General features: G+C 71.4%; 57 protein-coding genes. 28 read left to right on the plus strand and 29 right to left on the minus strand.

Annotated features, from left to right (window positions below; translation table 11 throughout):
* Positions 1-91: 91 nt before the first annotated feature.
* Entirely contained in the window at positions 92-778 is a 687-nt protein-coding gene (locus ABZY44_RS18730; protein ID WP_356655098.1) for a hemolysin III family protein, read from the minus strand.
* Positions 779-997: 219 nt separating this feature from the next.
* Here ABZY44_RS18730 and ABZY44_RS18735 point away from each other — a divergent pair, with 219 nt between their 5' ends.
* Positions 998-2,857: a phosphoenolpyruvate carboxykinase (GTP) gene (locus tag ABZY44_RS18735; RefSeq protein WP_356655100.1), complete on the plus strand. Its 1,860-nt coding sequence runs from the start codon at positions 998-1,000 to the stop codon at positions 2,855-2,857.
* A gap of 63 nt (positions 2,858-2,920) precedes the next feature.
* Here ABZY44_RS18735 and ABZY44_RS18740 read toward each other — a convergent pair whose 3' ends face one another.
* The 4 genes from ABZY44_RS18740 to ABZY44_RS18755 are packed head-to-tail and all read right to left on the minus strand — an operon-like array spanning position 2,921 to position 7,430.
* Positions 2,921-3,538, minus strand: coding sequence for a hypothetical protein (locus ABZY44_RS18740; RefSeq protein ID WP_356655102.1), 618 nt, complete (start codon positions 3,536-3,538; stop codon positions 2,921-2,923).
* On the minus strand, positions 3,525-5,159 hold the full coding sequence (locus ABZY44_RS18745; protein ID WP_356655104.1) for a VWA domain-containing protein: 1,635 nt from the start codon (positions 5,157-5,159) through the stop codon (positions 3,525-3,527). The genes ABZY44_RS18740 and ABZY44_RS18745 overlap by 14 nt, the downstream gene beginning before the upstream one ends.
* Positions 5,156-6,337, minus strand: coding sequence for a toxic anion resistance protein (locus tag ABZY44_RS18750; protein WP_356655106.1), 1,182 nt, complete (start codon positions 6,335-6,337; stop codon positions 5,156-5,158). Before ABZY44_RS18750 ends, ABZY44_RS18745 begins: the two co-directional genes overlap by 4 nt.
* Positions 6,338-6,350: 13 nt before the next feature.
* Positions 6,351-7,430: a substrate-binding domain-containing protein gene (locus tag ABZY44_RS18755; protein WP_356655108.1), complete on the minus strand. Its 1,080-nt coding sequence runs from the start codon at positions 7,428-7,430 to the stop codon at positions 6,351-6,353.
* A gap of 143 nt (positions 7,431-7,573) precedes the next feature.
* Between ABZY44_RS18755 and ABZY44_RS18760 the strand changes: the two genes are divergently transcribed.
* Complete coding sequence (locus tag ABZY44_RS18760; RefSeq protein WP_356655110.1) at positions 7,574-8,005, plus strand: hypothetical protein; 432 nt, start codon at positions 7,574-7,576, stop codon at positions 8,003-8,005.
* A gap of 60 nt (positions 8,006-8,065) precedes the next feature.
* Here ABZY44_RS18760 and ABZY44_RS18765 read toward each other — a convergent pair whose 3' ends face one another.
* The 10 genes from ABZY44_RS18765 to ABZY44_RS18810 form a co-directional block, all read right to left on the minus strand.
* Positions 8,066-8,458, minus strand: coding sequence for a hypothetical protein (locus ABZY44_RS18765; RefSeq protein ID WP_356655112.1), 393 nt, complete (start codon positions 8,456-8,458; stop codon positions 8,066-8,068).
* A 107-nt stretch (positions 8,459-8,565) separates the two neighbouring features.
* On the minus strand, positions 8,566-9,777 hold the full coding sequence (locus tag ABZY44_RS18770; protein WP_356655114.1) for a pyridoxal phosphate-dependent aminotransferase: 1,212 nt from the start codon (positions 9,775-9,777) through the stop codon (positions 8,566-8,568).
* Between the two features lie 204 nt (positions 9,778-9,981).
* Positions 9,982-10,275, minus strand: coding sequence for a hypothetical protein (locus ABZY44_RS18775; RefSeq protein ID WP_356655116.1), 294 nt, complete (start codon positions 10,273-10,275; stop codon positions 9,982-9,984).
* Between the two features lie 170 nt (positions 10,276-10,445).
* Entirely contained in the window at positions 10,446-11,657 is a 1,212-nt protein-coding gene (locus ABZY44_RS18780; protein WP_356655222.1) for a PTS transporter subunit EIIC, read from the minus strand.
* Positions 11,658-12,022: 365 nt separating this feature from the next.
* Complete coding sequence (locus tag ABZY44_RS18785; protein ID WP_356655118.1) at positions 12,023-12,721, minus strand: beta-glucanase; 699 nt, start codon at positions 12,719-12,721, stop codon at positions 12,023-12,025.
* Positions 12,722-12,808: 87 nt separating this feature from the next.
* Positions 12,809-13,339: a nitroreductase/quinone reductase family protein gene (locus ABZY44_RS18790; RefSeq protein WP_356655120.1), complete on the minus strand. Its 531-nt coding sequence runs from the start codon at positions 13,337-13,339 to the stop codon at positions 12,809-12,811.
* A 149-nt stretch (positions 13,340-13,488) separates the two neighbouring features.
* Positions 13,489-13,674: a hypothetical protein gene (locus ABZY44_RS18795; RefSeq protein WP_328300521.1), complete on the minus strand. Its 186-nt coding sequence runs from the start codon at positions 13,672-13,674 to the stop codon at positions 13,489-13,491.
* A gap of 147 nt (positions 13,675-13,821) precedes the next feature.
* Positions 13,822-14,832, minus strand: a complete 1,011-nt coding sequence (locus ABZY44_RS18800) for a YdcF family protein (RefSeq protein WP_356655122.1) — start codon at positions 14,830-14,832, stop codon at positions 13,822-13,824.
* 61 nt (positions 14,833-14,893) lie between these two features.
* The gene (locus ABZY44_RS18805) at positions 14,894-16,465 is read right to left on the minus strand and encodes a D-aminoacylase (RefSeq protein ID WP_356655124.1); all 1,572 of its coding nucleotides are present in this window, start codon (positions 16,463-16,465) and stop codon (positions 14,894-14,896) included.
* Between the two features lie 3 nt (positions 16,466-16,468).
* The gene (locus ABZY44_RS18810; protein WP_356655126.1) at positions 16,469-17,770 is read right to left on the minus strand and encodes an amino acid deaminase; all 1,302 of its coding nucleotides are present in this window, start codon (positions 17,768-17,770) and stop codon (positions 16,469-16,471) included.
* 164 nt (positions 17,771-17,934) lie between these two features.
* On the opposite strand from ABZY44_RS18810, the gene ABZY44_RS18815 reads away from it, so the two are divergent.
* The 3 genes from ABZY44_RS18815 (at position 17,935) to ABZY44_RS18825 (ending at position 21,236) form a co-directional block, all read left to right on the plus strand.
* Entirely contained in the window at positions 17,935-18,699 is a 765-nt protein-coding gene (locus tag ABZY44_RS18815) for an IclR family transcriptional regulator (RefSeq protein ID WP_356655128.1), read from the plus strand.
* On the plus strand, positions 18,696-19,106 hold the full coding sequence (locus ABZY44_RS18820) for a RidA family protein (protein WP_356655130.1): 411 nt from the start codon (positions 18,696-18,698) through the stop codon (positions 19,104-19,106). The genes ABZY44_RS18815 and ABZY44_RS18820 overlap by 4 nt, the downstream gene beginning before the upstream one ends.
* 237 nt (positions 19,107-19,343) lie before the next feature.
* Positions 19,344-21,236, plus strand: a complete 1,893-nt coding sequence (locus ABZY44_RS18825) for a serine/threonine-protein kinase (RefSeq protein ID WP_356655132.1) — start codon at positions 19,344-19,346, stop codon at positions 21,234-21,236.
* 141 nt (positions 21,237-21,377) lie between these two features.
* On the opposite strand, the gene ABZY44_RS18830 is transcribed toward ABZY44_RS18825, so the two are convergent.
* Together ABZY44_RS18830 and ABZY44_RS18835 are read right to left on the minus strand one after the other, a co-directional pair.
* A complete protein-coding gene (locus ABZY44_RS18830; protein WP_356655134.1) occupies positions 21,378-22,715 on the minus strand; it encodes a M14 family metallopeptidase in 1,338 nt (445 codons plus the stop codon).
* A gap of 137 nt (positions 22,716-22,852) precedes the next feature.
* Positions 22,853-24,505 (minus strand): glycosyl hydrolase family 18 protein, encoded by a 1,653-nt coding sequence (locus ABZY44_RS18835; protein ID WP_356655224.1) that lies wholly within the window; start codon positions 24,503-24,505, stop codon positions 22,853-22,855.
* A gap of 465 nt (positions 24,506-24,970) precedes the next feature.
* Here ABZY44_RS18835 and ABZY44_RS18840 point away from each other — a divergent pair, with 465 nt between their 5' ends.
* The 14 genes from ABZY44_RS18840 to ABZY44_RS18905 all read left to right on the plus strand — a co-directional run bounded on the left by ABZY44_RS18840 (position 24,971) and on the right by ABZY44_RS18905 (position 36,066).
* Positions 24,971-25,945: a hypothetical protein gene (locus tag ABZY44_RS18840; RefSeq protein ID WP_356655136.1), complete on the plus strand. Its 975-nt coding sequence runs from the start codon at positions 24,971-24,973 to the stop codon at positions 25,943-25,945.
* A 40-nt stretch (positions 25,946-25,985) separates the two neighbouring features.
* Positions 25,986-26,687, plus strand: a complete 702-nt coding sequence (gene cpaB, locus ABZY44_RS18845) for a Flp pilus assembly protein CpaB (RefSeq protein WP_356655138.1) — start codon at positions 25,986-25,988, stop codon at positions 26,685-26,687.
* Between the two features lie 16 nt (positions 26,688-26,703).
* Complete coding sequence (locus tag ABZY44_RS18850) at positions 26,704-28,011, plus strand: AAA family ATPase (RefSeq protein WP_356655226.1); 1,308 nt, start codon at positions 26,704-26,706, stop codon at positions 28,009-28,011.
* Positions 28,012-28,014: 3 nt separating this feature from the next.
* On the plus strand, positions 28,015-28,407 hold the full coding sequence (locus ABZY44_RS18855) for a TadE/TadG family type IV pilus assembly protein (RefSeq protein WP_356655140.1): 393 nt from the start codon (positions 28,015-28,017) through the stop codon (positions 28,405-28,407).
* A 4-nt stretch (positions 28,408-28,411) separates the two neighbouring features.
* The gene (locus ABZY44_RS18860; RefSeq protein WP_356655142.1) at positions 28,412-28,771 is read left to right on the plus strand and encodes a TadE/TadG family type IV pilus assembly protein; all 360 of its coding nucleotides are present in this window, start codon (positions 28,412-28,414) and stop codon (positions 28,769-28,771) included.
* A 7-nt stretch (positions 28,772-28,778) separates the two neighbouring features.
* Positions 28,779-30,128, plus strand: coding sequence for a CpaF family protein (locus tag ABZY44_RS18865; protein ID WP_356655144.1), 1,350 nt, complete (start codon positions 28,779-28,781; stop codon positions 30,126-30,128).
* Positions 30,125-31,063, plus strand: coding sequence for a type II secretion system F family protein (locus tag ABZY44_RS18870; protein WP_356655146.1), 939 nt, complete (start codon positions 30,125-30,127; stop codon positions 31,061-31,063). The genes ABZY44_RS18865 and ABZY44_RS18870 overlap by 4 nt, the downstream gene beginning before the upstream one ends.
* A gap of 13 nt (positions 31,064-31,076) precedes the next feature.
* Positions 31,077-31,967 carry a DUF5936 domain-containing protein gene (locus ABZY44_RS18875; protein ID WP_356655228.1) on the plus strand — a complete coding sequence of 297 codons (891 nt, stop codon included), beginning with the start codon at positions 31,077-31,079 and terminating at the stop codon, positions 31,965-31,967.
* A 5-nt stretch (positions 31,968-31,972) separates the two neighbouring features.
* Positions 31,973-33,163, plus strand: a complete 1,191-nt coding sequence (locus ABZY44_RS18880) for an ATP-binding protein (protein WP_356655148.1) — start codon at positions 31,973-31,975, stop codon at positions 33,161-33,163.
* Positions 33,160-33,846 (plus strand): response regulator transcription factor, encoded by a 687-nt coding sequence (locus ABZY44_RS18885; RefSeq protein ID WP_356655150.1) that lies wholly within the window; start codon positions 33,160-33,162, stop codon positions 33,844-33,846. Before ABZY44_RS18880 ends, ABZY44_RS18885 begins: the two co-directional genes overlap by 4 nt.
* A gap of 110 nt (positions 33,847-33,956) precedes the next feature.
* On the plus strand, positions 33,957-34,205 hold the full coding sequence (locus tag ABZY44_RS18890; protein ID WP_356655152.1) for a hypothetical protein: 249 nt from the start codon (positions 33,957-33,959) through the stop codon (positions 34,203-34,205).
* Positions 34,202-34,810, plus strand: coding sequence for a pilus assembly protein TadG-related protein (locus ABZY44_RS18895; protein WP_356655154.1), 609 nt, complete (start codon positions 34,202-34,204; stop codon positions 34,808-34,810). Before ABZY44_RS18890 ends, ABZY44_RS18895 begins: the two co-directional genes overlap by 4 nt.
* A 28-nt stretch (positions 34,811-34,838) precedes the next feature.
* Positions 34,839-35,423, plus strand: coding sequence for a hypothetical protein (locus ABZY44_RS18900; protein WP_356655156.1), 585 nt, complete (start codon positions 34,839-34,841; stop codon positions 35,421-35,423).
* Between the two features lie 4 nt (positions 35,424-35,427).
* Complete coding sequence (locus tag ABZY44_RS18905; RefSeq protein WP_356655158.1) at positions 35,428-36,066, plus strand: OmpA family protein; 639 nt, start codon at positions 35,428-35,430, stop codon at positions 36,064-36,066.
* Positions 36,067-36,118: 52 nt separating this feature from the next.
* On the opposite strand, the gene ABZY44_RS18910 is transcribed toward ABZY44_RS18905, so the two are convergent.
* On the minus strand, positions 36,119-36,316 hold the full coding sequence (locus tag ABZY44_RS18910; protein ID WP_356655160.1) for a hypothetical protein: 198 nt from the start codon (positions 36,314-36,316) through the stop codon (positions 36,119-36,121).
* Between the two features lie 11 nt (positions 36,317-36,327).
* On the minus strand, positions 36,328-37,179 hold the full coding sequence (locus ABZY44_RS18915) for a helix-turn-helix transcriptional regulator (protein WP_356655162.1): 852 nt from the start codon (positions 37,177-37,179) through the stop codon (positions 36,328-36,330).
* Positions 37,180-37,427: 248 nt separating this feature from the next.
* On the opposite strand from ABZY44_RS18915, the gene ABZY44_RS18920 reads away from it, so the two are divergent.
* On the plus strand, positions 37,428-37,946 hold the full coding sequence (locus ABZY44_RS18920; RefSeq protein ID WP_356655164.1) for an ATP-binding protein: 519 nt from the start codon (positions 37,428-37,430) through the stop codon (positions 37,944-37,946).
* Between the two features lie 167 nt (positions 37,947-38,113).
* Here ABZY44_RS18920 and ABZY44_RS18925 read toward each other — a convergent pair whose 3' ends face one another.
* Positions 38,114-38,674: a TetR/AcrR family transcriptional regulator gene (locus ABZY44_RS18925; RefSeq protein WP_356655230.1), complete on the minus strand. Its 561-nt coding sequence runs from the start codon at positions 38,672-38,674 to the stop codon at positions 38,114-38,116.
* A 189-nt stretch (positions 38,675-38,863) separates the two neighbouring features.
* Here ABZY44_RS18925 and ABZY44_RS18930 point away from each other — a divergent pair, with 189 nt between their 5' ends.
* The 3 genes from ABZY44_RS18930 (at position 38,864) to ABZY44_RS18940 (ending at position 41,022) form a co-directional block, all read left to right on the plus strand.
* Positions 38,864-39,268, plus strand: coding sequence for a nuclear transport factor 2 family protein (locus ABZY44_RS18930; protein ID WP_356655166.1), 405 nt, complete (start codon positions 38,864-38,866; stop codon positions 39,266-39,268).
* A 190-nt stretch (positions 39,269-39,458) separates the two neighbouring features.
* Positions 39,459-39,887, plus strand: a complete 429-nt coding sequence (locus ABZY44_RS18935) for a DUF1992 domain-containing protein (RefSeq protein ID WP_356655168.1) — start codon at positions 39,459-39,461, stop codon at positions 39,885-39,887.
* A gap of 400 nt (positions 39,888-40,287) precedes the next feature.
* A complete protein-coding gene (locus ABZY44_RS18940; RefSeq protein WP_356655170.1) occupies positions 40,288-41,022 on the plus strand; it encodes a hypothetical protein in 735 nt (244 codons plus the stop codon).
* A gap of 160 nt (positions 41,023-41,182) precedes the next feature.
* Here the strand turns inward: ABZY44_RS18940 and ABZY44_RS18945 are convergent, their stop codons facing one another.
* The 4 genes from ABZY44_RS18945 to ABZY44_RS18960 form a co-directional block, all read right to left on the minus strand.
* Positions 41,183-41,863 (minus strand): hypothetical protein, encoded by a 681-nt coding sequence (locus tag ABZY44_RS18945; RefSeq protein ID WP_356655172.1) that lies wholly within the window; start codon positions 41,861-41,863, stop codon positions 41,183-41,185.
* Complete coding sequence (locus tag ABZY44_RS18950; protein WP_356655174.1) at positions 41,860-42,468, minus strand: alpha/beta hydrolase; 609 nt, start codon at positions 42,466-42,468, stop codon at positions 41,860-41,862. The genes ABZY44_RS18945 and ABZY44_RS18950 overlap by 4 nt, the downstream gene beginning before the upstream one ends.
* Positions 42,469-42,934: 466 nt before the next feature.
* A complete protein-coding gene (locus ABZY44_RS18955; RefSeq protein ID WP_356655176.1) occupies positions 42,935-43,924 on the minus strand; it encodes an SGNH/GDSL hydrolase family protein in 990 nt (329 codons plus the stop codon).
* Between the two features lie 218 nt (positions 43,925-44,142).
* Entirely contained in the window at positions 44,143-44,730 is a 588-nt protein-coding gene (locus ABZY44_RS18960; RefSeq protein WP_356655178.1) for a TetR/AcrR family transcriptional regulator, read from the minus strand.
* A 123-nt stretch (positions 44,731-44,853) separates the two neighbouring features.
* Here ABZY44_RS18960 and ABZY44_RS18965 point away from each other — a divergent pair, with 123 nt between their 5' ends.
* From ABZY44_RS18965 to ABZY44_RS18975, 3 genes are all read left to right on the plus strand, one after another.
* Positions 44,854-46,449, plus strand: a complete 1,596-nt coding sequence (locus ABZY44_RS18965; protein WP_356655180.1) for an MDR family MFS transporter — start codon at positions 44,854-44,856, stop codon at positions 46,447-46,449.
* A gap of 398 nt (positions 46,450-46,847) precedes the next feature.
* Positions 46,848-47,678, plus strand: coding sequence for a polysaccharide deacetylase family protein (locus ABZY44_RS18970; RefSeq protein ID WP_356655182.1), 831 nt, complete (start codon positions 46,848-46,850; stop codon positions 47,676-47,678).
* Between the two features lie 119 nt (positions 47,679-47,797).
* Positions 47,798-48,121, plus strand: a complete 324-nt coding sequence (locus ABZY44_RS18975) for a nuclear transport factor 2 family protein (RefSeq protein ID WP_356655184.1) — start codon at positions 47,798-47,800, stop codon at positions 48,119-48,121.
* A gap of 155 nt (positions 48,122-48,276) precedes the next feature.
* Here the strand turns inward: ABZY44_RS18975 and ABZY44_RS18980 are convergent, their stop codons facing one another.
* Positions 48,277-49,428 (minus strand): serine hydrolase domain-containing protein, encoded by a 1,152-nt coding sequence (locus ABZY44_RS18980; protein ID WP_356655186.1) that lies wholly within the window; start codon positions 49,426-49,428, stop codon positions 48,277-48,279.
* 150 nt (positions 49,429-49,578) lie between these two features.
* Here ABZY44_RS18980 and ABZY44_RS18985 point away from each other — a divergent pair, with 150 nt between their 5' ends.
* On the plus strand, positions 49,579-50,208 hold the full coding sequence (locus tag ABZY44_RS18985) for a hypothetical protein (RefSeq protein ID WP_356655188.1): 630 nt from the start codon (positions 49,579-49,581) through the stop codon (positions 50,206-50,208).
* 111 nt (positions 50,209-50,319) lie between these two features.
* Here ABZY44_RS18985 and ABZY44_RS18990 read toward each other — a convergent pair whose 3' ends face one another.
* From ABZY44_RS18990 to mgrA, 4 genes are all read right to left on the minus strand, one after another.
* Positions 50,320-51,606 (minus strand): extracellular solute-binding protein, encoded by a 1,287-nt coding sequence (locus tag ABZY44_RS18990; RefSeq protein WP_356655190.1) that lies wholly within the window; start codon positions 51,604-51,606, stop codon positions 50,320-50,322.
* Positions 51,607-51,937: 331 nt separating this feature from the next.
* Positions 51,938-52,555, minus strand: coding sequence for an SMI1/KNR4 family protein (locus ABZY44_RS18995; RefSeq protein WP_356655192.1), 618 nt, complete (start codon positions 52,553-52,555; stop codon positions 51,938-51,940).
* A 59-nt stretch (positions 52,556-52,614) separates the two neighbouring features.
* Positions 52,615-53,076, minus strand: coding sequence for a DUF192 domain-containing protein (locus ABZY44_RS19000; protein ID WP_356655194.1), 462 nt, complete (start codon positions 53,074-53,076; stop codon positions 52,615-52,617).
* A 341-nt stretch (positions 53,077-53,417) separates the two neighbouring features.
* Positions 53,418-54,455 carry an L-glyceraldehyde 3-phosphate reductase gene (gene mgrA / locus ABZY44_RS19005; RefSeq protein ID WP_356655196.1) on the minus strand — a complete coding sequence of 346 codons (1,038 nt, stop codon included), beginning with the start codon at positions 54,453-54,455 and terminating at the stop codon, positions 53,418-53,420.
* Between the two features lie 127 nt (positions 54,456-54,582).
* Here mgrA and ABZY44_RS19010 point away from each other — a divergent pair, with 127 nt between their 5' ends.
* Positions 54,583-55,344 carry an isoprenyl transferase gene (locus ABZY44_RS19010; protein WP_356655198.1) on the plus strand — a complete coding sequence of 254 codons (762 nt, stop codon included), beginning with the start codon at positions 54,583-54,585 and terminating at the stop codon, positions 55,342-55,344.
* Positions 55,345-55,564 lie beyond the last annotated feature (220 nt).

A 55,564-nucleotide genomic window follows, 5' to 3' on the forward strand; every position in this document is an offset into this window, starting at 1 on the left:
CCGACCCCAAGCCCTACATCTGGACCAAGACCGCAGACGAGATCCTCGAACGCCTCGCCAGCTATCTGAACAGAATTCCCGACTCAGAACACTAGTGCTGGTACGCGGCGATCGAGATGCCGACGTAGTGCGCCACGAACGCGGCGAGCGTCAGCGAGTGGAAGACCTCGTGGAAGCCGAAGAAGCGCGGCGAGGGGTTCGGGCGCTTCATGCCGTAGATGACGCCGCCCGCGCTGTAGAGGAGGCCGCCGACGACGACGAGCACCAGGACGGTGATCCCCCCGGTCCGCAGGAAGTCGGGGAGGAAGAAGACCGCCGCCCAGCCCATGGCGATGTAGCAGGGCGTGTACAGCCAGCGCGGGGCGCCGACCCAGAAGACGCGGAAGGCGATGCCGGCCGCGGCCGCGATCCAGACCGCCCACAGCAGGGTCCGCCCGCTGGAGGGCGGCAGGAGCAGCACGGTGAGCGGGGTGTAGGTGCCCGCGATGATCAGGAAGATGTTCGCGTGGTCGAGCCGGCGCAGCACGGCTTCGCCGCGCGGGCCCCACGTGCCGCGGTGGTAGACGGCGCTGACGCCGAAGAGGAGGCAGGCCGTGAGGATGTACACCCCGCACGCCACGCGGGCCCGGGTCGAGTCGGTGAAGGCCATGAGGACGATGCCGGCGATCACCACGGCGGGGAACATGCCGGTGTGCAGCCAGCCGCGCATGAGCGGCTTGGCCTCCGGATCTGCCGGTTCGACCACCGGAGCGGCCACGGCAGCAGCGTCAGAAGTCATGACGACCATGCTACCTACGGGTGCGTAGGTTTCCGTTGGTGCGCTTTACGGAAGATTGACCGGAGTGGCGATGCTCACGTGAGAAGCCCTCTGGACATATGCGCACACGCACCGGATGATCAGATGAGTGCAGTCGACACCGGATGAGCGGAGCGCGAAGCGTCCGGGTCGCGGCCCCCACGGGGCAAACACCCATCAAACCCTCAACAAGGAGCGATCGTGGCGCGCGACATCGCGGCTGGCACCACTTCCGACGTCCCCACCAACCATCAGGAGCTCGTCTCCTGGGTCGGTGACATCGCAGCCCTCACTCAGCCGGACCGCATCGTCTGGTGTGACGGTTCCGAGGCCGAGTACGAGGCCCTCTGCGAGGAGCTCGTCTCCAAGGGCACCTTCAAGAAGCTGGACCCGGCCAAGCGCCCGAACTCGTACTACGCGGCCTCCGACCCCTCCGACGTCGCGCGCGTCGAGGACCGGACCTTCATCTGCTCCGAGAAGGAGGAGGACGCGGGCCCGACCAACCACTGGAAGGCCCCTTCCGAGATGAAGGAGCTCTTCGCCGGAAAGGGCGAGGAGGGCGGCATCTTCCGCGGCTCCATGAAGGGCCGCACGATGTACGTCGTCCCCTTCTGCATGGGCCCCCTCGGCTCCGAGCTCTCCGCGATCGGCGTCGAGATCACCGACTCCGCCTACGTCGCGGTCGCCATGCGCACCATGACCCGCATGGGCAAGGCCGTCCTCGACGAGCTCGGCACCGACGGGTTCTTCGTCAAGGCCGTCCACACCCTCGGCGCTCCGCTCGCCGAGGGCGAGGCCGACGTGCCGTGGCCGTGCAACACCACCAAGTACATCTCGCACTTCCCGGAGACCCGCGAGATCTGGTCCTACGGATCGGGCTACGGCGGCAACGCCCTGCTCGGCAAGAAGTGCTACGCCCTGCGCATCGCGTCCGTCATGGCCCGCGACGAGGGCTGGCTCGCCGAGCACATGCTGATCCTCAAGCTCACCCCGCCGCAGGGCGAGGCCAAGTACATCGCCGCCGCGTTCCCGAGCGCCTGCGGCAAGACGAACCTGGCCATGCTGGAGCCCACCGTCCCCGGCTGGACGGTCGAGACGGTCGGCGACGACATCGCCTGGATGCGCTTCGGCGAGGACGGTCGCCTGTACGCGATCAACCCCGAGGCCGGCTTCTTCGGCGTCGCGCCCGGCACCGGCGAGCACACCAACGCCAACGCCATGAAGACGATGTACGCCAACACCGTCTTCACCAACGTCGCGCTCACCCCGGACGGCTCCGACGTCTGGTGGGAGGGCATGACCGAAGAGGCGCCCGCCCGGCTGATCGACTGGAAGGGCAACGCCTGGACCCCGGAGTCCGCCCGGACAGCGGATGGATACAGCCCGGCGGCCCACCCCAACGCCCGCTTCGCCGTCCCGGCCTCCCAGTGCCCGACGATCGCCGCCGAGTGGGAGGACCCCAAGGGCGTCCCGATCTCCGCGATCCTCTTCGGCGGCCGCCGCGCTTCCGCCGTCCCGCTGGTCACCGAGTCCTTCGACTGGAACCACGGCGTCTTCATCGGCTCGAACATCGCGTCCGAGAAGACCGCCGCCGCCGAGGGCAAGGTCGGCGAGCTGCGCCGCGACCCCTTCGCCATGCTGCCGTTCTGCGGCTACAACATGGGCGACTACATGGGCCACTGGATCGACGTGGCCAAGGGCAAGGACCAGTCCAAGCTCCCGAAGATCTACTACGTGAACTGGTTCCGCAAGAACGACGCGGGCAAGTTCGTATGGCCGGGCTTCGGCGAGAACAGCCGTGTCCTGAAGTGGATCGTCGGGCGCCTCGACGGCTCCGCCGAGGGAGTCGAAACCCCCATCGGCATCCTGCCGACCGTCGCGTCCCTGGACACCGACGGCCTGGACCTGCCGACCGCCGACCTGGAGTTCCTGCTCACGGTCGACAAGGAGGTCTGGCGCGACGAGGCCTCGCTGGTCCCCGCCCACCTCAACACCTACGGCGACCACACTCCCAAGGAGCTGTGGGACCAGTACGAGGCACTGGTGCAGCGCCTGGGCTGACCTCGCCCCCATGAACCGGCGGCCGGCTGTCCCCGGCCGTAGGACGACGCGGGATGTTCCGACCTAGGATTCCCTGCGACCTTCCAAATAGGTCGTATGCGTCTGCTGACGGCGGACCTCTGTTTCACGGAGGTCCGCCGTCAGTCGTTCCGCCTCCTCGTGCAGCAGCGACAGCTGCCGCACCAGGTGGCGTTCCGGCGCCTCACCGCCCGGTGCGAGCCGGGTCCACCAGCGGGTCCGGTGGTAGGTGTCCACGCACTCGGGCACGTCCGTGCGGATCGCCCGGGTCAGCGCGTGCACGGCCTCCGGCTCGGTGGCCAGGACGCCGGCCACCCAGCCCGGCTCCAGCATCCCCGCGTACAGCTCCAGCAGCCCGGCCAGGATCCCGGCCGGCTCCCCGGGCAGGTCCACCTCGGCCACGTACTCCCGCAGCCGCGCGAAGTCCTGCCGTACGAAGCGCAGCTCCTCCTCCGGTTCCGGCGGCACCGGCGGCGCCACCCGCTCGGGCGGGGCGACGAGCGCCCCCGCCGCGTACAGCCCGGCGACCACCGCGGGCCAGTACGCGCCGGCCACCCCGGTCAGGGTCAGGCCCACGCCGACCAGCCCGCAGGCGCTGCCCGCCAGATTCTTCCCCGACTCCAGGAAGTCCAGTGCCCGCCCGGCCGCCCTACTGGTAGCCACGGATCTCCTCGAAGGCGCCGTCCAGCGAACCGTTGCCGTCGGTGGCGTCGAAGAGGCGTCCCCCGGTCAGTTCGGTGATGTGGCCGAGCTCCTTTCGGTCCGAGTCCCCGAAGAGCACCGCGAAGACCGGCGTGTGCCTCTGCGCCTCCGGCAGCCCCGCGTAGAAGGTGTCGAATTCCTTCACCCGGTCGCCGCTCTCCCCGTCCGTCATCAGCACGATCGAGGTGAAGGCGTCCGCGCCCCCCTGCCCGAGGTGCTGGTACGCCGCCTTCAGGCTGCCGTACACGGCCGTGCCCCCGTCCGGCTCCAGCGCCTTCACGTCACCCCGGAGGGCATCCAGGGCCGGGCCCGGATTGCCCGGCTCCACCACGTGGGTCAGTACCTCCTTCACCTTGTCGCCGAAGGGCAGGAGCGTCACCTCCTCGCGGTCCCGGAAACGCCGGCCCGTCCCCGAAGTCCCCGTCCCCGTCAGCTCGGTGAGCGCGCTCTTCAGCCGCCCGATGCGGTCGTCCTCGCCCATCGAGCCCGAGGTGTCCAGCACGTACACCGTGCGCGAGGGCCGGCGCAGCTCGTTCTCGTAGGAGGCCAGCAGGCCGTCCGCCACGGACCGGGTGCCGGGGAAGGGCAGCTCGCGCCGCTTGTCCGCGCTCAGGCCGGCCGCCGGCGTCACCCCGGCCGCCACCGGCCGGCGGAAGGTCTTCTCGGTGATCGCCTTCTGGGCCTCGGCTCCGCTCAGATAGTCGGTCAGCGTCCGGCCCGACGCGCGGGCCCCGGCCGGGGCCGAGGTCAGCAGGGTCAGCGGGTAGTGGGCGGTGACCACGCCGTCGACCGGCCGGATCACCGTCAGGTCCGTCTTCGCGTCCCGGTTCATGGACAGCAGCACCGACTCGTAGTTCACCAGCGCGTCCACGTCCCCGCGCCTCGCGTACGCCGTCGCCAGCCAGCCCGAGGAACCCGACGTCAGCTTCTGCCCGGTGAAGAACTCCTTCAGCATCGGCCGCGCCTTCGCCACGTCCGCGTCGGTCAGCGCCGCCTGCGCCCCCGAGAGCCCCGAGGCGACCGAGACCAGCGCGGAGAAACCGGAGTGCGAGCGCACCGGGTCGGTCATCCCGTACGTCAGCTTCCCCGCGGCCACCGCCTGATGGACGGCCGACCAGGTGACCTCCTCGGGCTTCCACCCGAGCCGGGCCAGCGCCTGCGGCTTCACGCCGATGGCGACCGGCGAGGACATCACCGGGGTCTCGCTCGACAGCTTGCCCGCCGCCTCGGGCCGCAGCCGCAGATAGTCGTTGGAGGAGAGCCAGACCGCGTCGTACTTCCCGTCCGCCTTGCCCGAGGCGATCTGCTCGACCGCGTCCAAGGTGCCGGACGCGGTCAGCTCCACGCTCACCCCGGTGGCTGTCTTCGCCGCCTTCAGCACCTCGTCCATGTCGGAGAGCTCGCTGGAGGCCAGCACCCGCAGCGTGCCCTCCTGGTACACCGACTGCTTCGGCGTGCCGGGGCCGCCGCCCGGGCGGCCGTCGGAGGTGCAGGCGGCCGTCCCGAGCAGGGCCGCGACCAGGGCCACCGCGGCGGCGAGCCTTCTGCGCAGCACGGCGCCGCGGACGCCGATGCCGTTCATCGGGCCCCGCCTTCCAGGGCGTTCGCGGTGCGGGTGCGCGCCAGGTGGGCCGAGGCGGTCCGGAGCTCGCCGGTCAGGGACTCCACGGTGGCCGCCATGTTCTCCGTCGCCCGCACCGTGAAGGTGTCGATGGCGTCGAGGGTCTTGTAGATCTGTGCGAAGGCCGTGCGCAGGGTTTCGGCCCCCACCGCAGGATCGGCGGCGATCCGCTGGATCTCCCCGCTCTGCGTGGACAGCATCTGCGCGTTGCCCCGGATGAGGTCCTCGGTGGTGTCGCGCAGGGTGTTGACCTGCTCGATCACCTTCTGCTGGCTGTCGAGCGCCGAAGCCAGCATCACCGCGATCCGCAGCGCGGACACCGTGGTGGTCGCGGCCCGCTCCACGCCCTTGATCAGCTCGTCGTTGTTGCGCCGGACCACGTCCATCGCCAGGTAGCCCTGCGCGCAGACGGCCAGTTGGGTCAGCAGGTCCTGGTGCTTCTGACGGACCGGGAACAGCACGTCCACGCGCAGCGCGTCGGCCTGCCCGGGATCGGGCTGGGCGGCGATCCGTTCCTCCACGGCCGCGTCTAGGGCCTCGGTGAGCACCGCGTACTCCTGGAGCTTGCCCATGGTCTCCCACAGCCGGGCCCGCTCGGTGTGCAGGGCCGCGTTGTCGCGGCGCAGCTCGTCCTGGCCGCCGCGCAGGGCGCCGACGATCCGGTGGAGGGCCGCCTGGGAGGAGGCGTACTTGGCCACGTGGTCGCGGAGCCTGTTCCCGCCGGGCAGCTTCGCGATGAGCCTGCCGATCCCCTTGGCCGGCGAGTCGCTCGGATCCAAGTCGCTCACGGTGCGCCGCAGTTCGACCAGCGAGTTCGCCACCCGGGCCTGGGCGTCGCCGCCACCGTCGGCGCCGAGGGAGCGTACGGCCCGGTCCAGCATCCGGTTGGACTGCTGGGCGGCGCTGCGGATGTCGGCGGAGCCGAGGCCCGCGATCTCCCCGATGCGGTGCGCGAACTCGGGGGAGCGGCTGTCGATGCCGGCCAGCGAGCCGACGTAGTCCCCGGCCCGCCGGGTCATCTCGTCGCGCACCCCGTCCTGGAGCGGTACGAGGCCGGAGGCCTGCTCCCGCTTGACGGGGGCGACGGGCTCGGGAGCGGTGAGGACGAGCGGGCCCTCTTCGGGCGGTGTCGGTGTCATGGTCTGTGTCCCCCTAGCCCTTGGCGCGCGCGGCCAGCGCCATCAGGTTCGTGACGGTCGGGGCGCCGACCTGGCGGATGCCGGTCAGCCCCGGATTGAGGTAGGCGGTGTAGGGCGCGGTCGCGGCGGTGAACTCCGCGAGCCCCTCCTGGGGCCGGAACCCGTGGCGGATCTCCAGCGCGCGCAGGGCCGGGTCGGAGACCAGGAGGGCGCCGAGGCCCTTGGCGTTCTCACTGATCGGCACGTAGGTGTGCGGGGAGTTGACGGTGGTGTCCGGGTAGAGGACCACCATGTCGCCCGGAGCCTGCTTCTGCAGGAGCAGGCTGGCCACCTGGGACTCGTAGGCCAGGATGAGCGGTTCGCCGCTGCCGCTGAGGAAGGCCCGGAAGGGGTCGTCGGTGGACTGCGGCATGGCGCCCTGGACGGAGATCAGCTTGCGCATCAGGGGCGCGGTGCGCTCGATCCCCGCGTCGTCGGAGACGACGGTGGAGTGGTTGGCGACGTTCGAGGTCGTGGCGAGGAAGAGCGCGCCCGAGTTGGAGGTGGCCGGATCGGTGGTCCGGATGAACACCGTGCCGTTCAGCTCGGTGTAGGCGCTGGTGCCGCCCTGGAGCTCCTGCCAGCTCTTCTGTCCGTCCACGGCCTTCAGGTACGGGCCGAGGAGGAGCGTGCCGGAGTTCTTGCCGGTCGTCTCCGCGAGCCCGTGGTCGGTGAGGACCTTGGCCGCGTTGGCGCGGGCGACGACGACGAGCGGGGAGAAGAAGGGCTTGCTGGTCTGGGCGCCCTTCAGTCCGGCGGCCGTCTCGATCTCCGTGGCGGGTTCGCTGCTGCCGGGGAAGGCGAAGTCGAACTCCTCGAGGGCGAGCTGGTCCATCGCCCAGGAGCCCGAGGTCTCCGTCTTCACGATGTAGCCCTTGTCCTTCAGGGCCTTGACGACGTCGGGGTCGCGGAAGAACTCGGATTTCTCCGAACCGATGACGCCGTGCACGGTCTTCGTTGCCGTGCCCTCCGGCTTCTGTCCTCCGAGCGCGATGACGGCTGCCACGCCGCCGATCAGGAGGACCGCCAGGGCGATTCCTAGGATGCGTCTCACGGGTGCAGAGTGCTCGCGGAAACCCACATTCCGCGCCGGGTCGGGTGAACGGGGAGTGACCAGGCGGTCCCACTTCGAAATGCTGTGTGGGCCCGTGGGTGCTGGTGGGCGGGGCGGGCGGCCGGGAGGATCGTGCCATGGGCGTGAGCGCGTTGAAGTGGCAGGGCTGGCTGGTCTCCCTGGTGTGCGTGGCGGGGCTGCTGGTGTTCGCCCCGCTGGGGCTGTACGTGTGGGCGGGGGACGCCCCGGCGCCGCGCCCGGCCTCCGCGGCGGCGCAGGACGTACGGATCACGGACTGCCGAATCGATCCCGCGAGCCGGCGGGTGACGGCCTCGGTCGAGGCGGTGAACCGCTTCCCGTACGGCGGCGCCTACGTGGTGACCGTGGAGTTCCGGGCGCAGGCGCATCCGGAGCCCGGCGACCGCGGCGCGCAGGTGCTGGTCAAGGTGCCGGGGGTGCTGCCCGGGGCCACCGAGCACGGTGAGGCGGTGGGTCCCGTGTGGCCGCCGGCCCAGGTCCCGTGGTGCGGTGTCGCGGCGGCGGAGTTCGACCCGGCGGCGGCCTCGGCGCCGTAGCGGGACCGCGCGGGGCAAGGGCGCCCGGTCCGGAGCCTCAGCGGCCCCGGACCGGGGCCGTCAGTGGGCGCCGACGAGCTCGAGCGCGGCGCTGTGGGCGTTCATGCGCTCGGCGGCGAGGATGGCGACGGTCGTGTCGGCGCGGGAGGCGGCGACGAGCAGCGCACGGGCGGCGAGGTCGTGGGCCTGCTGGTGCAGGGCGGCGACGGCCTCGGCGTCGTGGCCGGGGGAGCGGGGCGCGCGGGTCGGCTGCGCTCCGCGCAGACGTGCCACCTGGGCGGCGATGCCCGCGGCGGCCGCTTCGAGGCCGAGCTCGTCGGTGACGGCGAGCAGGGCGGCGAGGTGACCGCCGAGCTGGATGTCCAGCGCTTCGGAGCGGCTGCTGCGCGGGTAGTCGCTGCGGCGGCCGTCCATGCGGGGATCGACCGGCTTGGTGCGGATCGGCTCGTACATGAGAGGGCCTCCTGCGGGGTCAGGAGACCATCCTACATTGGATTCGTTCTAAAGTTGAGCTGGATCCTGTCGTGCTTCCCCGGCGGACCTTTCCGGTCATGGCGCCACTAGGGCTGGCCGTAGCCCTCGAGGAAGTTCCCGATGCGCGTCACGGCGTCGCCCAGGTCCTTGGCGTTGGGCAGGGTCACGATCCGGAAGTGGTCCGGCTCGGGCCAATTGAAGCCCGTGCCGTGGACGACCATGATCTTTTCCTCGCGCAGCAGGTCGAGGACCATCTGCCGGTCGTCCTTGATCTTGTAGACGGACGGGTCCAGCTTCGGGAAGAGGTACAGGGCGCCCTTGGGCTTCACGCAGGTGATGCCGGGGATCCGCGTGAGCAGGTCGTACGCCGTGTCGCGCTGCTCGAGCAGCCGGCCGCCCGGCAGGACCAGGTCGACGATCGACTGCCGGCCGCCGAGGGCGGTCGCGATCGCGTGCTGCGAGGGCATGTTGGCGCAGAGCCGCATGTTCGCCAGGATCGTCAGGCCCTCGATGTAGGAGGACGCGTTCTTCTTGGGCCCGCAGACCGCCATCCAGCCGGCCCGGAAGCCGGCGACGCGGTAGTTCTTGGAGAGGCCGTTGAAGGTGAGGGTCAGGAGGTCCGGGGCGATCGCGGCGGTGTTCGTGTGCGTGGTGCCGTCGTAGAGGATCCGGTCGTAGATCTCGTCCGAGCACACGATCAGGTTGTGGCGGCGGGCGATGTCCGTCAGCCCGCGCAGCATCTCGTCGTCGTAGACGGCGCCGGTCGGGTTGTTCGGGTTGATGATCACGATCGCGCGGGTGCGGTCGGTGACCTTGCGCTCGATGTCGGCGAGGTCCGGCATCCAGTCGGACTGCTCGTCACAGCGGTAGTGCACGGCGGTGCCGCCGGCCAGGCTGACGGAGGCCGTCCACAGCGGGTAGTCCGGCGCCGGGACGAGCACCTCGTCGCCGTCGTCGAGCAGTGCCTGCATGGACATCTGGATCAGCTCGGAGACCCCGTTGCCGAGGTAGATGTCCTCGACGTCCAGGTCGATGCCCTTGGTCTGGTAGTGCTGCATCACCGCGCGGCGTGCGGACAGCAGCCCCTTCGCGTCCCCGTACCCGTGGGCGTTGCCCAGGTTGCGGAGCATGTCCTCAAGGATCTCCGGCGGGCAGTCGAAGCCGAAGGCCGCGGGGTTGCCGGTGTTGAGCTTGAGGATGCGATGACCTGCCGCTTCGAGCCGCATGGCCTCTTCGAGCACGGGCCCGCGGATCTCGTAGCAGACATTGGCGAGTTTCGTTGACTGGATCACCTGCATGACGGGAGCTTACGGGGCCCGGTGCGGGCGCGCCGAGCTATTTGGGCTCGGGGCACGACGCGCGATATGTACCGTTTCGCGCGATGCGGGGGTGAGGGTGGCGCGGATCCTTGGAAACGGGTGCCGCCATGCTGCTCCGGCCTGCGGAATGAGTGGCCCCCGCCCTTGGCCCCCGGCCGGGGTGTTGCGCGCGTCACTGAGCCGTCAGGCCCCGAGATACGTCGTGGCCCCGGAGACGAGCGTGCCGACGACGAGGGCGCACACCGCGGCGGCGTAGCCGCCCGCCCACGCGCGGGAGGATTCCCGCGGCGTGCGCGTGCGCAGCAGGGCGTCCGCCGCGGTGGTGGGTGTGGAGCCTTGGCGCGCCGCGCCCTGGGGTGGGTTCCCGTCGGCAGCGACAGCGGCCTCCGCCCTGTACAGGGCGGAGGCCGACATGACGAGGGCGAGTCCCGTCGCTATCGACGGGATGGCCCTTTGATTGCGCGCGATGCAGATCACTCGACCATGCGATTCGGATGTGTGCGGCGGGGGCTCAGGCCGCCCCGATCGACCGCGAGACCGCGCCGCAGGCCGTGCGCACCCGGAGCCCACGGCCTGCGGCGTCCGGTCGTCCGAGGTGCCGATGGATCGTCATCCGGCTGACGCCCGGTCCGACGGCGCGGGCGCGGTCACTTCGCCTCGGCCTTCTGGATCTCGGCGAGCTCCTCGTCGGACTCGCGGCCCGGGGTGGGGAGGTTCCACCTGGTGATCGCGAAGCGGAAGACGGTGTAGTACACCGCGGCGAAGCACAGGCCGATGCCGGCCAGGCCCCACGGGTTGGACGCGATGCCGAGGTTGAGGAAGAAGTCGATGGCGCCGGCCGAGAAGCCGAAGCCGTCCTTCATCCCGAGTGCCCACGTGAGGGCCATCGAGACGCCGGTCAGGACCGCGTGGATGGCGTAGAGGACCGGGGCGATGAACATGAAGGTGAACTCGATCGGCTCCGTGATGCCCGTGACGAAGGCGGTGAGCGCGAGGGAGAACATCATGCCGCCGACGACCTTGCGGCGCTCGGGGCGGGCGCAGTGGACGATCGCGAGGCAGGCCGCCGGAAGGGCGAACATCATGATCGGGAAGAAGCCGGTCATGAACTGTCCGGCGCTCGGGTCGCCGGCGAGGAAGCGGGCGATGTCACCGTGCTTGCCGTCGAACTCGCCCGCCTGGAACCACGGGAAGGAGTTCAGGAGGTGGTGCATGCCGACGGGGATCAGCGCGCGGTTGGCGACGCCGAAGATGCCCGCGCCGACGGAACCGGAGTTGACCAGCCACTCGCCGAAGCCGTGGATGCCCCTGCCGAGCACCGGCCAGATCAGGCCCATGACGATACCGATGACCAGACCCGCCAGGGAGGACAGGATCGGGACGAGGCGGCGGCCGCCGAAGAAGCCGGCCCAGTCCGGCAGTTTGGTCCGGTAGAACTTCTGGAACAGCAGGGCGACGACGATGCCCATCACGACACCGCCGAGCACGCCGGCGTTGACGGGCGCCTCGACCAGGACCACCTGGTGGTCGACGACCTTCTCGATCTTCGGCACGCTGCCGTCGGTGAAGGTGCCCAGCACGTTGGCGAAGACCAGGTAGCCCGCGACGGCCGCGAGGCCGGTGGAGCCGTCGGCCTTCTTCGCGTAGCCGACCGCGATGCCCACGGCGAAGAGCATCGCCAGATTGGCGAAGATCGCGTCGCCGCCGGCGGCCATGTACGTGGCTATCTTGTTGCACCAGGACGGCAGGGACTCGCTTCCGAGCATGTCGCCCTGGCCGAAGCGCATCAGCAGTGCGGCGGCCGGCAGTACGGCGATGGGAAGCATCAGGCTGCGGCCCAGGCGCTGCATGACCGCCATCGCGGCGGAGTTCTTCTTGGCAGACGGGGCCGTCTGCTCGGCTTTGCTCACGTTGCTCGCTCCTGGGAAACGGGTGTGTTGCCGGGGCAGGGCAGCGCTTGTGTGGGCTGGGCAACAGCGAAGGAAAATGCGCCATTTGAAGCGCATTCTTCAGTTGTAACACGATTAAAAGCCCATAAACGGACCGGCGGACAAGCTGTGGACCAACGGCCCGGAGGGTGGGGACGGAAGGCCCCCGCGGCACGAGCCTTCCGTCGTTGCCGGAGGGCCCGGATACCGTGCGGGGGCGTGACCGAGGGGCGTGCCCGTCACGGTCCGCGACTTCGAGTAGCTCCGGGGTCCGCGCCGCGGCCCCGGAGCGGCGCTCAGCGCGTCCGGTACACGCGCAGCTGCGCGACCTCGAAGGACAGCTCCGTGACCTCGGGCTCCGGCGAGGGGTGGTACCTGCCCGCGGAGACCGAGAGGTTGACGATGATGTACGCGGACCAGCCGCGGCCCACACCCCTGCCGTCGCTGAAGACGCGGGCGCCGTTGACCCACCAGACGACCGAACTCCTCCCGAACTCGACCTTCAGGTCGAGCCACCCGCCGGGCCGGATCGCCGGGTCGCGGTAGTAGCGGTGCGCCTCCCGGACGTGGTTGGAGAGTTCCAGCAGGTCCGGGTTGTCGGGGTGGTACTCGAAGACGTCGATCTCCTGACCGCCGTCCCGCCAGGTCCAGATGGCCGGCCAGGCTCCCCGCTGCACCGGGAGTTTCACCCGGGCCTCCAGCACGTCGCCGGTGCGCAGCATGAAGCCCTCGTCGCTGCCCTCCGTGGTGAGCAGCCCGCTGTCCCAGTCGCCGTCGGGGCGCGGCGTCGCCCGGAAGACCCCGCCGCGGCTGTAGGCGGGATCGGTGACGAGGTGGTCCAGCTTGTTGTCGCCCGGGTTGACCGGGCCGCCGTCGGGATAGGCCCACGAGCGGCCTGCGATCCACTGGGTGGGAGAGGTGAAGTCGGCGGTGAAGACGGGGGTGCGGCGCGGGCGTACCAGGTGCCGCAGCCGGTCGAGCATGTCCGAGGCCATGACTGTGATGTGCCCGCCAGGAAGCGCCGCACACCCGAAAGCTCACTCTTAGCGATCGTGCGGCGACTCTGGGCTAGCGCGGGCGGGTCAGCGCTCGATGATGACCAGCGGGATCTCCCGGGGAGCGGCTGCGGCCTGGTGGTCCTCGTACGCCGGCCAGAGGGCGGTCATGAACTCCCAGTACGTCTCGCGCTCCGCCGGCGTGGCCGTGCGCGCGCGGGCCTGTGCGGTCAGGGCTCCGACCTGGACGCGGACCTCGGGGTGGGCGGTGAGGTCGCGGTACCAGGAGGGGACGCCCCCCGCGCCGTCGGCGGCGGTCGCCAGGACGATGTGCCGGGCCCCGTCCCTGCCGTAGATCAGCGGGGTGCGGACCGCGCGGCCAGAGATCCGGTCGAGCGTGGTCAGCAGCAGGGTCGGGACGCCGCGCCACAGATGGCCGTCGGCGCCGGAGGTGTCGACGTAGGCGCGCACGTGCGCCAGCCGCGGACCGGCCGGCGGGTCGGCCGGGTGGTCCCAGTCGACGGCCGGGCCGTCGGCGGTGGCGGAGCTCGCCGTCGTGGAGCCCGCGGCGGTGGCGGGGCTCTGGGCGCCGGCAGGCGCGCCGGTCTTCGTCTGCATCGTGCGTCGTCCTTCGGGTCGGCCCCCCGCACGGCCTAACGAGCGTCCATCGACTCTGGATGCGCACGGGGCGGTGCGCACGTCGGGGCGGGGCGGTGGCCGCTGTGCGGAGCCGGCCCCGCACCGCCCCTCCTCGGGCTGATCCGGGTCTACGGGAGGTAGCGCTCGAGGGCTTTCGCACCCTCCTTCTCGATCAGCTTGCGCGCCTTCTCCACCCGTTCCGGAGTCGGGTCCTGGCCGCGTGCCATCACGAGGTCCTCGGGGTCGTACGCGCGCTCCGAACCCGTGTAGAGGTGGGCCGGGCGCTGGGGCTGCTGGTCCGATTCACTGTCCATGGCTACCTCCTGCTGTGTCCCCCTGGCCCCATCCTGCGGCGGCGTCCCCATGAACGCACGTCGGCACGGCGAGGCCCCGACGGCGAGGCCGGGCGGGGGCCCGACCGAGGCGCCGTGCGGGCGGGGCCGCGTCGGCGGAGCGCCACCTCAGCCGGTGGTGACCGCCAGCGCGGCCGTCAGGGCGACGATCGAGCCGCAGATGCCGAGGTTGGCGATCTTGTGCTCCCAGAACACCGCCGCGAACTCCCGGATCGTCGCGCTCGGCCAGAAGTACTTCGCCGTGGGCGAGCCCAGGACCTGGCCGTTCACCCCGGCCTTGCGGGCCATCATCGCCGCCCGGAAGGCGTGGAAGTCGTTGGTGACCACCACGCAGCGGTAGCCGGGGTCGCCGGCCTCCATGACCGCCCGGCTGAAGGCGAGGTTCTCCTCCGTCGTGCGGGAACGGTCCTCCAGCCGCAGGTGCTCCTCCGGGACGCCCTCGGCGATCAGCCAGTCGGCCATCGCCCGCGCCTCGGCGAGCTTCTCGTCGCTCCCCTTGCCGCCCGAGGCCAGCAGCAGCGGCGCCCGCCCGCCCCGGGCGATCTGGGCGTCGTGGATCTCCCGGCCCTTGCGCAGCCGCGAGGCGAGCAGCGGCGGGACCCGGTCGCCGCCGATCAGTCCGGAGCCCAGCAGCACCACGTAGTCGACGTCGCCGCGCACCTTGATCCGGCCGTAGAGGTAGGCGTAGGCGAGGAAGCAGAGGAAGAGGAAGGAGACGTACCCGGCGAGGAGGACCACACCGCCCGCCACCGCGTCCCCCGTTCGGGAGCGCCCGCTGCCCAGGGTCAGGACGAACGCGATCAGGGCGAAGATCCCCGCCCCCGCGGCGAAGGAGAGCAGGGTGCCCGGGCTGCGGCCCTCTTTGCGGACCATGGTCAGGCCGTTGCCGATCAGGAAGAGGCCGAGGGCGACCGTGCCGAGCGCGGGCACCAGCAGGACGACCGCGACGACGGCCGTGCCCAGTCCGTGGGGCAGGTCCGGGACCAGGGTGAGCAGGCCCGCCGACAGGAAGATGAAGGTGAGGCCCAGGTAGATCGCGTTGCGGAAGCGCCGACGGTCCGCCCGCACGCTCACGCCGAAGAGGGCGAGGAAGAGAACGGCGGGGACGAAGGCGAACATCCCCTCATCGTAGGCGGGCCGCACGGACCTGAGGGAAGGACCGCCTCCCTCTGACGCGGCGCTAGCGGCCGGCGTGCGGGGTCCGGCGGACCGAGCGGCCCGCCAGGACGTCCGTCCTGCGCCCGTCGCGCATGACGAAGCGTCCGTCGATCAGGACGTGCGGGATCCCGGCAGGCAGTGCGCGCGGGCGCTCGTACGTCGATCCGGCCGCGACCGTCAGCGGATCGAAGAGGACGAGGTCCGCGCGGTGGCCCACCCGGACGGTTCCCCGGTCGGGCAGCCGCAGCCGCGCCGCCGGGCGGCCCGACAGGTGCGCGACGCACTCCTCCAGCGAGAGGACGCCCAGCTCGCGCACGTAGTGTCCGAGGTAGTGCGGGAAGGTGCCGTACGCCCGGGGGTGCGGTTTCGCGCCCTGCAGGATGCCGTCCGAACCGCCCGTGTGGACGGGGTGGCGCATGATCGTCCGGACGTTCTCCTCGTGCCCCACGTGCTGCAGGATGCTCGTGCCCAGCCGGTCGCCCAGCAGGAGCCGCCGGGCCGTCTCCCAGTCCCGCAGGCGCGTGCCGACGTACGCCCCGTGGGCCGCGTCCGTGGTCCCGGCGATCTCGATCGTCGACCAGTCCACCGGAACGCCGTGACAGCCGTCGGAGCCCTCCACCTCCAGCGCGTACCGGATCCGCTCGGACGCGGCGTCGTCGCGCAGCCGGGCGAGGACCGCCTCGGGACCGCCCTCGTTGGCCCAGCCGGGAAGGAGGGCGACGAGCGTGGTGCATCCGGGGGTGTACGGGTAGCTGTCGAGGCTGATGTCGCAGCCCTCGGCCAGGGCCCCGTCGAGGAGGGCGAGCAGCTCGCCCGCCCGGCCCCGGTTCTCGCCGAAGTTCATCGTGGCGTGCGCGAGGTGCAGCGCGCACCCGGCCTCGCGGGTCAGCTCGACCATCTCGGCGTAGGCGGCGAGCGCGCCGCGGCCGTAGGAGCGGTGGTGCGGGCAGTAGTAGCCGCCGTAGGAGGCGACGACCCGGCACAGCTCGGTCAGTTCCGCACCGGACGCGTACATGCCGGGGGTGTAGGTGAGCCCGGAGGACATGCCCACGGCGCCCTGCTCGAGGCCCTCCGCGACGAGCGCGCGCATCCGGTCGAGCTCGGCGGGAGTGGCGGGACGGTCGCCCCAGCCGACGGCGAGGGCGCGGACGGTGCCCTGGGGGACGAGGTAGGCGGCGTTGACGGCGGCGCCCCGCGCGTCGAGACGGTCCAGGTAGCCGCCCACCGTGCGCCAGTCGAAGTCGATGTCCTCGCCCGTGCCGTTCCAGCCGGCGACGGCCACCCGCACCTCGGCCAAGGTCCGGTCGTCGACGGGGGCGTAGGACAGTCCGTCCTGACCGAGCACCTCGAGGGTCACGCCCTGGGCGGCCTTCGCGCTGTGGTCCGGATCGCGGAGCAGTGCGAGGTCGCTGTGGGCGTGCATGTCGACGAAGCCGGGGGCGAGGGCCAGGCCGTCGGCGTCGAGCGTCTCCCGCCCGCCGCCGCGGATCCTCCCCACCTCAGCGATGCGCCCGTCGTGGACGCCGATGTCGGCGGTGTACGAGGGCCCGCCCGTGCCGTCGACGACGCGGGCCCCGCGGATGACCAGGTCCATGGACTAGAAGAACGTCCGGACGTAGTCGGTGACCGTGCCGTCGGCCTCCACGACCGGGATCAGCGGCCACTTCTCGAAGATCGTGCACGGGTGGGACATGCCGAGCGCCACCCAGTCGCCGACGTTCAGGTCCTCGGCGCCGTCCGTCTCCAGCCAGGCGTGCTGGTCGGAGAGCTTCGTGACCCGCACGGACCCGGTGGCGGGACGCTCGGTGCCGTCGACCGGGTCGCGGACCAGCTCGACCTCGGGGAGCCCGAGGTCGTAGGCGATGTCGCGCTTGCCCGCGTTGACGAACGCCTGGGTGGGGGAGGGGCGGGAGACGACCTGCGTCCAGAGCCGGAAGGCGGGGCGCAGGCCGCCCTCCTCCGGGACCCGGTTGAAGGGGGTCAGGCGGGTGTACCAGCCGTGGTCGTGGGAGACGTACGCGCCCGAGCGCAGCAGCTTGAGGACGGGCCTCGACAGCTCGGGGAGCTCGGCGAAGACGTCGGCGACGGCGTCGAACCAGGCGGAGCCGCCGGCGCTGACGACGATCTCGTCGGGTCCGGCGCCGCCGTCCCCGCCGCCGGAGAACCGCCCGGCCCCGTCGAACTCGACGGCGAGCCCGGTGAGGCGGCGCAGGTACGCGTGCACGGACTCCGGGTCGGCGCCCGGGACCTCGGCCTCGTACCCGGCGATGCCGACGAGCCGCAGCGTCCGCGTCCGCGCCACGGCGTCGGCGACGGCCCGGCAGTCCTCGTCGCTGCGGGCCCCCGTCCGCGCGCCTTCGCCCGCGCCGAGCTCGACGACCACGTCCACGACCGCCGGCTGCCCCCGCAGCGCACGGTCCATCAGCTCGACCCCGCGCACCGAGTCGACGTAGCAGACGAACCGGAAGCCGGGGTCGGCGGCGAGTTCGGCGGCGACCCAGCGCAGGGCGGCGGCGTCGACGAGCTCGTTGGCGAGGAAGATGCGCTGGATGCCGAAGGCGCGGTAGACGCGGGCCTGATGGGGCACGGCGGCCGTGATCCCCCAGGCGCCGTGGGCGAGCTGACGCCGGAACAGCTGCGGCGCCATGCAGGTCTTGCCGTGCGGGGCGAAGGCGAGGCCGTGGGCCCGCGCGTACGTCTCGAGGGCGGCGAGGTTGTGGCTCAGCGCGTCGGCGTCCAGCGTCAGGACGGGCGTGGTGAACCCGCCGGTGTAGAGGTCCCGCCGCTCACCGGCGAGCTGCCCGACCGTGAGGCCCGCCCGCTCGGCGTCCGGCGGAAGTCCCTTGAACCGGTGGTCGACCGGTTCCCGGGCGAGGGCCTGGACGGGGTCGCTGGGCATGTGCGTGCCTCCCGGGGCGTCGCGAGTGCGCGGTGCGCGCACCGCGGGTGAGCCGTATCTGTGTTGCGTCCACTGCAACGGTCGTTGCGTGTGCCGCTGCATGCTGTCTAACATCCCGCATGACGGCGGGTCAACGGGGCCCGCGCCGCACGGAGGGACACCGGGTGAGCCAGTCGGTGGAACGGGCACTGCGGATCCTGCCCGCCCTGGCCGGGGGACCGGCCGGGCTCGGCGAGGTCGCCGAGGTGCTCGCCGTGCACAAGAGCACCGCCCTGCGACTGCTGCGCACCCTCCAGGAGCACGGCTTCGTCTACCGGCAGGGCGACGGCCGCTACCGGCTCGGGGCCTCCCTCTTCGCGCTGGCCGCGGAGTCCCTGGAGAACCTCGACGTCCGGGACATCGCCCACCCGCACCTCGTGGAACTCAACCGCACCACCGGCCACACGGTGCACCTCGCCCTCCACCAGGACGACGAGGTCGTCTACATCGACAAGGTGGACAGCCGCTACCCGGTGCGGATGTACTCCCGCATCGGCCGGCCCGTGCCGCTGACCGTCGCCGCCGTGGCCAAGCTGCTGATCGCCGACCTGCCGGAGGCGGAGCGCAGCGCCCTCGCGCACCGCATCGAGTACCCGGCGTACACCCCCCGCTCCACCCCCGACGCCGCCGCCTACCTCCGCGAACTGGAACGCGTCCGCGCACAGGGCTGGGCCACCGACCTCGGGGGCCACGAAGAGGCCCTGAACTGCCTCGCCGCGCCCGTCAGGGGCCCCGACGGGCGGGTCGTCGCCGCGATGTCCGTCTCCGCTCCCGGCGTGGTCGCCCCCGCCGAGGAACTGCTCGAACTGCTCCCCCTCGTCCGGCGGACCGCCGACGCCATCGGCCGTGAGTACTCAGGCTCGGGCCCCGCACAGGAAGACCGGTCATGACCGAGAAGACCGCCATCACCCCCGACACCCACACCGCGCCGCCCGCGAGGTTCTCGCACGGCGTGCGCAAGGGCAACATCCTCCAGGTCGCCGGCCAGGTCGGCTTCCTCCCGCACGTGGACGGACAGCCGCCCACCCCCGCCGGCCCCGCGCTGCGCGAGCAGACGCTCCAGACGCTGGAGAACGTCCGCTCCGTCCTGGAGGCGGGCGGCGCGAGCTGGGACGACGTGATGATGATCCGTGTCTACCTCACCGACACCGGCCACTTCGCCGAGATGAACGGCATCTACAACAGCTACTTCGAGGAGCAGGGCCTGAAGGAGGCCCCGGCCGCCCGGACCACCGTGTACGTGGGGCTCCCGGCCGGCCTGCTCGTCGAGATCGACGCCCTCGCGGTCCTCGGATAGCGGCGGGGGAGGCGGCGCCCGCGCTCCGGGCGCCGCCTCCGGCCGCGGTGCGCCGCACCCGACGGGCTGCGCCGCTCACGACGGACTGCGCCGCACCCGGCGGACATTGGGTACCCTCGCCGTTGACTTCGGGCGTCGGCAGGAGCTGAATCGCCGCTGGTGCCGCGTCAGGCAACGTTCGCCCTGCCGCGGCGTCCAAACGTTGCCTGACGCGGCACTAGCAGGGGGATGGTTCCTATGGGCAAGACACCTTCGGCCGAGTTCTTCCAACCGCTCAAGGCGGAGGACCCGGCCGTCGTCGGCGGCTACCGTCTGGCGGCCGTCCTGGGCGCGGGCGGCATGGGCAAGGTGTACCTCTCCTACACGCCGGGCGGCCGGCCCATCGCCATCAAGGTGATCCGGGCCGAGTTCGGCGAGGACCCCGAGTTCCGGCGGCGCTTCCAGCAGGAGGTGCGGGCCGCGCAGCGGGTCCAGGGCCTCTACACGGCACCGGTCATCGACTCGGACACCGAGGGCTCCCAGCCATGGCTGGCCACCGCCTACGTGCCCGGCCCCTCGCTCGCGCACGCCGTGTCCCTGCACGGCGGACTGCCCCCGCGCAGCGTGCTGTTGCTGATCGTCGGCGTCGCCGAGGCCCTCCACGTGATCCACGGGGCGGGCATCGTCCACCGGGACCTCAAGCCCGCCAACGTCCTCCTCGCCTCGGACGGCCCGCGCGTCATCGACTTCGGCATCGCCCGCGCGGCCGACAGCACCGCCCTGACCAACACCGGCGTCAGCATCGGCACCCCGGCGTTCATGGCGCCCGAACAGGCGTCGGCCGGCACGGTCACCCCGGCCACCGACGTCTTCGCGCTCGGCCAGATCGCGGCCTTCGCCGCGATCGGGGCGTCCGTCTACGGCGACGGCCCCTCGCACGCGGTGCTCTACCGGATCGTCCACGAGGACCCCGATCTCAGCGGGCTGCCCGAGGAGCTGCGGCCCGTGGTGACCCGCTGCCTGAGCCGCGACCCGGCCGACCGGCCGACCCTGACCGAGATCATCGAGCTGTGCAACGAGGCCTCGGACGAACCGCTGCGCCAGGGCGAGGACTGGCTGCCGCGGGCGGTCACCGGCTCCATCACCGAGCGGCTCCAGCTGCCCGCCCCGGCCCCCACTCCTCCGCCGCAGCCGCCCACCGCGGCGCCGCCGGCCCCGAGCACGCCTCCGACCCCGACCGAGTTCTCCCCGCAGCCGACGGCCCCGAACCCGCCCGCCGGTCCCACCGCCGGATCCCCGTACACGCCGGCCGGCGTGGCCGCCGCGCCGACGCAGGCCGCTCCGGCGCAGCCCGCCCCGGGGTCGGTGCCGCCCGGCTACCGGACGCCGCCCCCGTACACGCAGCCTCCGTCGGCGCAGTCCCCGTATCCGCAGTACCCGTACCCGCAGCACCCGTATCCGCAGCCCCAGCACACGCAGCCCACGTACGCGCCCGGCCACAGCACGCCGCCGGGCTTCCACGCCCCCGGGTTCGCGCCGCCGCGGCCGCCCCGCCGCAAGCGGACGGGGCTGATCGTCGCCGGGTCCGTCGTGGCCGTGGTCGTCGGGCTCGCGGTGATCGGCAACCTCCTGGGGGACGGGAAGGACAAGACCGGCGACTCCAAGGCGTCCGGCGGCAGTTCGGCCGGCGCCGGCGCCTCGGCGGGCGGCGGCCAGAAGCCGGCCGAACCGCAGCCGGTCTCGTACCAGGGCATCGACGTGCCGCAGAACCACGAGCTGAAGCTGGTGGACAACCCGCCGCGCCCGGCCGAGGAGCCGAGCGGCGCCGGCGTGATGTACGGGCACGCGGACCTCTACTACTACCGGGACACCCTGTTCGGGGACGAGAAGGTCGGCAGCGCGAACGGCAAGCTGGTCCTGCTGAAGAACTCGGAGAAGGGCTCGCTGGAGACCTGCCGCGCGGTGACCCGCTTCACCGAGAAGGTCGGCCTGGGCGAGCTCACGGACGGATCGCAGATCTGCGTGCTGAGCAAGGCCGGCCACATCGCGGTGGCGACCTACCGCGGCAAGTCCGGTTCGAAGGAGTCGAGCACGTACATCAAGCTCGACCTCACGGTCTGGCGCAATGCCGACGAGGCGAAGAAGGACTAGCCGCCGAGCCGAGCCGGGCCGAGCCGGGCCGGGCCGTGCGGGGCGGGGCCGGGCCCGGGTCCGGTGCGGATCCGGCGCGGTCCGGTGCGCGCGAAGGGGCGCCCCCCTGGCGGTGGGGCGCCCCGGTTCACCGGACGGCCGCTAGGCGCAGTACTGCGCTTCCTTGCCGATCGAGCGGTACATGCAGTCCGCGTTCTCCAGCAGTTGCAGCACCGCGTCCTTGTTGCGCGAGGTCTCGCGGTCGATGACCTCGTCCGGCGGGTAGAAGCCGCTGCTTCCCGAGTCCGTCGGGTACATCTCGAAGGTGTAGGCGAAGATCTTCTGATTGCCCCACAGCCAGTCGTCGATCGTCCCGTCCGTGATGTACAGGTCGCTCGACTGCTCCGGCGTGTAGCCGTTGCTGGCCGCCATGCTGGTGCCGATCTTCTTGTACGCGGCCAGGTCGTCGGCGGTCAGTCCGGGAGCCGTGTCGTTGTACGTCCAGCCGAACGGCCAGAGCACCAGTTCGCTGTACGTGTGGAAGTCGATGGCCGCCTTGATCTGCTGCTTGCCGCCGACGATGCGGGTGCGCACGAAGTCCGCGACGACCTTCACCTCGGGCGCCGACTCGCCGGCCGCGCCGCGGTAGGTCTCGGAGCTCTTGCTGCTGCTGGAGCCGCCGCAGCAGCCCCACTTGTAGTCCCAGTTCCGGTTCAGGTCCGTGCCGACGTAGGAGGAGCCGGAGTTCGGCTGCCGGTTCTTGCGCCAGGAGCGGTACGAGCCGGTCGCGATGTCGTACTCGCCGCCGTCCGGGTTGAGGTCCGGGATGATCCAGAGCTCCCGGCCGTTGACCATGTCGGTGATGCGCGGGTCCGTCCCGTACTTGGAGCCCCACTCCTTGAGCAGGTAGAGGGCCATCTCGACGGTCAGGTGCTCACGGGCGTGCTGGTGGTGGGTGAAGAGCACCTCGGGCTCGGCCTCGTCGGTCGCGACGTTGTCGCTGATCTTGATGGCGACGATGTCCCGGCCCTGGTACGACTTCCCGATGACCTGCTTGCTCATGATCGCGGGGTACTGGGCGACGCGCTGGTTGATCTCCGCGATCGCCTCGCTGTAGTTGTGGTAGTTCGAGTCCTTCGACGGGAAGTCGTTCACCCCGGCGACGACCCCGCGTCCGTCGGACCGGTCCGGCGGGCCGGGCAGGGCGGTCAGCTTGTAGCCGAGCGCGCGCAGGCTCGAGGCCTGCATGGGGTCGGCGCTGACGACCACCGAGCGGGCGTCCACCTCGTCGATCGAGGCGCCGGTGCGGAGCAGGGCGGTGCGCTCGGCCGCCGTGGCCGGGCCCTGGATCTCGTACTGGACGATCGCCTCGTCCAGGGTGGCGGTGGACGGGCTGGGCGGTGGGGATGCCGTGGCGCTCATGCCGTAGGCGGGCGCGCCGAGCGCGAGTGCGAGAAGGGCCGCCGTGACGGCGGCCCTTCGGCGGTGGTGGAGCCGCATGCGTTCTCCTGGGTGGGAGTGTGGGGTAGCCGTGCGGACGCGCACAGCGTGCTCTCATGGCATGTCCGGGTCAAGAACCGCGATCCGGCCACATCGGCCGCCGGTCCCGTCCGGCGGCCACCCCACACACCTACCGGTTACGGCAGGCCGTGGACCTTGGGACCCACCGCATTGGACCAAGCGCTACCCGCCTTGGCGTCCCAGTTGGTCGACCAGGTCATCGCGCCGCGCAGCGAGGGGTAGGCCTTCGAGGGCTTGAAGCTGCCGCAGCCCGTGCCCTTGGTCAGGCAGTCCAGCGCGTTGTTCACGATGGCCGGCGAGACGTAGCCGCTGCCCGCGCCGCTCGGGGACGCCGGGACGCCGATGCCCACCTGCGAGGGGTCGAGGCCGCCCTCGAGCTGGATGCAGGCCAGCGCGGTGAGGAAGTCCACCGATCCCTGGGAGTAGACGTTGCCGTCGCAGCCGTTCATCGAGCCGCTGTTGTAGTACTGCATGTTGACGACGGTCAGGATGTCCTTCACGGCGAGAGCCGTCTTGAAGTAGCCGCCCTGGGTCGACTGCATGTCGATGGTCTGCGGGGCCATGGTGAGGACGAAGGAGGGGCCGGCCTTCGCCGCGAGCGCGTGCAGCGCCTGCGTCATGTAGGTCGGGTTGAGGCCGTTCTCCAGGTCGATGTCGACCCCGCTGAAGCCGTACTCCTGCATCAGCGCGTACGCGGAGTTCGCGAGGTTGTTCGCGGACGCCGAGTCGCCCACCGAGATGGTGCCCTTCTCGCCGCCGATGGAGAGGATGACGGACTTGCCGGCCGCCTTCTTCGCGGCGACGTCCGCCTTGAACTGGGCGACGGTGTAGCCGCCGAGGCCGGCCGAGTCGAGGTTGAAGGCGATGGCGCCGGGCGTGGCGGTGGCGTCGGCGAAGGAGACGGCGATGATGTCGTACTGCGCGGACACGTCGGAGATCCTCTGGACGGTCGCGCCGTTGTCGAAGTTCTGCCAGTAGCCGGTCAGCGCGTGCCTGGGCACCGACGGGTTCGGGTTGCCGCCCCCGCCGCTGGTGGTGGTCCCGGTGACGGACGCGGCCTTGGCGCCCTCGCCCGCCGCGTTGTACGCGCTCACCTGGAAGGCGTACGAGGTGGACGGGGCGAGCCCGGTGATCTGCGAGGAGGTGCCCGTCACCGTCTTGACGCGGACGCCGTCCTGATACACGTGATAGCCGGCCGCTCCGCCGACCGCGTTCCACGAAAGGGTGAGCCCGCTCGCGCTCTGGCCGGAAACGGCGGTGCCGGACGGGGCGCCCGGAAGCGTCGGGGCGGGATCGGTGCCACCGCCGCCGTCGGGACCGAAGACGCTGAACTCGTCGACGGTGAAGCCCGGCTGGCCGTACCAGCCGTGGGTGTAGACGGTGACCTGGGTGGTGCTCGGACCGGTGGTGAAGGTGGTGGACAGCTTCTGGAAGCCGCCGCCGGTGCCCGGCGTCCAGGTGGAGACGTCCTGGGTGCCGGTCCCGGTCGCGCCGAGGTACACGTACGAGCCGTTGACCTGCTCGCTGAGCGTGTACGTCGAATTCGGCTTGACCGTGACGGTCTGGCTGCACCGGGCGTTGTCCTGGCCCGCCGGGGTGGCCTTCAGGGCGGCGGCCCCCGCGTAGACGGGGGAGGCGACTACGGCGCCGCTGCCTGAGGTGCACGTCCAGTGGGAGAGGCCGGACTCGAAGCCCGCGTTGCGGACGACGTTGACGTCGGCGGCCTGGGCGGTGCCCGTGGCGAGGGTGGTGAGGCCGCCGGCGGCCAGGGTGACGGCGAGCGGGACGACGAGGGAGCGGATGCGGTTCACGTGGGCTCCGGTGGGGGGAGAGGGGATGTGAGGGACGCGTCGGGGGCAAGTGGGGTGCCCTGCGGACAAGTTGGTCTAGTCCAATCACCCTGTCAAGGGTGTTTGCGATATGGCTTGAACCAATCGGCTCTCCGGACGCCGTCCGATCCCTGTTGTCCGGGTTTCCCGCCACCTGCGACGCGTGCTCGTGGCACGGGAATCAGCAAGCCCCTGCCCTGCCAGGGAGGACGCGGATATGGTGCTGGGGCAAGGGGGCGAAGGGCTGGTCATTTGCGGTCGCGCAGCCGGTGCGCGGTCCGCGTGCGGACGCGAGGGCGTCGGCTCCGGGGCAGATTCCGGGGCATTTCCGGCGTGATGTCCGGAGCGGTTCGCGGGGCGATTTCGGGGCGGTGAACGTCCGCCGGGTACGGGGTGAACGGGGGGATGCGCGTGCCGACCGCCATTGCTGTCACCAGCGCCGATCTGGTGCTGCCGGCCCCGGACCGGCACACTCCGCCCGCCGCCGTGCTGCCGCCGCCCGGACAGCTCGACCTCGAGGGCTCGCTCTCCCGGACGGCCGCGCTCCTGGAACGGCACGGCCACCTCGTGGTCCTCGTGCCGACCTGGCTCCCGGCCACGGCGCTCCGCCGGCTGCACACCGTACGGGCCGTCCTGGAGACCGACCGGATCGCCCTCCTCGACATCGACCTCCCGCCGCTGGCCACCGCCCTGCTGGTGCGTCAGCTGTGCCAGCTCAGCGTCTGCGACTTCAGCCCCGGAGTCCTCGCGTCCGCCGCACGGCTGCTCTCCCACTACATCTACGCGGGCGCGCTGCTGGGCTCGGTGGCCAAGCTGGACCGGGTACCGGTCGGGCTGAAGGCGCACGCCAAGTCGTGGGCGTCGAACGCGCAGTTCGCGGTCGTGGCCAACCCGGTGCCGTACCTGGTCAAGCTGGGATCGGGATCGGGCGGGGCCCACGGCGGGGGGACGCGCGGCGGCGGGGCGCTGCCCGCGGGCCCCGAGTTCGCCACCCACCTCACCTTCGCCCGCGGCCAGCTCACCTCCGACTGGGTGGTCTCCGAACTGGCCCCCGCCTGGCAGGTCCAGGGCGTCATGGAGAATCCCCTTCCGGCCGACTCGGCGGCCTGGTGGGCCACGCCGAAGCTGGTCGAGTTCGCCGCGGGCATCCCGGACCTGTCGGTGCTCTACCAGCTCGTCGCCTCGGTCCGCCGCGAGGAGTGCCGCTGGTGCGGCTTCGAACTCATCGGTGACCGCTGCGGATTCTGCTCCGCTCCGCTGACGGCGCCGTCGGCCCCGGCCGTCCCCGCCCGCGCGGCGTCCGCCGCCGGCTCCGCGCAGCCCCTCGGACCCGGCACCACCGCGGGCGCCGTCGCCCGCTCCCGATCAAGACTCCGATGACCGCCCCGAACGAACGAAGAACGGCGAGGTAGGTACGGCCATGAATTCACGCCAGCGCCGCGGCGTCATCCTGCTGCTCCTGTCGGTCCTGTGCGCCCTGGCGGCCTTCGGCGGAGTCCTCGTACTGATCGGCGACGTCAACTCCAAGGTCGGAGCCGAGGTGGTCGCGTACCGCGTGAAGGGCGACATAGCCCCGTACAGCCAGCTGACGGCGGGCCAGTTCGAGGAGGTCTCCGTCCCCAGGCGCTGGCTGTCCGACACGGCCGTCACCGATCTGGGCCAGCTCAAGGACAAGATCGCGCTGACCACCCTGCGCAAGGGGTCGCTGCTCCAGGCGGACATGTTCGTCGACAAGCCGCAGCTCCAGCCGGGGGAACAGGAGATCGCCATCATGATCGACGCGGCCACCGGCGTGGCCGGGAAGATCACCTCGGGGGCGAAGGTCAACATCATCGCCACCTTCAAGGGAGCCAAGGACACCGATCCGTCCCGCTCGGTGATCATCGTCGCCAACGCGCGCGTCATCAACGTCGGCAAGCTCACCCCCCTCGACAAGGACAGCGACAAGAAGGGCCCGGCCGAAGCCGTCCCGATCACCTTCGCCCTGAACACCAAGGACACCCAGCGCGTCGCCTACGCCGAGTCGTTCGCCGAGCACGTGCGCCTCGCGCTCGTGGCCCCCGGCACCGACTCGGCGCCCGGCCCGGGCGACCGCACGTACACCCTCGACGGGGACAAGTGAGGCCCGGATGAGCAGCCTGAGCACCCGAATCCTCCCCGCGGTGGGCGACCCGGAAGCCGCCCGCGTCATCGCCGCCCTCCTCAGCCAGCTCCCGGGCGCCGAACCGGCCGCCCCCGTCGCCGACTCCACCTCCCTCCTCGACATGCTGGGCCGCCTCGCCGGCGAGTCGATCGACGAGCTGCCCGAGGTGGTCCTCGTACACGAGCGGATCGGTCCGCTCCCCGCCCTGGACCTCGTCCGCGAGGTCGCCCTGCGCTTCCCGGCCGTCGGTGTGGTCCTCGTCACCTCGGACGCCGGCCCGGCCCTCTTCTCCGCCGCCATGGACTCGGGCGCCCGCGGCCTGGTCGGGCTCCCCCTCACCTACGAGGAACTCGCCGCCCGCGTCCAGGCCGCCGCCCAGTGGTCCGTGGGCGTACGCCGCCACCTGGGCCGCGGCCCGGAGGCGGCCGCCGGGCCGGGCGGCCGGGTCGTCACGGTCACCGGGGCCAAGGGCGGGGTCGGCGCCACCTTCGCGGCCGTGCAGTTCGCCCTCGCCGCGGCGGCCGCGGGCCGGCGCACCGCCCTGGTCGACATGGACCTCCAGGCGGGCGACGTCGGCTCGTACCTCGACGTCCAGTTCCGCCGCTCCATCGCCGACCTCGCCGGCATCCAGGACATCTCCCCGCGCGTCCTGCAGGACGCGGTCTACGACGACCGGACGGGCCTGGCCCTGCTCCTCGCCCCGGCCGACGGCGAACGCGGCGAGGAGGTCGACGACCGGGCCGCCCGGCACATCCTCGGCGCGCTGCGCGCCCGCTACGAGCTCGTCGTCATCGACTGCGGGACCCAGGTCACCGGCGCCAACGCGGCCGCCGTGGAGATGGCCGACGTCGCCGTCCTCGTCACCACCCCGGACGTGGTCGCCGTACGGGCGGCGAAGCGCATGGTCCGGATGTGGGAACGGCTCCAGGTCCGCAAGGCGCAGGACACCTCGATGGTCGTCAACCGCTGGACCAAGCACACCGAGATCCAGCCCTCCCTGATCGAGAAGATCACGAAGACCCGCTCCGTACGGACCCCCGTGCCGGCCGCCTTCAAGGAACTCCAGGCGGTCGTGGACGCGGGACGGGTCCAGGACCTGGACAACCGCTCGACGGTGAAGCAGGCCCTGTGGGCGGTGGCCGGGGAACTGGGCCTGCTGACCCCCCAGGACACCGAACCCGCCGTCTCCCCCGAGCAGCCGGGCGCCGCGCTGGCGGTGCGCGGCTCCGGGCCGGTGGCCCGGCTCCGCGGCGGCGACCGGGGCTCGCTGGGGCCGTGGCTGCGGCGCGGCCGGGAGGGCTGAACGGTGCCCGGGCGCAGACCCGCGGGCGGGCGGGGCCGCATCCGTGCGCGCGGGGGCGACCGCGGCCAGGTGGCGGTCGAGTTCGTCGGCACGGTGCCGCTGATCCTGCTCCTCGTGGCGGCGGTCTGGGAGTGCGTGCTCATCGGCTACGCCTTCTCCCTCGCCGGGAACGCGGCGGACGAGGCGGCGCGGGCGGGGGCGGTCAAGGGAGCGGCGGAGTGCCGGACGGCGGCGGGCAAGTACATCGGCGACGGCTGGGCCATGTCCGTGGACTGCGGTGCGTCGGGGAACGTCTACAAGGCGACCGTCACCCTGCGGATCCCCGTGCTGTACCCCGGCCTCGGCTTCGGCTCGATCGACGGCACGGCCGGCGCGGCGATGGAGAGGGAGGACTGACGGCATGGGACGGCGCGTTCGCTCGGACCGGGGCCAAGTGGCCCTGGAGTACATCGGCTTCATCCCCGTCCTCCTCCTCGTGGCGCTGTGCGGGATCCAGCTCGGCTGGGCCGCGTACGTGCACCAGCAGGCGCAGACGGCGGCGCGTACGGCCGCCCGCGTACAGGCCCGCACGGGCGAGGGCGGTGCCGCGGCGGGCGCGGCGGCGGTGAAGGCGGGCCTGAATCCGGACGTGTCCGTCTCCTCGACCGCCGACGCGGTCACCGCCAAGGTGACGATCAGCGTCAAGTCCCTCGTCCCCGGCCTGTCCTTCGAGCCCGCCACCGCGACCGTGACCATGCCCAACGACGACCCGAAGGGGTGACGAGACCATGAGCCTGCGTTCCCGGGTCAACACACCGGACGACCGCCACGGCCCCCGCGAGGACGGCCGGCTCGTCTCCTCGTACCGTGCCAAGCTGCTCGAGGAGATCGACCTCGCCGAGATGTCCGCGCTCGCGCCCGCGGAGCGCCGGGCGCGCCTCGAACGCGTCCTCGGCCACATCATCAGCCGCGAGGGCCCCGTCCTGTCGACCGCCGAGCGCGCGCAGCTCATCCGCCGCGTCGTGGACGAGGCGCTCGGCCTCGGCGTGCTCGAACCGCTCCTCGAGGACCCGACCATCTCCGAGATCATGGTCAACGGCCCCGACCAGATCTTCGTCGAGCGCGCCGGCCGCGTGGAGCAGCTCCCGCTCCGCTTCGCCTCGCACGACCAGCTCATGCAGACCATCGAGCGCATCGTCTCCACCGTCAACCGGCGCGTGGACGAGGCCAACCCGATGGTCGACGCCCGCCTCCCCAGCGGAGAGCGCGTCAACGTCATCATCCCGCCGCTGTCCCTGACCGGCGCGACCCTCACGATCCGCCGCTTCCCCCGGGCGTTCACCCTGCACGAGATGGTGGGTCTCGGCTCCCTGGACGAGCAGATGCTCCTGCTCCTGTCGGGGCTGGTGGCGGCCAAGATGAACGTGATCGTCTCCGGCGCCACCGGTACCGGCAAGACCACCCTCCTCAACGCCCTCTCCGGCCTGATCCCGGAAGGCGAACGCATCATCACCATCGAGGACTCCGCCGAACTCCAGCTCCAGCAGGCCCACGTCATCCGCCTCGAATCCCGCCCGGCGAACGTCGAAGGCAAGGGCCGGATCACCATCCGCGACCTGGTCCGCAACTCCCTGCGCATGCGCCCCGACCGCATCATCGTCGGCGAGGTCCGCGGCGGCGAGACGCTCGACATGCTCCAAGCGATGTCCACGGGCCACGACGGTTCCCTCGCCACCGTCCACGCCAACAGCTCCGAGGACGCCCTGACCCGCCTCCAGACCCTCGCCTCCATGTCGGAGGTCGAGATCCCCTTCGAGGCGCTCCAGGACCAGATCAACAGCGCCGTCAACGTCGTCGTCCAGCTCACCCGCTTCGGCGACGGCACGCGCCGCATCACCGAGATCTCCATCCTCGACTCGCACGGCCGCGAACCCTTCCGCATCGTCCCGGTCTGCCGCTTCGTCCCACAGCCCATGGGCGGGGACAGCCGGGTCCAGGGCTACTTCGCGTACCACCCCCTCCCGCGCCGCATCGCGGACCGCCTCTACATGAACAGCCAGCCGGTCCCGCAGGCCTTCGGCGTGGCCCTGCCGGGCGACGCGCTCACCTCGCGCACGATCGGCGGCCCGGCCCTGTGAACCCCTACGTCTCCCTCACCCTCGCCGCCACCCTGCTGGCCTGCCTCTTCGTGGTCTGGGGCGTCCACGCCTACTCCAAGGGCCACGCCCAGCGCGCCGCCCTCATCGACCGCCTCTCGGCGAGCGGAGCACCCGAACCGCTGGGCCGCGTACGGCGCTTCCGCTCCCTCGACCGCCGGCTGCGCAGGACCCGGCTCGGGCGCCGCATCGAGCTGAAGCTGGCGGCCACCGGCCTGGACCTCACCCCGGGCGAGTTCTTCGCGTACATGCTCATGTCGGTGGCGGGCCTCTGGCTGACGGCCGCCTCCTTCCTGGCCCCGTTCTTCGGCCCGGTCGCGGGCGCCATCGGCCTCTGGGCGGCCAACGCCTTCCTCAACTGGCAGCGCACCCGCCGCACGGAGCGCTTCATCAACCAGCTCCCCGACCTGGCGCGCATCCTGGCCAACGCCACCCAGGCCGGCCTGGCCCTGCGCACGGCCATCGGCATCGCGGCGGAGGAACTGGAGGCCCCGGCGGGCGAGGAACTGGCCCGGGTCGCGGACCGCCTCGCGATCGGCCACTCCATCGAGGAGTCCCTGAACGAGCTCACGGACCGCCTCCCGTCGCGCGAACTGGTCGTCCTGGTCTCCACCCTCGTCCTGTCGGCGCGCGCGGGCGGCGCGATCGTCGGCAGTCTGCGGAACCTGACGGTGACGCTGGAGCAGCGCAAGGAGACGCGGCGTGAGATCCGGACCCAGCTGTCGCAGGTGACGGTCACGGCGTACCTGGTGCCGGCCATCGGGCTGGGCTCGCTGCTGCTGGTGAACACGATGCTGCCGGGCGCGCTGGACCGGATGACGGGTGCCTTCCTCGGCCAGACGGCCGTACTGGTGTCCCTCGGCCTCTTCACCCTGGGCTTCGTCCTCATCCGCCGTATGTCGAAGATCGACGTGTGAGGGGCCCGTCATGATCGCTCTGCTCCTGGCCCTGGCCGCGGCCGTGTCCGTCCTCGGCGTCTTCCACGGCATCCGGCTCTACCGCGCCGACGCCAAACTGCCCACCGACCTGGCCCTGGCCCTGGAAGTGGGCGCCACGCGGACGACGGCGGTCGGCTCGGCGATCGACAGGATGGGCATCCGCTACGCGCCGATGGTCCTGCGCCTGATGGGGCCCGCCCTGGTGGCGCGCAAGCGCGCCCAGATCGATGCGGCGGGCAACCCGGCGGGCCTCACGATCGACCGCTACGCGGCGCGCCGCGCGGTGTACGGCTTCCTCGGCGGCCTGGGCGCCTTCGCCATGCTCCTCAACGGCCAGCTGGTCCCGGCCCTGCTGATGGTCGCCTTCGGGCTCTTCTGGATCGAGGCCGGCCTGTGGTCGGCGATCCGGATCCGCCGCGACCACATCGAGCGGACCCTGCCGGACTTCCTGGACGTCCTCGCGGTGGTCGTCAGCGCGGGCCTCGGCTTCCGGCAGGCGCTGGGCCGGGTCGCCGGACAGTACGAGGGCCCGTGGGCCGACGAGATCCGGATCACCTTGCAGCAGATGGACATGGGCGTCAGCCGCAGGCAGGCCTTCGACGCCCTGCGCCGGCGCAACGACTCCGAACAGGTCGCGCAGTTCGTCACCGCGCTCCAGCAGGGCGAGGAGCTCGGTTCCCCCATCGTGGAGACACTGATCGCGATCGCCGAGGACATGCGGCGCACGGACGCCCAGAACGCCCGGCGCAGGGCGGCGCGGGCCGTTCCGAAGGCCACGTTCGCGGTCACCACCTTCATGCTGCCCGGCACGCTGATCCTGCTGGTGTGCGGGTTCGTGTACGGAGCGGACATCGACTTCGGTGCGATGTTCGGGGGCGGGTGACCGCCGTGGCGACCCTCGACCTCGCCCGTCCCCTCCGCACGGCGCCGGCACCGTCCCCGGCCCTCCGGTCGAACGCGCTCCGGGCCCTGTGCCGCCAGGTCTTCGCGTTCCGGCTCGTGATGACCGCACTGGGCGCCCCGCTCGCGCTGGGACGGACGGCGCCCGGGGAACCGACGTACCTGGTGTCCGGCGCGGTCCTCCTCACCTTCGTGCTCTCCTACTTACCCTTCCGCGCCTGGGAACGCTTCGGCCCGCTGCTGCTGCGCCACCGCTGGCTGCTGGCGGTGGACATGGGCTTCAGCGCCCTCCTCCTGGTCACGGCGACCCCCGAGTCCCCGCTGGGCCTCGTCTCGCTGTGCACCCCGCTGCTGGCCGGGCTGGTCTACGGCCGGCGCGGTGCGGCGTTCTACGCGGCGGCGCAGGCGGGCGCCGTGGCGGCGCTGTCGGGAACGCTGGTCCTGCCCGCGTTGTGCCTGGTCGCGGGCGCGGCGGGATCCTGCCTGCGTGACCTCCTCTTCCGCTTCGGCGCGGCGAGCCAGGCCCTGACGGAAACCCGGTCCCGCCTGGCGGTGACAGAGGCGGTACGGGCGGAACGCGACCACCTGGCCCGGGAGATGCACGACTCGGTGTCGAAGACCCTGCACGGCCTGGCCCTGACGGCGGACGCCCTGTCCCGGACGACGGACCCGGCGGAGATACGGCGCCGGGCCGAGCTGCTGTCCGTGGCGGCCCGCCGGGCGGCGGCGGAGTCCCGGGCGCTGCTGACGGACCTCCGGCGGGACCTGGACCCGCCCGGTGTATCGCTCCTGGGCGAGCTCCGTGCCCTGACGGCCGGTACGGAGCTGCGTGCGACCGGGGTGCTGCCGTTGGTCCCGGCCACGGTGGCCCGTCACCTGCTGGCGGTGGCGTCGGAGGCGCTGGAGAACGCCCGTCGGCACGCGGGGGCCTCCCGCATCACGGTCTCGGTGGCCGTGGACGCCGGGCACCTCACCCTGTCCGTCGAGGACGACGGCCGCGGCCTCGCCGGTGCCGTGGACCTGCCCGCCCTCTCGAAGAGCGGCCACTTCGGACTCCTCGGCATGACGGAACGCGCGAAAGCGATCGGTGCCGCCGTGTCGATCGGCGCGTGCTCGTCCGGTGCGGGCACGCAGGTGCGTCTGGAACTCCCGCTGGCGGCCCTGGAGGGAGCGCGGTGACACCCGTTCGCGTACTGATCGCCGACGACAACCCGGTCGTCCGGGCTGGCCTCTCCGCCCTTCTGGCCACGGCCGAGGGCTTGGAAGTGGTGGCCGAGGCATCGGACGGCCGCGAGGCGCTGAGCCTGACCCGGTCGCACACCCCGGACGTGATCCTGCTGGACGTCCGCATGCCGGGAGTGGACGGCATCTCGGCCCTTCCGCACCTCGTGCGACTGGCCTCGGTGCTGATGCTGACCTACAGCCGGGATCCGGACATCGTCCGGGAGGCGCTGCTGTTGGGGGCGGGCGGCTACCTGGTGCACGGGGAGTTCACCGTCGATGACCTGATCCGTGCGGTCCGAGATGCGCGCGAGGGCCTGCCCCATTTCACGCCATCGGCGGCGGCCGCACTGCTCGCGGAGCTCCGTACCTCTTCGCAGCCGCAACGAAATGTGACACCCTCTTCGGAGCGTCTGCACAACTCTGTTGTCTTCGGGCTGAGTTCGAGGGAGGTGGAGGTGATGGATCTGATCGCTTCGGGGATGAACAACCAGCAGATCGCCGCTGCTTGCTTCATCAGTGAGAAGACGGTCAAGAACCACATCAACCGCATTTTCGCCAAGTTGCAGAGCACTACCCGTAGCGAGGCGATAGCACGCTGGCTGGGAACGGCCCGTCCAGGGGTGAGTGGCCATGGGTAGACGGAGTGCGCAGTGGGTCCGTATTTGGGCCCCGGGACCCTTGGCTACGGGTGGTGTCCGGCCGTACCGTCCGCAAATCGACAGCGGCACCCGACCGGGAGGGAACCCCCATGTCACACAACGCGCTGCTGAAAGCCGCTGTGAAGGCGAAGATCCACGTGCACGGCTGGGCGGATACGGCTGTGGCGCGGACGCGCAAGCGCTACGAGGGGATGGACCGTGGGCAGACTGCCTTCGAATACCTGGGGATCATCCTGGTGGTGCTAGTGATCATCGGAGCGATCGCCGCGTCCGGAATCGGTACGGATATCTCGAACAAGATCAAGACGGCGGTCCGGGACATCAAATCGGGCAAGTGAGCGTGGGCCGCCTCGGCGACAGAGGTCAAGCCTTCCCCCTCTACATCATGGTGGTGGTAGGCCTGCTCTTCGCCGCGCTGGCCCTCTTTGTCATCGGCAGGGCAGGTGTCATTCGCGCCGATGCGCAGAGTGCTGCCGACGCGGCGGCGCTGGCGGCAGCCAGGGAGGCGCGGGACAAGGTCTTCAGTGGCCGCAACCTGGGCGATCTCAAGCCGGAAGACTGGGACGAGCTCCTCGGCGGGAAAGCTTTTGATCCGTCGGGAGCCTGTGCGAAGGCCACGAGCTTCGCCGCACGCAATAACGCAACAGCCACTTGCGTTGCAGCCCTCCCCGAGTTCAGGGTCACTGTGACGACGAAGGGAACCATCGGCGAATCGGTCGTACCGGGAACGGAATCGGACCACGGGGCGGCCAAGGCTACGGCGGTGATCAAACCGCGCTGCTCTCTGGGACCCGCGCCCACTTCGTCCTTGCCTGCCGCGGGCGGTCCCTCCAGGGTCGACATCAACTGTGACGGCGACGAGAACATCAAGCTTGATCCGCTGAATCCAGGGAAGTTGCCCCAGCTGGCGAGGACCTTCTTCAGCGTGCGACTCGTCGACTGACGACGTACTAGACAAGGAAGCAGCGCACATGAGCATGCGGCACATGGTGAAGGTCCGCGGGGGAGCGGCCGTAGTGGTTGCGGCGGTCTTGACCCTCGTGCTGGCTGGATGCGGTGGTGACGGGGAGAAGTCCAAGGAACCGACGGCGTCGCAGTCCCAAGGGGACAAGGACACCCCCCAGCCGGTGGCTTCCAACGGAAAGCAGACTGCCGCGCCGGCCGAGATTCTCGCCACGATGGAGGGGGAACCGGGGATGACCCTCACGATCAACTCGGCTCGTCGTGACGCCGGGGGCTTCCTCACGGTTGCCGGTCAGTTCAAGAACTCAGGCGCGGTCGACTACGTGAACACGACTGCCTGGCGCGGCAACGAACTCACCGACAGCGGTACATCGGTTGCCGGCGTGACCCTTGTCGACAAGACGGGGAAAAAGCGCTACTACGTCTTGCGTGACACGGACGGTAGGTGCCTGTGTACGACAGGGGTTTCCACGGTCGCCGCCGGAGAGACGATGCCCTTCTTCGCGCAGTTCCCGGCACCTCCCGCCAGCACCACGGAGGTTGAGTTCAGCCTCCCCACCTTCGCCACGGCCACCGTCAAACTCTCCGGGTGACCCCATGACAAAAAGCCACCGCACAGCCGCTGCCACAGCCGTCACCGGGCTCGTCATCGCCGGCGCCCACCTCATCGGCGCGACGAGCGCCCACGCGGACGACGTCAAGCCGTCCGTACCCCCCGGAACAGAGCCGTCCGCAGCCGCGCCCGTAGCCATCGACGCGAACGCCCCCGGGCTGAAGATCCCCCAGGGCGGGACCCTCGCGCCGATCAAGGTGCTGGACATCGCCGAAGTGGTCGAAGACCTCGGCGGTGAGCAGCGGCGGCAGGAGACGAACCAGACCGTCATGATGGCCCTGCAGTCCGAGGTGATGTTCCCGGAGAACAGCGCGGTCTTCAACGCCCAGGCCGCCGCGCGGATACAGGCCATCGCGCAGGAGATCAACACGCAGAAGGCCACCCGCGTCCGCGTCTTCGGGTTCACCGACGACCAGGGCAGCTACGAGCACGGCCAGGAACTCTCCAAGCAGCGCGCCGACGCGGTCCACGCCGAGCTGTCGAAGACCGTGACCAACCCCAGCGTCGTCTTCGACGTGCGCGGCTACAGCGAGGACTACCCGATCGCCGACAACGCCACCGAGGAAGGCCGCAAGAAGAACCGCCGCGTCGAGATCACCTTCCCGCGCGGCACCGGCCAGTAGGCGTAGAACGTCGCCGCCCGGCCCTTCGTGGCCGGGCGGCGTGCTGCCCAGGTCAGTCCGCCAAGAGGTGGTCGGCCTTGCCGGCCTTGATGTCCCGGATCAGCTGGTGGAGCGCTTCGCGGGTATCGGTGAGGTACGTGTCCTCCTGGCCGGAGAGCGCGATGTAGCTGTTGCCGGCCCCGTCCACCCCGATCCGGTAGCACGAGTTCCCCTCGCCGCAGAACGGATCTTCCCAGGTCACGTCGGTCACGGTGTCCCCTCTCACAGTTGGCTCGCGACGGTCCGGATGAAGTCCCGGGAGGCTCCCGGCGGCAGTGCGAGCCTTTCCATTAGTTCGAAGTGAGCGCGGTACTTCGCTAGTTGAGTCTCCGCGTGGAGGAAGTCAGGCCCGTGCGAGTTGTCGACCTGCACGGTGTCCAGTTGCGCCGTCGGCCCCTCCGCGTAGAGCACCGTCTGTCCCGCGCCTGGAAAGCCGCCAGCCTCGAACGGGAGTACAAGCACCGTCACATTGTCCTGCTCGGAGCGATGGAGCAAGTGGTCCAGTTGTGCCCGCTGCACGGCGCGCCCGCCGAACCGCATCCGCAGGGCGGCCTCATGGACCACGGCCACGAACGCGGGCGCGTTCCCGCCCTCCAGGACCTTCTGGCGTTCGACGCGCAGCGCCAGCCGCAGCGCGACCTCGTGTTCGGGGAGGGCGGGGATGACCATGCGGAACACGGCGAGGGCGTGGTCCGAGGTCTGGAGCAGTCCCGGCACATGGACGGAGTGCGCGCCCCGCATGCGGATGCTCCGGGCCTCCAACTCCGCGATGTCCAGAAAGCCTTGTGGCACTTGCCCGCGGTAGCGGTCCCACCACCGCGGGCCGGCGGGCAGGGCCATTTCGGTGAGTCCGGCGATGTACCGCTCGTCGTCCACCTGGCAGTTGCAGGCCAGTGTGCGCAGCCGCTCGGGCGAGATGGCGCGCGTGCCGGACTCCATGGCGGAGATCGCACCTCGGTCCACACCCAGCAGGCCTGCCGCGAACTCGGCGGAGATCCCTGCTGACGTGCGCATCCGGCGCAGTTCGTACCCCAGCCGCTTCTGGCGCTCCGTCGGAGCTGTCCTCGCCGTCATGGGGTGCAGTCTTGCGCGTCGGCACACCCTCTCGCACGAACGGCTGACTTCTTCCCAGAGGAGGGCCAAAAATGGCCCGCATCGCGCTACATTCGGTAATGCACCGCTCACGCAAGAGAGTTGGAAGTGCATCGCCGCAGCATGCCTCGGCCTCGGCGACAAGCCACTACTCCCCACCCATGCGAGCCACTCGTGCGCGTCGAACTCGAACCAAGGTCACGTCATCCGCGTCCCGGCAGGAGTCCGTCATGCTCAACCCTTTCTCGCCCGCCGCCCCCGGCTGTTTCCTCCCCTGTCCGCCGACCCCGGCCTCACCCGATGCCAGCGAGCCGCCATCCCCCGACGAGCTGGCGTGCAGTCTGACCGTGCCCGGGGAGCCGTACAGCGCCCAGATCGCGCGCGGCACCGTACGGTCCGCCCTGCACGCCCACCGGCTCGACCCGGTCGCGCCCGCCGCCGTGCAGGTCGCGGGGGAACTCGTGGCCGCCTCCTGGTACGTGAACCCCGGGCGGAGCCTGTACCTCTCCCTCCGGCACCGCGAGGGAGCCCTGCGCATCGCCGTCTACGACGGCCACGCCCCGCACGCCCACCCTCGCCTCGCCGCGCACTGCGAGGCCCGCCGCCGGGCGGCCCTGCGGGTGATGTCCGCCGTGGTCCGGGACTGTGGCGGGTCCTGGGGCTTCGGGGAGTCCCGCGAACCGGGCGGCGGAACGCGGACCTGGGTGAGCCTGCCGGTGGCGGGAGCCGTCGGCTACCTGGCCTCCTGACGGGGTCCGGAGCGGGCGGCCGGATGCGGCGCGGGCGCGGAGACGTTCCCCCGTACGGGGTGCCGGGCCCGGTGCGGCACCCTTCGGGGCCGTCACGGGGGGCGTGTACGGGGCCTACGAGCCCTCCCTGGCCGGTCGTGACGCGTCAGTCGGTCACTCGGCAGCCGTCACTCGGCAGTCGCGCGCATCCCGTCCTGTGCGCGCACCAAGAGGTACGCCGCCTCGCGCGCCCGCGCCGCCGCCCCCGGGCCGGGCTCCAGGGCGGCCACCACCGTCGCGCCCTCGACCAGCAGGAGCAGCTGCTCTGCCAGGCCTTCCCGGCCCGGACCGGCGATCTCGGCCAGCAGGGCCCGTAGCTCCGCCTTGTGGCGGCGCACGACGTCCAGTACGCCGGCGGGGCCCGCGCCCAGTTCCCCGTACGCGTTCAGGAACGCGCAGCCGCGGAAGTCCGGCTGCGAGAACCAGCGGCCGAGCCAGTCGAAGGCCGCCCCGACGGGGTCCGTGCTGCCCCTGACCGCCTCGCGCAGGCCGGCCGTCCAGCGGCGGTCGCGGCGGTCGAGGTAGGCGGTGACCAGGGAATCCTTGGCCGGGTAGAGGCGGTAGAGCCGCTTGAGCGGGACGCCCGATTCCGCACGGATGCGGTCCATGCCGACGGACTGGATGCCCTCGGCGTAGAAGAGCGTCTCCGCGGCGTCCAGGAGACGGGTGCGGGCCTCTTCGTCGTTCATCGGCGCGGTGGACATGAGCTCAGCGTAGAACAGATTCCCTTGCGGCGAGAACGGTCGTTCTCTAAGGTGAGAACGACCGTTCTCCCCCTGTGTCGAGAGGCCCCCGCCATGACCGACGCCGTGCCCGCAGTGCCCACCGGGCCTGTTGCACCCGATGGCTCCGCAGCCTTTTCCGGCACTCCCGCCGCAGTGCGGCCGCCCCTGCCGCCCTTCACCGCGGAGTCCGCCCGCGCCAAGGTCCAGGCCGCCGAGGACGCCTGGAACAGTCGCGACCCCGAACGCGTCTCCCTCGCCTACACCGAGGACTCCGCCTGGCGGAACCGTGACCGCTTCCTCACCGGCCGCGCCGAGATCCGCGCCTTCCTCGCCGACAAGTGGGAGCGCGAGCTGGAGTACCGGCTGCGCAAGGAGCTGTGGGCCTACACCGACAACCGCATCTCCGTCCGCTTCGAGTACGAGTGGCACGACGTGGCCGGCCAGTGGTGGCGCAGCCACGGCAACGAGCAGTGGGAGTTCGACACCGCCGGCCTGATGCGCCGCCGGGAGGCCAGCATCAACGACATCCCGATCGACGAGGCGGACCGCCGCCTCTAGGGCGTGCCTCTGGGGGTGCGTTGATCAACTCACAGAAGAGACGCGCTCCAGCCGCTGTGACCGGGCCTGCCTCGACGGCCCCGGGGCTGGCGGAGTCCACCCCGGTGCAGTCCGCACCGGGTCGGTCGCTGTGAGTAACTGCGTTTCCCGGTGCTGGAGTTATGCTGGTGCAGACCCTTGGGGAGGCAACGTGACCGACCGCAAACCGCCTGGCGTCAGCTTCGAATCCTTCGTGGACCGGCAGATCAGACAGGCCGAGGAGCGCGGCGCGTTCGAGGAGCTGCCCGGTTTCGGCAAGCCGCTGGCCTCGCTCGACGCCCCGTACGACGAGTTGTGGTGGATCAAGGGCAAACTGCACCGCGAGGGCTTCGCGGTCCTCCCGCCGGCTCTCGCCCTGCGCAAGGAGGCGGAGGACGCGCGGGAGGCGGTCCGGTCGGCCCGGACCGAGCGCCAGGTCCGGGACATCCTGGCGGAGGTCAACATCAAGATCCGCGCGGCCCTGCGGATGCCGCCGCCCGGTCCGCCGCTGAACCTCGCCGAGTTCGATGTCGAAGCGGTCCTGGCGCAGTGGCGCGAGGAGCGGGACGGGCTGCGTGGGCGGGAGGCCGACGGCGCCTGAGCCTGCGGCTCGGCGGCCCGACGGCCCGACGGCCAAGCCCGTGCACCGTCGTGTCGCCGCATGGTGCGGGAGCTCCGACGCTATCCTGACGCAGTCGGTCCGGTTTGGGAAAGACTTGCGTATCCCCTGGTAAAGACATGTGTCGGCCCCTTGCTCCGCCCCCGGTTACCCGATGTGATGCGCGGGTCCCCTCGCTGATCCGCACCGGGCCGCGCGCTGCCCTGCCCCACCGGTTCTCTCCGTGCCCGCAGCTGCGCGCCGCCCGCCGGCTGCCGTCGCCGCCGGCGCCGCGTGGCGCCACGAGAGGCCGGCGGCCGCGCCGATCCGGTGTTCAGCCACACCGTGGTGTACCGGATGATCCGGTGCGCCATGCATTCGAACACAGAGGTCGAACCACATCGTGCGTCTGATATCCCCCACCGCGCGGCTGCTCGCCGTCGCGGCGCTCCCCCTCGCGCTGGTCGCGTGTTCCCCCGCCGCTCCGAAGACCGCCGCTCCGGACGCCGGTTCGTCGTCCGCCGCCGCGAAGCCGTCCGCCGCGGCCGACGACAGCCCCAACAAGGGCCTGCTGACGGGTACGCAGCTCAAGGCGGCGCTCGCGCCCGCCTCGTTCTTTCCGAAGGGCTACACCCGCGACCCGGCCGACGCGCGCGACACCGGCGACAGCTACCAGCTGCCGGAAGCCGCCTCGGTGCCCACCCCCGACTGCAGCAAGCTCGGCGGGACTTCGTGGATCGAGATCACCGGGATCACCGGAGTCTCGTTCGCGCAGGACGCGTACGTGGACAAGGACGCCTCCGCCGAGCAGGCCCAGGAGATCGACGTCTACCGCGACACGACCTCCGCGACCGTGCTCGCCGCGCTCGGCACGATCTCCAAGGCCTGCCCGAGCTACACCGACGAGCAGACCCACGCCAAGGTGACGGTCACCGAGAAGCCCCTGGCCGACGTGGGCGACGGCGCCTTCGCCATCACCCTGACCAGCCCCGGCTGGAAGGGCGGCACCACGCTGGTCGCCGCGCGGGTCGGCACCTCGGTGGTGACCGTGCTGGTCAGCAGCGGCACCGACATGGGCACCGCGGGCGCGACGAAGCTGGCGAACCAGCTCGTGAGCTCCCTCAAGGGCAAGGCCTGACGGCCAGCGGTCCGTCAAGCGTGCGGGGCGCCCCGGAGCCGGTGGCGCCCCGCACGCGCCCCGCAGGCATGCCCGCATGGGCGGGATGCCTGCCCGGGTCCTGCGTGGGGCCTCGGGCCTCAGACTTCCGCCCGGAGCACCACCGGCTCCGCCGGGCCGGTCACGCCGACCTGCAGGGCGCCGCCCGGCGCCGAGAGGCGTCGTAGATCCGGCTGGAGTGGGCGAGCACCCGCTGCTGGGAGGCGTCGTCGGACGACACGGACGACACGGACGACACGGACGATTCGGAGGACAGCCCCTGCGCGGCGGGGGAGGAGCTCTCCGCGGGCTTCGGGAAGCAGGAGGAGTTGACCGTGATGTAGGCGATCCCGTCGCCGATCGCCTCGTCCGTGACGCCATTGCCCGCGGTCATCCAGAAATCGTCGGCGCCGGTGCGCATGCTGACGAACGGATTCGGTTTGGACCAGTCGCCGTCCGTCTTCTCGCTCTCGAACTTGTAGCCCTTCGCCACCCAGGCGTCGCGGGCCTGCCGGACCAGCTGCTTCCCGGCTGAACCTGGTACGTCCTTGAGCTGGTAGCGCAGGGCTACTTGAGCCAACTTGTCCGAACCGAACTCCGCCAGGCAGGAGCCGGCGGCATGGTTCCCGATAGGAGCCAGTGTGGGCTTCGGAGACATGCCCGACACCGCCTCCTGCACGATTTCGTCGGCACGCGTCACGGCTTGCTGTTCGTTCTTCGAGAACTTCGGCTCCTTCGCCTGATCCTGCTGTCCCGCGCATGCTGTCGCCGTGGCAGCCAGGGTCGCCATCACCACCGCGGCCGCCGTCCTCCGCAGACTCATCCGTTCTTTCCTGTCACGATGCCACCGAGATTCCTCAGGGACTGGCCTTGCCAGTACTGCGAGTGTGCGGGCATGGGTCCATCGGACATGACGTCCTTCCCCGGCGCCACATCGAAGGTCCGCGCTCCGAAATCGTCCGTGGTGGGGTCGGTCCCGTAGAGGATCGAGTGGTCGTCGAGCTCGATGACGCCCGGCGGCCACAGCGGTCCGAGCAGCCCGCCCGCCACGGCGTTGGGCGACGGGGCCAGGTCGACGAGGTCGTTCTCGGCCGTTGCCGCCCACACGTGGTCCGGCGGGACCCCCAGGTCCTTCGCGTGGTCCACGCCGACACCCGGACTGCCCACGAAGATGACGTTGTCCACGGGGAGGCCGGGGTGGGAGGCCAGCGCCTGTCCGGCGACGAGCGTGCCGTAACTGTGCCCGAGGACGGTGGAGTTCACCGGCCCGCCGGAATGAGCGGTGTCGACGCCGGTGAGGAACCGGCTCAGCGGGTCCTTCGCGGCCTCGGCGTAACCGTCGCTCGTGGCGTCCGTGAGGATCGACTGCGGCGCGTCGTAGCCGAGCCAGAGCACCGACGCGGTCTGGTGGCCGGGATCCTGGGTCATGGCGCGGCCGCGGTGGTCCAGGGGCCCTGGTGGGCATCGAGGCCACCGCCGCCGTCGCCCGGCGCTGAGGCCGACGCCAGCGTCATCTGCGGGCTGGACCCGGACCCGGACCCGGCGCCGGCACCGGAGCCGAACAGCTCTCCCACTCGGAACTGAGCCCCATGTACACATCTCCCACCCCTAGGACCCCTCAAGCCACGTCATCGTATGCGCTTGCCACGATCGAACGGAGTGGGGACGATCGCCCCGGGCCCCGCCGGCCGGCCGTCCAGCCGCGGTCGAGGGCGAGTTGGCGCCGGTCATGCGGGAGGACATGCCCAAGGCGGGGAACAAGGCAGGGAACAAGGCGGGGAACAAGGCGGGGAACAAGGCCGCGGCGGCGACCTCGTCGGGGTGGCCGGGCCATCTGACGGGCGGACCGAGGTCCCGGAGGGGGCCGCCGTCGGTCCCCGGCCTCGGGCCCGCCTCACCTTCTGGTCGCCCCCAGTTCGGTCAGGGCCTGGGTGACGAGGTCCGCCTGGTGGGTGGCGCCCCGGACGTTGGGGTGGAGGGCGGTGCAGGCCTCGCCCGGGGCCGGGATGGACCGGCAGAGCTCGGAGGGCGGGTCGCTCTGCCCGCCCGGCCCGGTCAGACTGTCCTTGATCCCGTACATCCAGCGCTGTTCGCCCGTCACGCACACCCCGTGGCCGACGCTGGAGGCGTACGTGTCCACGAACTCCGCACCGCCCCGCCGGGCCGAGTCCCTCAGGACGGTGTTGACCCGGCGTTCCACGGAGTCCAGCCAGGGCATGTCCCCCTTGGTGACGGTGCCCAGCTGTTGCCAGGAGCCCCAGGAGCAGCCCGCCGCGTCGTCCACGACGGCCGGATATCCGACGACCGCGACCTTGGCGCGCGGGGCGCGCGCGTGCAACTCCTTCAGCAGGGCGGCCAAGTCGGCCTCCAGCGAGGCGAACCGCTCATCGAGCCGGGAGGCGGCCTCGCCGCGCGTGTAGCGGGCCGTGCAGGGAGAGCCGGTCCCGAAGGAGGCCAGGCCCTGCCGCGCACAGGTCTCGAGGATGTCGGCGAAGCCCACGGAGTTGCCGCCGACACCGACCGTGACGAGATCGGTGGTCGCGGAAACCGCCCCCACCTGGGCCGGCTTGGGAGCCCAGCCGCCTGCGGGAGGTACCGACGGCGGCCCCTTCAGCTCGGACTGCCGTGCCAGTAGCCCGGCTCTGACCTCGGCGCCGGAGCACGTGACGTCGGTGAGCTTCACCTTGAGGCGCGACGCCGCCTGGTGCGGGTAGTCGTGCGCGGAGCGGCCGCACCCGTCGGCGTTCCACGGGCGGACGAAGGAGCCCGCGCTGTACGAGTCCCCGAGGGCGACGTAATGGAGAGGGGCCGCCGGCGCGGGCGCCGGAGCGGTGGCGAGAAGCGTGGCGGCGGCAGCGATGCCGGCGAGCGACAGACGGATCATGGCGGTGCCCTTTGGCTCGGGCGCCGCGGCTCTTCCGCAGCGCGCATCACCAAAAGTAGCGGATCCGATTACACAGAGTAATGATCCGGGGTTCGGTTCGCCCCATCGGGTGAATGCCGGCGAGCGGACCGCCCCGGCCGGGCGATCGGGGGGCGTCCCGGGGGGTGTGGCCTCCAGGGTGTCCGAATCCTCCACGGCCTCCCCGGCGCGCGCAATCCCTACGCGTGCTGCCGGTGCGCCTGGGTGATCAGGTCCGTGGCGACCTCCAGGGCCGCCTGGCGGGTCTCCTCGGGGTCGCCCTCCACGTGCTGGAGGAACATCATTCCCGCGTGCAGGGTGAAGAGGGCGCTCACGCAGCGGACCTGGTCGACCAGTGGGGCGTCCTCCTGGCCCGTCCGCAGGAGGTCCACCAGGGCGAAGAGCCGCTTCTTCACGGTCTCGCCGATGCTCAGCTCCCGCAGCGACGCCTGGTTCTCCTGCATGAAGCGGTAGAGGGAGGCGCCGCCCGCCATCGCCTCGCTGTAACGGCGCAAGACCTCCTGCTTCATCTCCAGCGTGCGCGTCTGCCCCTCCGCCCACCGGATCAGCTCGTCGATGGGCCGGGTGAGGTCCTCGAACAGGCTGATGATGATGTCTTCCTTGGTCTTGAAGTGGTAGTACAGCGCCGCCTTCGTGACCTCCAGCCGCTCCGCGATCTCGCGCAGTGACGTCTTCTCGTACCCCTGCTCGGCGAAGAGCTCCAGCGCGACGTCCTGGATGCGCTGACGCGTATCGCCGCGGCGTTGCTGTGGACGGCTGCTGGACATGCGTTCCCCAAACTACTTACTTGACGCCCGGCTAGTTACGGGTCTACCTTCCCCAGTGTAGTGAACTAGCCGGGCGGCAAGTAAGTGCCGGGGACCGGTGCACGTGCGCCAGGGGAGTGGAACATGGTCGAGAACACGAAGAAGGCGGACACCTCCGGGGAGGTGAAGCCGCGCAGCGTACGGGTCGTCCTGATGGCCCTCATGATCGCGATGCTGCTGGCCATGCTCGACAACATGATCATCGGTACCGCGATGCCCACCATCGTCGGCGAGCTCGGCGGCCTGGAGCACCTTTCCTGGGTGGTCACCGCCTACACGCTGGCCACCGCGGCCTCCACCCCCATCTGGGGCAAGATCGGCGACATGTACGGGCGGAAGGGTTCCTTCCTCACCTCGATCGTCATCTTCCTGATCGGCTCGGCGCTCAGCGGCATGGCCCAGGACATGGGTCAGCTCATCGGCTTCCGCGCGATCCAGGGCCTCGGTGCCGGTGGTCTGATGGTCGGCGTCATGGCGATCATCGGCGACCTGATCCCGCCCCGTGAGCGCGGCAAGTACCAGGGCATGATGGCCGGCGTGATGGCCCTCGCCATGATCGGCGGCCCGCTGGTCGGCGGCACCATCACCGACCACATGGGCTGGCGCTGGTCCTTCTACATCAACCTCCCGCTCGGCGCCGTCGCCCTGGCCATGGTGACCGCGGTCCTGCACCTTCCCAAGAAGAAGGACCAGGGCGAACGCCCCAGGATCGACTACCTCGGCGCGGCGCTGCTGACCATCGCGATCACCTCCACCGTCCTCGTCACCACTTGGGGCGGCACGGAGTACGCCTGGAGTTCCGTCGAGATCATCGGCCTGATCGCCGTCGGCGTCGTCTCCATCGCCGCGTTCGTCTACGCCGAGACCAGGGCCGCGGAGCCGGTCATGCCGCTGCACATCTTCCGCAGCCGCAACTTCACCCTGATGGCCGTCATCGGCTTCCTCGTCGGTTTCGCGATGTTCGGCGGCGTGCTCTACCTGCCGCTGTTCCAGCAGTCCGTCCAGGGCGCCTCGGCCACCAACTCCGGCCTGCTGCTCCTGCCGATGCTGCTCTCGATGATGGTCGTCTCGCTGATCTCGGGCCGCGTCACCACGAACACCGGCAAGTACAAGATCTTCCCGATCGTCGGCGGCGGGCTCATGGTCGCCGGGCTCTTCCTGCTCGCGACGATGGACACCGGTACCACCCGCCTGATGTCGGGCGTGTACATGGCCGTCCTCGGCGCCGGCCTCGGCTTCCTGATGCAGATCACGATGCTGGTCGCGCAGAACAGCGTCGAGATGAAGGACATGGGCGTCGCGTCCTCCTCGGCCACCCTCTTCCGCACGCTCGGCGGCTCCTTCGGCGTCGCCCTCATGGGTTCGCTCTTCACCAGCCAGGTCACCGACACCATGACCGAGCGCCTCGGCCCCGAGGCCGCCGCCAAGGCAGGCTCGGCCCAGCTGGACGCGGCGAGCCTGGCGAAGCTGCCCGGCGTCGTCCGCGAGGCCTACCAGCACGCGGTGGCCGCCGGCACCCACTCGGCCTTCCTGCTCGGCGCGGGCATCGCCCTACTGGGCTTCGCGGCCGCCTGGTTCGTCAAGGAGGTCCCGCTCCGGGGCGCGGGTCCGGCCGGTACCCCCGGCGACGGCGCGGAGCAGGACGCGAAGGCCGCGCAGGCGGCGTCGCTCGCCCACTGATTCACCCCCAGCGCACGAGGCCCGGCCCCGGTGGAAGAACCCTTCCGCCGGGGCCGGGCCGTTTTCGCGCATCCCGCACCGGCGCCCGCCGGCACCGACCGGCGCCCGCCGTCGGCGTGAGCGGTACGGGGAACGGGAACCGCGGGCGACTGCCCTGCTCCCGGAAGGGTGAACCGCACCTCGGGTACGGGGACTTCGGCCCGGGGCGGCCCGCAGGGGGCCGACCGGGCGTCCGGTTCTCCGCCGGGACACGCTCCGGACGATCAAGTCCCAAAATCGTGCAACACGGAATTTATGGGCCATTCGGCTGGAACTTCTCATCCGCGGTGGGCGTCCTGACCAGTGCGAGCTCGCACGGCGGACGTCGAATGGGGAGTTGAGACAACACATTGGGGTTCATGGCGCGCACACGCACGCAGACGCAGGGCATACGGGCCCGGATCGCCGTCGTCGCGGCGGCCGTGGCGGTGGCGGGAACGGTGTGGGCGGTGACGGCCGTCGTCGGACCGGGCCACGACGCCGACCGCGCGCACGCCTCCCGGGGGACGGACGATCCCGCGAGCGGCGCCGGCGCCACCGACCCGCAGGCGCCCGGGAATCCGGGACGGGTTCCCGACGGCATAGCCCACGCGTCGGAGGGTGGCGGCAACACCGTCAACATCACCATCGACGACGGCCCGGACCCCGTGTGGACCCCGAAGGTGCTCGACGTACTGAACAAGTACGACGTGAAGGCGACCTTCTGCATGATCGGCCCGCAGGCCCAGGCCCACCCCGACCTCGTCAAGAGGGTCGTGGCGGAGGGCAACCGGCTCTGCGACCACACCATGGACCACGACACCGGCATGGGCAAGAAGCCCCTCGCCTACCAGCAGCAGCAGGTCCTCGAAGCCAAGAGGCTGATCGAGGAGGCCGCGGGCGGCGGGACCAAGGTGGAGTACTACCGGGCCCCCGGCGGCGCGTTCACCCCCGAGAGCCGCGCCCTGGCCGCCGCCCACGGCATGCGGCCGCTCGGCTGGAACATCGACAGCAAGGACTTCAGCAAGCCGGGCGCCGCCGCGATCTTCGACACCGTCAAGTCCGAGATCGGCAACGGCCCGACCGTCCTCTTCCACGACGGCGGCGGAAACCGCGCCCAGACCGTCGAAGCCCTCGACCGGGTCCTGGCCTGGCTGAAGGAACAGGGCCGGCCCACCGGCTTCCCGGTGGTCACCGGCCCCAGCGCCTGACACGCCGTCGGTCGGCGGGCCGGGGTGCCGCCCCCGCTGCCGGTCCGGCCGTACGGTGGTGCCGCGCCCGTCCGTCCGTCCGCGCGAGCGCCGCCGTACGAACGCCCCCAGGAGGCCCCGTGATCGCCCCCGACCAGCTGTCCGACTCCGCCGTCCGCGCCTTCGTCCGCGCCGTCAACGCGGGGGACCGGGATGCCTTCGCCGCCGCCCTGGCCGGGGGCGCGACCATGTCCGACGACGGGTCGGACCGGGACATCGGCTCCTGGGCCGACAAGGAGATCTTCTCCGTCAACGGCCACATGGACGTCCTGTCCGAGTCCGAGGGAGGGCGCGCCCTCGTCGTCGACTACCGCAACGACACCTGGGGTTCGATGCACACCGCCTGGCGTTTCACCGTCACCGACGGCGGACGGATCGGCCGCTTCGAGACCGGGCAGGCGTAGCCGCAGCCCGGAAGCCCGTCCGCAGCCCGGAAGCCCGTCCGCAGCCCGGACGCGTGTACGCCCCCGGGCCGGCCGGTCCGACCCCGCCCGACCCACCCGCCCGCCCGCTCAGGACCGCGAGCCGGCGGCCCCCCCCGCCCGACCCGGGCACGGCACTAGCCGCGCCCGGCGTCCCCCGCAGCCTGCAGTACCGCCGCCGTCAGGGCGGCGTTCTCATGCGCCAGGCCGCCCGGGAAGCCGAAGCGGCGGCGGGTGTAGCCGTACGCGACGCCCGTCGCCGGGTCGGCGAAGCCCTGGCCGCCCGCGGCGCCCGAGTGGCCGAAGGCCGCCGGGCCGACCGCGGGCTGCTGCTCGAAGCCGAGGGCGAAGTGGTCGGTCTCGCCCGTCACCCGGTCCGGGCCCAGCTCCGCCCCGTGCGGCCGGGCCGCCTCGGCAGCCGTGCGCGGGGTCAGCAGAGCGGGCCGGCCGTCGAGGACGCCGATCGCGGCCGCGTACAGGGCGGCGACGCCCCGCGCCGAGCCGGTCCCGCCGGCCGAGGCTGGGCCGAGGGCCCGCACCCGCGGGTGGTTGGCGAAGGCGACCAGGTCCATCGGCTGCTCCCGGTGCCAGTTGAACGCCACGGGCAGCAGCTCCGGCACGTGCGCCGCGCCCGCCGCGCGCAAGGCGGCCTGGGCGGGCGTCAGCACGGTGTCCAGGACCGGCTTCCATCGGTCCTCGAGCGCCTCGGGGAGCCCCATGTACAGGTCGAGGCCGAACGGCGCGCGGATCCGCTCCTCGTAGACCTCCTGGAGCGAGCGCCCGGTGGCCCGCCGCACGACCTCACCGGTCAGCGCGCCGATCACGAAGGCGTGGTAGCCGTACGCGGTCCCCGGCTCCCAGTACGGCTTCTGGCGGGCCAGCCGCGCCGCGATCAGCGCGTCGTCCGCGATCTCCTCGTAGTCGAAGCCCGCTCCGGTGTTGACCAGCCCCGCCTGGTGCGCGACCAGCTGCCGCACCGTCAGCCGCTCCTTGCCCTCCCCGGTGAACTCCGGCCAGTACGCCGACACCGGCCGGTCCAGCTCCAGTACGCCGTCCTGTGCGAGGAGGGCGACGACGAGGTGCGTCGCGCCCTTGGTGATCGAGAAGACCCCGCTCAGGGTGTCCGGGCCGGTGTCCTCGCCCGCCCACAGGTCGACGACGCGCCGGCCGCGGTGGTACACCGCGAGCTGCGCCTCCGGCGAGCTCCGCTCGGCCGCCACGAAGGCCCCGAACTCCTCGCGCACCGGCTCCCAGCCCGCCGCCACCGTGCCGTTGACATCCACCCTCACGCGTTCCCCCCTGGTGTGCACGGACGTTGTCCGTGGATCCGCCTGCGGACACGCCAACACGGCGACGAGCAGGGGATATTCCGGACCTCGTACGGGTGAAAGGCCGCCCCGTGTCGTTCCGGCCCGCCGGAGGGCCCCGTTGGACCGGGCATGAAGCCCACCCGCATCGCCGCCCTCGCCCTCGCCACCGCCGCCGCGGCCCTCGCCCCGGCCCTCGGCCAGGGCGCCGCCACCGCCGCGGACGGCGCGCCGTACCTCCAGGACCCGAGCGGAGGGGAGAAGGCGATGAAGTCGATGTGGACCAAGGACGACATGCACAAGGTGGAGGCGCAGTTCCGCTTCCAGCCCGGCATCCGGTACGAGACGGTCACCCGCCCCGGCCCCAAGGGCGCCGAATCCTACGAACGCAAGGTCCCCGACCCGAAGACCCTCGCCTGGGAGCCGGGGTACGAGTTCGCGTGGTCGGTGGCGGACTCGCAGGGGGTCAAGAAGGTGCTGACGACCAAGGACGGCAAGCATCCGATCGTCGTGCACGCGGTTCTGCGCGACGTGCGCCGCGCCAAGGCCGCCGAGGTCCACCAGGAGCTGACCGGCCGGCCCGCGACGGGCCGTACGAAGGTCCCGGGCGGCAAGCGCATCGCGTGCGACACGGGCACGTACACGGTGGAGTGGTCGCTGACGCGCACCGGCTACGGCACCCTCACCGGCTCCCTCCCCTGGGACTCCAGCTGCGAGCAGTACCGCACGGCCTTCACCCCCCAGAACCAGGGCGCGAGCTGACCGCCCCTCCGGCCGGCGTGGCGCCTTGTGGGCGCTCGGCGGGCAGTGGCCGGGCCGACGGGCCCCGGGTCGAGGGCCGGACAGCCGTGGCGCCGCGCGGGGCGGGGCCCGTCAGTGGTTCTTGGACTCCTCGCGGGCCTGCAGCGCGATCTCCTCCAGGACGGCCTTCGGGTCGCCGCCCGGGTCCACGGCCCGGCCGATGTTGCGCTTGACGGTGTCGCTGACCGTCACCCAGGACGGGTCGTTGACCGGGTAGAGCTGGGCGACGCGCAGGGCACTCAGGAACTGCTCGTCGTTCTTCTCCAGACCTCCGCCGGCCAGCGCCCGCGAGGCGGTGGTGGTGGACGGCAGCAGGTGGTAGCGGCCGGCGAAGTCCGACAGGGTCTTGTCCTGGTAGAGGAAGCTCAGGAACGCGCCGATCTCCTCGCGGTGGCCGTTCTGCCTGAAGGCCATCATCCAGTCGGCCACGCCCATCGTCGGCGGACTCTCCCCGGAGCCCAGGCTGTCCGAGACGGGCATCGCGACGGCGGCGACCCCGATGCCCTTGGCGCGCGCCTCGTGGGCGAGCGAGGGGTAGCCGTTGAGCATGCCGACCTCGCCGCGCGTGAACGCCGCGAAGGCGTCGGCCCGGTTGAGCTGGGACGGCGGGGTGGGGCCGAGCAGCCCGGGAGCGACCAGGTTCTCCTTGATCCACTTGAAGGTGTGGATGTTCTGCTCGGAGGCCAGGCTGTAGTTCCCGCTGTTGTCCGCGTACCCGCCGCCGTTGCTGAGCTCCCAGATCATCGCCTCGGCGTGCGCCTCCTCCGGGCCCAAGGGCATCGCGTACGGATACTTCACGCCCTTGTCCTTGAGCGCCTTGGCGGCGGCCTTGAGGTCCCCCCACGTCCTGGGGGCGCTCTTGATGCCCGCCTGCGCGAACAGCGCCTCGTTGTAGAAGAGGAGGCGGCTGCTCGCGACGAAGGGCAGGCCGTAGAGGGTGTTGTGGACGGAGCCGGCCTCGGCGAGCGGCTGGAGGAAGTTCGCCTCCGCGGTGATCGAGAAGAGCTCGCTCGCGGAATACAGCTTGCCCTGCGCGGCGAAGTCCGAATAAGCCCCCATCAGGGCCATGTCCGGCGCCTTGCCGGCCTTGACCATACGAGAGACTTCACGGTCGATGTCGGCCCACGGGAGGAGCTTCACCTCGACCTTGATGCCCGGGTGGACGGCGGTGAAATCGGCCGTCGCCTTGTCCCAGAACGCTTTGGAACTGTTGGCCGGGCCGTCACCGTATTCGGCGGCGACGAGGTGCAGCGTGCCGCTGTCATCTGCACCGCTTCCGTCGGAGCCGCATCCGGCGAGCGGTATCAGCAGGCCGAGCACGACCGCGGTGGCGGCCGTGCCGAAGATTCTTCTTCGCACGGGCGTATTCCCCTGAATTTCTTTTGAGTTCTGTTGTTACTTATGAGTTGCTCCGGACCGTCGTGTTCCGCAGCGGCTCGTTGGCCGGAATTCTCTCCTGCGGAAGAGCGATTGGTTCCATGGGGTCGGCACTTGTGGTCAATGCTCCAACTGCGGCTTTTCCGGCTGGTGTTTTCCGATATGCGATCGTGAAACCGGACGCGCGTAGACATGCCGAAACGCCCGTTTCCGGCCAGGGGAGGGCCGCGGAACGGGTCGGGATCGGTGTCGGTGTCGGTGTAGCCGTCGGTGTGGGGCGCGGGCGCGGGCGCGGGACGGAACGCGGAGGGCTTCAGTCCGCGAAGTCGCCCGCGTACGGATCGGGCTCGCCCGTCTCGGGGTTGCGCCCCTCCTGCCAGCGGCGCTGGGCCTTCTGCCAGTGCACGAAGCTGAGGTGGCCGCCGTCCCAGAAGGTGATGCCGACCGGACTCACGTCGAACTCGTCGGAGCACAGGCGGTAGAGGAACTCGGCCATGCCGTACGGGTACACCGCGAAGGGGTCGGCGGTGTGCCGGCCGACCACCAGGACGGGCCAGCGGTCCGGGTCGGGGTCGGTCGTGAGCCAGCACAGGATGTCGGAGCCGCCCGTGACGCCCCAGGCGAGGATCGACCCGGGGTCCACGTCGAGGGCGGCGCGGCCGCCCTCGGCCTCCCAGGCCTGGCGGGCATTGTCGGTCTCCTCCGCCATCTGCGCCGGGGCCCACTGGAGGCCGGGCTTGGGCAGCGGCAGCAGCACGCTCGCCTCGCCGTTGATCGAGCCCGCCCCGAAGCGGCCCATGAAGGCGACGAAATCGGCGGGGAAGGCGTGACCCCAGACGGTTTCGGCCGCCTGCCAGTCGATGTCCTCGTCGGCTCCGTGGGTCGCCGGCATGATCTGCTCCAGCGCTTTGACGCGCACGTTCTCGGTCATACCGCTCCCCTGCCACCCCGGCTCAACCGCCCCAACCTACCGCCGGCGGGGGACCGCGCCTAGCGCGAGTCGGGCCGGAGCCGCAGTACGGACCCCACGCGCAGCCCCCAGGAGGCCATGGCGCCCGCCTCGGCCTCCAGGACGTGCCGGGCGCGCGGGCGCGGCAAGCCGAGCCGGCCGGGGGCCATGGTGGTCAGCGCGATGACCTTGAGGTGCCGGTCCAGGTAGGCCACGTCGATGGCGAAGCGCATCCGGAAGGTGTGGACGCCGGCGGCCGGGGTGAGCAGCATGGCCCCTTCGATGCCGTCCCGCCCGAGCAGCCCGCGCGTCCGGGCCCTGTACGAGGCCGCGACCTCCACGGGCACCTCGGCCGGTCGCCCCGCCGTCCCCGCAGCCGCCCCCGCCGCCGTCCCGCGAGCCGTGCCCGCCGCCGTCCCGCCAGCCGTCTCCGCCGCCGCCCCGGCCTCCGGGGCGAGGGCCAGCGTCGCCCCGCCGTCGCGCCAGTGCCCCCTGATCCCCATGCCGGCCAGAGTAGGGCGTGGGGCGTCAAGGCGGCGCGCGAACGGGGGTCCCTCGTGGGGGGTACGGGGAGGAGGGCCCCCGTACGCGTGCCGCAGGTGCTCCCATAAGGGCCCCGGCCCAGTCCCCGCAAGGCCTCCGGGGCTGTTGCGGGACCGTTTCGAGGGCGCCGGAGACTCAGCGCAGTGCGGCCGGATGAATTCGGAGCGTAGTCATTTCGCCGCAATGCACGCAGCGGGCTTTACGAAGGGTTATGGTGGAACCCCCCCCTCGGGCCGGTCCGTATCCCCCCCACGGACCGGCCCGTTTTTTGTTCTTCCCGGGCCGGGGACAAAGCCGCAGGTCAGCCTCGCTGGGCCCAGATGTTGGCGCCGGGGGTGGATACCGCGAAGGAGTCGATCTCCTTCAACTCCTGCTCCGAGAGCGGCGCTCCGGACAGCGAAGCCACGTTCTCCTCGAGCTGCTTCACGCTCGACGCGCCGATCAGCGCCGAGGTCATCCGTTCGTCCCGCAGCACCCAGTTCAGTGCGAGCTGGGCCAGGGTCTGCCCGCGCCGCGCCGCGATCTCGTTCAGGCCCTTCAGCCGGCGCAGGACCTCGTCCGAGAGCAGGTCCGGGTTGAGGGACTTGCCCTGCGTGGCCCGCGAGCCCTCCGGAATGCCCTGGAGGTACTTGCCGGTCAGCAGTCCCTGGGCGAGCGGCACGAACGAGATGCAGCCCATGCCGGCCTCCTCCAGGGTGTCCAGCAGGCCGTCCTCCTCCGTCCAGCGGTTGATCATGGAGTAGGAGGGCTGGTGGATGAGAGGGCGGACGCCCATCTCGCGCAGGATCCGCGCCGCCTCGGCGGTCTGCTCCGCCGTGTAGGAGGACACCCCCACGTACAGCGCCTTGCCCTGCTGCACCGCGGACGCCAGCGCGCCCATGGTCTCCTCCAGCGGGGTGTCCGGGTCGAAGCGGTGCGAGTAGAAGACGTCGACGTAGTCGACGCCCATCCGCTTCAGCGAGGCGTCCAGCGACCCGAGCAGGTACTTGCGGCTGCCCCACTCGCCGTAGGGCCCCTCGTGCATCAGGTAGCCGGCCTTGGTGGAGAGCACCAGCTCCTCGCGGTGGGACGCGAAGTCCTGCGCGAAGATCTTGCCGAAGTTGAGCTCGGCCGAGCCGGGGGGCGGCCCGTAGTTGTTGGCCAGGTCGAAGTGGGTGACGCCGAGGTCGAAGGCACGGCGCAGAATCGCCCGCTGGGACTCCAGGGACTTGTCGTCGCCGAAGTTGTGCCAGAGGCCCAGCGAGATCGCGGGGAGCTTGAGGCCGCTGTGGCCGGTGCGCCGGTACTCCATGGAGTCGTAGCGTGAGGGCTCTGCCCGATAGGGATTGTTTTCAGTCACGATGTCCTCCCTATCACGGACTTGTGACACGACCGAGTTGGAAGCCGGATCCCGCCTCGCAGTAATGTGGCGGATTCGGGGGGACCGCATTTCGCACGGGGGCATTGCTCGGAGGGGCTGGAAGATCGTGAAGCTGCGCGACCTGGTGTACAGGCTCTACGCACGCCGGGTGGAAGGCCGCCTCGACCATGACGCGGCGCCCAAGCACATCGGCGTCATTCTGGACGGGAACCGCCGCTGGGCGAAGGCGTCCGGAGGCACCACGGAACAGGGCCACCAGGCCGGGGCCGACAAGATCTCCGAGATGCTGGGCTGGTGCACCGAGACGGACGTCGAGGTCGTCACCCTGTGGATGCTCTCCACGGACAACCTGGACCGGCCCGAGGTCGAGCTCCGCCCGCTGCTCAACATCATCGAGAACACCGTGCGCGGCCTCGCCGCCGACGGCCGCTGGCGCGTCCACCACGTCGGCAACCTCGACATCCTGCCCGCCGGGACGCAGAACGTCCTGAAGGAGGCCGAGGAGGCCACCCACGGCGTCGACGGGATACTCGTCAACGTCGCGGTCGGCTACGGCGGCCGCCAGGAGATCGCCGACGCCGTCCGCTCCCTCCTGCTGGAGCACGCGACGAAGGGCACCTCCTTCGAGGAGCTCGCCGAGATCCTCGACATCGACCACATCGCGGAGCACCTCTACACCCGCGGCCAGCCCGACCCGGACCTCGTGATCCGCACCAGCGGCGAGCAGCGGCTGTCCGGATTCATGCTCTGGCAGAGCGCGCACTCCGAGTACTACTTCTGCGACGTCTTCTGGCCGGCCTTCCGCAAGGTCGACTTCCTGCGCGCCCTGCGCGACTACGCCGCCCGCCACCGGCGCTACGGCACCTGACCCACCCGCAGGCCCCTCCTGTACGGCACCGCACGGCATCTGACCTGAGGCTTCCCGCTCCACCCCCGGCGCTGCCCCGCGCCGCGCGCGCGGGCGGACCGCGCCCCGGCGCGCGCCGTCGGCCCGCCCCCGCACGCCCCTCCCCGCTGCCCGCGGGCCCCGGCGCGAGGCCTTCACCAGGGATTCACCGAGCGTCCGTCATATGCCATGGCATGGCTGG

It is taken from the genome of Streptomyces sp. NPDC006544 (assembly GCF_040611715.1).
Lineage (GTDB): Bacteria > Actinomycetota > Actinomycetes > Streptomycetales > Streptomycetaceae > Streptomyces.

Bases quoted from the DNA above. Each gene is read 5' to 3' on its own strand.
- ABZY44_RS18780 (WP_356655222.1), bottom strand. From the start codon at position 11,657: ATGGCGGTCATGCAGCGCCTGGGCCGCAGCCTGATGCTTCCCATCGCC.
- ABZY44_RS18770 (WP_356655114.1), bottom strand. From the start codon at position 9,777: ATGCAGGTGATCCAGTCAACGAAACTCGCCAATGTCTGCTACGAGATC.
- ABZY44_RS19000 (WP_356655194.1), bottom strand. From the start codon at position 53,076: ATGGGGATCAGGGGGCACTGGCGCGACGGCGGGGCGACGCTGGCCCTC.
- ABZY44_RS18830 (WP_356655134.1), bottom strand. From the start codon at position 22,715: ATGCGGCTCCACCACCGCCGAAGGGCCGCCGTCACGGCGGCCCTTCTC.
- ABZY44_RS18805 (WP_356655124.1), bottom strand. From the start codon at position 16,465: ATGGACCTGGTCATCCGCGGGGCCCGCGTCGTCGACGGCACGGGCGGG.
- ABZY44_RS18905 (WP_356655158.1), top strand. From the start codon at position 35,428: ATGACAAAAAGCCACCGCACAGCCGCTGCCACAGCCGTCACCGGGCTC.
- ABZY44_RS18750 (WP_356655106.1), bottom strand. From the start codon at position 6,337: ATGACACCGACACCGCCCGAAGAGGGCCCGCTCGTCCTCACCGCTCCC.
- ABZY44_RS18950 (WP_356655174.1), bottom strand. From the start codon at position 42,468: ATGACCCAGGATCCCGGCCACCAGACCGCGTCGGTGCTCTGGCTCGGC.
- ABZY44_RS18965 (WP_356655180.1), top strand. From the start codon at position 44,854: ATGGTCGAGAACACGAAGAAGGCGGACACCTCCGGGGAGGTGAAGCCG.
- ABZY44_RS18730 (WP_356655098.1), bottom strand. From the start codon at position 778: ATGACTTCTGACGCTGCTGCCGTGGCCGCTCCGGTGGTCGAACCGGCA.
- cpaB (WP_356655138.1), top strand. From the start codon at position 25,986: ATGAATTCACGCCAGCGCCGCGGCGTCATCCTGCTGCTCCTGTCGGTC.
- ABZY44_RS18945 (WP_356655172.1), bottom strand. From the start codon at position 41,863: ATGAGTCTGCGGAGGACGGCGGCCGCGGTGGTGATGGCGACCCTGGCT.
- ABZY44_RS18995 (WP_356655192.1), bottom strand. From the start codon at position 52,555: ATGACCGAGAACGTGCGCGTCAAAGCGCTGGAGCAGATCATGCCGGCG.
- ABZY44_RS18925 (WP_356655230.1), bottom strand. From the start codon at position 38,674: ATGAACGACGAAGAGGCCCGCACCCGTCTCCTGGACGCCGCGGAGACG.
- ABZY44_RS18960 (WP_356655178.1), bottom strand. From the start codon at position 44,730: ATGTCCAGCAGCCGTCCACAGCAACGCCGCGGCGATACGCGTCAGCGC.
- ABZY44_RS18745 (WP_356655104.1), bottom strand. From the start codon at position 5,159: ATGAACGGCATCGGCGTCCGCGGCGCCGTGCTGCGCAGAAGGCTCGCC.
- ABZY44_RS18785 (WP_356655118.1), bottom strand. From the start codon at position 12,721: ATGGCCTCGGACATGCTCGACCGGCTGCGGCACCTGGTACGCCCGCGC.
- ABZY44_RS18865 (WP_356655144.1), top strand. From the start codon at position 28,779: ATGAGCCTGCGTTCCCGGGTCAACACACCGGACGACCGCCACGGCCCC.
- ABZY44_RS18790 (WP_356655120.1), bottom strand. From the start codon at position 13,339: ATGCAGACGAAGACCGGCGCGCCTGCCGGCGCCCAGAGCCCCGCCACC.
- ABZY44_RS18795 (WP_328300521.1), bottom strand. From the start codon at position 13,674: ATGGACAGTGAATCGGACCAGCAGCCCCAGCGCCCGGCCCACCTCTAC.
- ABZY44_RS18825 (WP_356655132.1), top strand. From the start codon at position 19,344: ATGGGCAAGACACCTTCGGCCGAGTTCTTCCAACCGCTCAAGGCGGAG.
- ABZY44_RS18955 (WP_356655176.1), bottom strand. From the start codon at position 43,924: ATGATCCGTCTGTCGCTCGCCGGCATCGCTGCCGCCGCCACGCTTCTC.
- ABZY44_RS18820 (WP_356655130.1), top strand. From the start codon at position 18,696: ATGACCGAGAAGACCGCCATCACCCCCGACACCCACACCGCGCCGCCC.
- ABZY44_RS18915 (WP_356655162.1), bottom strand. From the start codon at position 37,179: ATGACGGCGAGGACAGCTCCGACGGAGCGCCAGAAGCGGCTGGGGTAC.
- ABZY44_RS18890 (WP_356655152.1), top strand. From the start codon at position 33,957: ATGTCACACAACGCGCTGCTGAAAGCCGCTGTGAAGGCGAAGATCCAC.
- ABZY44_RS18840 (WP_356655136.1), top strand. From the start codon at position 24,971: ATGCGCGTGCCGACCGCCATTGCTGTCACCAGCGCCGATCTGGTGCTG.
- ABZY44_RS18985 (WP_356655188.1), top strand. From the start codon at position 49,579: ATGAAGCCCACCCGCATCGCCGCCCTCGCCCTCGCCACCGCCGCCGCG.
- ABZY44_RS18800 (WP_356655122.1), bottom strand. From the start codon at position 14,832: ATGTTCGCCTTCGTCCCCGCCGTTCTCTTCCTCGCCCTCTTCGGCGTG.
- ABZY44_RS18900 (WP_356655156.1), top strand. From the start codon at position 34,839: ATGAGCATGCGGCACATGGTGAAGGTCCGCGGGGGAGCGGCCGTAGTG.
- ABZY44_RS18765 (WP_356655112.1), bottom strand. From the start codon at position 8,458: ATGTACGAGCCGATCCGCACCAAGCCGGTCGATCCCCGCATGGACGGC.
- ABZY44_RS18920 (WP_356655164.1), top strand. From the start codon at position 37,428: ATGCTCAACCCTTTCTCGCCCGCCGCCCCCGGCTGTTTCCTCCCCTGT.
- ABZY44_RS18810 (WP_356655126.1), bottom strand. From the start codon at position 17,770: ATGCCCAGCGACCCCGTCCAGGCCCTCGCCCGGGAACCGGTCGACCAC.
- ABZY44_RS18860 (WP_356655142.1), top strand. From the start codon at position 28,412: ATGGGACGGCGCGTTCGCTCGGACCGGGGCCAAGTGGCCCTGGAGTAC.
- ABZY44_RS18970 (WP_356655182.1), top strand. From the start codon at position 46,848: ATGGCGCGCACACGCACGCAGACGCAGGGCATACGGGCCCGGATCGCC.